Here is a 57671-nt window from a genome sequence, read left to right as displayed (position 1 = left end):
CACTGCCGCGTCATGACCGTCCGCCGATCCCGTGACGTCCCCGTTCAGACCATCGATGATCATGCTGCCCATAGCTCTTCCGGACGCGTCCGACGGGCGGATCCGCCGGGTGTCCGGCTCGAAGGTCACGAAGCCGGACCCGCCTTGCCCGTGGTCCGCCTCCCAGCGGTACAGAACCCCACCGGCCAGGGCACCTTCCGCCCAGATCCCGAGCGAAGCAGTCACCTGCGTCTCCGTTTCATGGTCAGCCCCTGTACTGATAGCCGAGGCCGTCGGCCGCAGCAGCTCCAGGATCCCACTCGAAGCCGGCTTCCAGAGTCGCCGCGTGGGCCCGGCGGTAGCTGGGGTCACCGGTGCGGACCATGAACTCCGCCTCATAGCGCTCGTGCCTGAGCAGATCCAGGTCGGCCGGATGCGCCTGGCCCGCGGAAAGTCTGTGCCACGCCTCCGCTATACGCGGGCTCGCGTCGAAGCGGGCCATTTCCCCGTCCGAGTAGGAATCGAGCAGGTGCTCCTCCCGAAAAACGTGGTTCTTGATGCGCACGATGTCGTCCGTGCTGAATCCGTGCTCGCGAACGGTCGCAGCGACGGCCGGTATCTCATCGTCGCTCGCGCGGATGGCGTCATAAGCCTCGTCGGCCCAGCGTTCCTCGTAATCCATGGCGTTCCGGGGCGGCCTCACCTCACCCCCCGTCTGACGCCCCGGATCGGACCGGTGTCCACCCTTCCCCGCGTTCCCCGTCGCAATATCCGTACGGCCCGACCGCTGCAGTTGTTGCCTGAGCCGAGCCAGAACCCCGGTCAAGTCGTCGAGCTTGCTCATCAATCGGCGGAGACTGCTCAGAAGCGCTCGGACGAATTGCTGGATCCTGTTGACCCAGGTCGTCACCAGGGACGCCACCTGACTTGCCACCACAGGGGTGGCAAGGCCCAAAGTCAGGCCCTCGGCAGCGAGCCACTGCGGCAATCGGACGGCCAGGGTCGCCACGAACTGGGCGATGAGGTCGCGCACCACCTCCCGGACCAAGGACACCAGCAACCCGGCGCCTTCCACCGCGTACGACATCGCTTTGGTCACCACCGCGAGGCCTTCGATCACCGCGAGCTGACCGGCGGCATGCGTCCGGTAGGCGTCGCCGGACGCGCCTTGCCAAGCGCTCAGCTGCGACTCCACCGCAGACGCGTATCGCTGATGCGTCTCGCTCGTGGCGGCAGCGACGTTGCGCCATGTTCCGGCGTGGGCAGTGATCTCAGCCGGATTTCCGGCCAGCCAATCAAGCGCTTCCTGCAACGGCTTGACGTGTTCCAGCAGCCACCCGACGCCCCAGGCCATCAGCGACCCCAGAGGATCAACGGTCATCGCCAGCGCGTCGAGGCTGCCGCCCACCCCACCGAGCGTCGCGTCCACCCAACTGTTGTCGTGGATGCCGTTGCTGACCTCGATGGCATCCTCGACGAGACCGAGCCCCGTGGACCAGGTCGTAGCGGACTGCGCTTCGGCGACCAGCGGGTTGTCACTCATCCGGGCCACCCGCGGACGGCATGCGCTCCTCGCCCGTCAGTGTTCATCGCCCGTCCCGGTCCTCCCGCTCCAGGAAGCGGGTGGCGAACGAGTCGATCACCGCGCGGCCGGTTTCGCTGTCGGGGCCGACCGTTTCCCGTACCTGCTCGGCGACCTTGGCCGACAACTCACCCTGCGCCCGCCGCATCACCGCGAGGATCTCGCGGGCAAGGTCGGCCCCGGTGTAATCCAGCGCGCGATCCTCCACCTCGAGCTTCTCGACCTGGCCGGCGGAGCCGACGGTCACCCGGATCGCGCCGTCCCAGCCCTCCGCCGACCCGGTCAGCGCAGCCACCCTGCGGGTCAGCTCGACACTGCGCTCGGCCTGCGCGTTCACCTGGCTGACCCACGAGTCCAGCCATTCCTCCGCGGCGTCGACATCGTTCACCGGAGCCCCCATCCTCATCGATGTCTCCCAGTAGACCGTGGACGGTCCCGCCACTCAAGGTGCACGCCATTGCGTACGACTATAGTCGCATGCCTATAGTCCTGCTCAGGGGTGAGCCCCTCCGGACTGAGCCTGGTCGACAGCGCCACCGGCATCGCTCACGGCATCCGTAATCGCGGCTAGGTCGATCCCGCCCTCAGCACCGCCGGCGCCACACTGAACACGCTTGCGCCGGCCATCGACCCTCTCGGCACCCTGTGGCTTGGCTTGACTGATGCAGCACGTCCAGCCGCTCCGGGCGACCCTCGATCAGCTTGCCGGCAATGCGTCCCTTACCCGTCGCCTTCCGGAACATAAGGATCGGTCGGAATGAGTCTGACGTCAGGAATCACTGCGGCGCGCTCCTCAGGCGTCGCGTCGAATGTCAGCATCTCCGCGCCGTCCGGGATGCCGACGCGCGATAGGAATATTCCGTTACGTCCGACGTCGCACCACAGCGTTGCGAAGCCGACCCTGGTGTCCGGGCTACCGGTGTAGGTGATGCGCAGCCGCCCTTGATCACCGTCCGGGCAGGGCACATCGACCGGCTCGGGCCAGGCGTCGCGGATCCGGGTGAAGGCGTCGAACCACGCCTCCCACGTCTTCTGTGAGTCCGTCATCTCCGGCATCAGATCTACTCCGTGTCGAGCAGGTGCTTGTGGGCCTGCCACCATCGTTCCTCGAATGCATAGGCCCGGATCTCGGCGGCGGCACGGGCGGCCTCTTCCCAGGGGAACTCATTACCGTTGCGCAGTTCTTCGAGGTGGAAGCGCTCGTGCGCCAGGGTGCGCGCCAACTGTTCCTCGCTACGAAAAGCGTCCCGAGCCAGCTTGATCTCCCCGTCGGGCATCGTCACACCATAGAACTCCCTCCCGGGGCCGGATCCACGCCTGTTCTTGTCCAAGGAAAATCTGACTCCTGCCACGTCGATGCCGTACTTCTGCGCGACTGTGCGAACGTTCCCCGCCGTCATCAAGATGATTTCGCCGTTGCGCACGATGCCGTCGCCCTGCCGGAAGAGTCCAACTTCCCGCTCAGCATCTCCGTGAGCTCGGTCAGTTCTCACCCCGCTGCGGCGGCTCAGAGTCTGCAATTTCTGCTGCAGCCGCTGGAGAAGACCGGCCAAGTCCGTCAGCCTGCCGCTGAGCCGTCGCAAACTGCTCAGCAGCGCCCGTACGAAGTCCTGAATCCTGTTGACCCACTTCGCGACGAGCGCCGCCACCTGGCCGACCACCACCGGAGTGGCCAGTCCCAGCGTCAACCCCTCCGCGGCCAGCCACTGAGGCAATCGTGCTGCCAGAGTGGCGACGAATTGTGCGATCAGATCACGCACGATCTCCCGGACCGACCCGACCAACAGCCCCGCGCCCTCCACCGCGTAGGAAAGAGCGCGTGTCACAACCGCGATGCCCTCGATCACCGTGGCGTGCTCAGCAGCTTGGGCGCGGTAGGCATCACCGGAGACACCGGACCACTCGGCGGTCTGGGTGCGGACCGCTTCTGCGTATTGCTGACGAGCTTCGGCAGCGGCGACAGACACGTTCTGCCACGTGGCCTTATGCGCCGCGATCTCGGCCGGGTTCCCGGCCAGCCAATCCAGCGCTTCCTGCAACGGCTTGACGTGTTCCAGCAGCCACCCGACGCCCCAGGCCATCAGCGACCCCAGAGGATCAACGGTCATCGCCAGCGCGTCGAGGCTGCCGCCCACCCCACCGAGCGTCGCGTCCACCCAACTGTTGTCGTGGATGCCGTTGCTGACCTCGATGGCATCCTCGACGAGACCGAGCCCCGTGGACCAGGTCGTAGCGGACTGCGCTTCGGCGACCAGCGGGTTGTCACTCATCCGGGCCACCCGCGGACGGCCTGCTGAAGCGAAACCGCCGCTCCCCGCCCGTCAGTATTCATCGACTGCCTCGGCCCACGCAGTCCAGCCATTCCTCCGCGGCGTCGACATCGTTCACCGGAGCCCCATCCTCATCGATGTCTCCCCAGTAGACCGTGGACGGTCCCGCCACTCAAGGTGCACGCCATTGCGTACGACTATAGTCTTGTGCCTATAGTCATGCTCATGGGTAACAAGCCTCTCCGACTGGTCGGCGCGCACGAGATCCGCGCCATGCTCGGCGTCAGTCGTCAACGGGTCTATCAGCTGGCCGGCAAACCGGACTTTCCCAAGCCCATCGCCAAGCTGGCCCAGGGCAAGATCTGGAATCTGGACGACATCGAGGTCTGGATGACCACCTACCGCGCCCGCCGGAGGCGCGCGCTCGAAGCCGCCACCCCGATGCGTTGAACCGGGGCTCACCCGCCCGGGTTCACCTCTGCGAGGGGGTGGCGAGGTGAGCAGCAGTCCGCTGGTGGCTCATGCCGACGACTCGACGACATGGCACACCGGCCTGGGCCTGGTCGACAGCGCCGCCGGCATTGCTGACGGCATCCGCGATCGCAGCTGGGTCGATCCCGCCGTCAGCACCGCAGGCGCCACGTTGGACACGCTGGCGTTGACGATCGACCCTCTCGGCACCCTGTTCTCCTGGGGTGGGGCGTGGCTGATGGAGCACGTCCGGCCGCTCCGGGCGGCCCTCGATCAGCTTGCCGGCAACGCCGGCGAGGTCACTGCCCAGGCATCCACCTGGGCGAACATCGCCCTTCTCACAGATCAGACCCAGCAGGTGTACGCCGAAAAGCTGGTCACCGAGGTCGACGTCTGGTCCGGCAGTTCCGCCGACGCATACCGCCGCCACGCCGAATCGCACCTGCACGTGCTGCGGACGTTGGCCACCGCCGCTCAGGGCATCGCGCACGCGGTGGAGGGTGCCGGGCTCTTGGTCTCCGCCGTCCGCGCCATCGTTCGTGATCTGATCGCCCAGTTCGTGGGCACCCTCGCCGCTCGCCTCCCCCAGTGGCTGGCCGCGGAGGGCCTCACGCTCGGCCTGGCCACTCCCGCGGTGGCCGCCCAGGTAGCCGCCCTCGTAGCCAAGTGGGCCGACCGGATCCGCCACTTCCTTCGGGCGCTGTTGAGCAGCCTGCGCCGACTCTGGTCGAAGCTCGCCTGTTCGTCCTGCAGCACGACATCGCAGTCGGCCCGCACCGGGTGGAACGAGGCTATTTCACGCCGGACGATCGCACTGCGCACCTCTGGGACGGCGCTGCGAACGGCACCCTGGACCCCGACGACCTGGCCGCCTTCCGGAGCCTCGCCGCTCATGAATACGTCGAGAACAGGCTGATGGAGGCCGGTTTGCCCTACCGATCCGCGCACCCGGACGCGTTCGATGCCGACGGCGACCGCATCCTGAACCCGGACCATCCGGGGGCACACGAACTGGCGCCCAACGCCTGGCGGCTCGACGCGCCGCTCCAGCACTGGCGCGTGTTCGGCATCGACAGCTCCGGCATCCGGATGGCCGATGATCTCTCGAACCTGGACGAGGTCGTCGCCGCGGTTCTGCGAGGATGGGGACGATGACACCCGACGAAGCCGTACGCGCGATGGCCGCCCGTCTGGGCGCGGTCGATTGGGAACGGCGCGGCGACAAGGCCTGGTCGAGGGCCGCTCTTCTGAAGGAGTACTTCCGCCGGGCAGCCCGCTGGGCGGCGGCCTACGAGTGCGACACCCGCGTCCCGTTCTTTGACATCGCCGCGTGTGTCGACCCGGCCGTGCGCGCCGATCAGCAGGTGCTGGATCAGCTGCTCGGGATGGTCGGAGCCGCCCGCGCGGGCTGGAACGTCAAGCAGGTGACGCCGTTCATCCTCCGTTGGAGCGCCCTGCGGGCGACGCCCGGCGTCGCCCTCCCGCCCGACCTGGAGGACCCTTTCGAGCCCTTGATCATCCTGTTCGAGCGGGGCGGTGGCTTCCACACCGAGAACGGCGAGGCGAACTTCGAATGGAAGTCGGTACGCCTCGCGGGCTGGCGTGACCGAGCGGGCGACCCGCCGATGGCAAGCCTTTCCCCCGACGCGCTGGACGGGATCGACAGAGCAGGGTCGCTGGCCCAGTTCGGCCGCATGATCGAGCCGCTCGGCTGACGTCCGCGAGACGCCGTCGATCAAGCTGTGGTCCTTCCTTGCTGGAGGATCCGGATCGGGTTGCCGGACGGGTCCCGCAGACCCATGTCGGTGCCGTAGAAATGGTCGGTCGGCTCCTGCGTGAAGTCCGTGAATCCACCGGCCTTCAACTTCTCGTGAAGTCCCCGGACGTCGTCGGTGTTGAGGACCAGACCGGTCAGCGCGCCCTTCGCGATCAGCTGCCGCAACTGCTCGGCCGTCGCCTCGTCGTGCAGCGGCGGGCCCGGCTGCTCCAGGGAGATCTCCGTGCCGCCGCCCGGGACGCGGACCGTCAGCCAGCGGTAGGAGCCCTGCTGGACGTCGTTGCCTTTCTCGAGGCCCAGCTCGTCGACGTAGAACGTCAAGGCTTCGTCCTTGTCGAGGACGTAGATGGACGCCACGTTCAGCTTGGTGATCATTTGCCGCTCTCCTCAGCCGTCGGACCGAACGTCGTCAGGCTAGAGAAAGCGGCCCCACGATGGCTTCTCCGGAACTGCTGGATCGCGGGCGGGTGTTCGCCATCTGGACGCAGTGGGGCACGACGACCGGCATGTGACCGCGACGGTAACCCGATGGCGTCTCCCCGACGATCGCCCGGAAGGTCCGGCTGAAAGTCCCGAGGCTGGTGAAGCCGACCTCGGTGCAGATCCGGGTGACGCTGCGACCGGTCTCCCGCAGCAGGAACATCGAACGCTCTATCCGTCGCCGCTGCAGATAACGGTGCGGCGTCTCGCCGAACACCGTGCGGAAGCACCGGCTGAAATGGGCCGGCGACAGATGAGCCACCGCCGCGATCGTACGAACATCCAGCGGCTCGGCGTACGCCCTGTCGATCGCGTCGCGGGCACGGAGCATGCGCCGATGCAGTTCCTCGACCCCTCTGCTCACGTGCCCATGCTAAGTGCGTGTCTCGCTACGGGAATGTGACGCAGGACATCGTGAGACGCGCGGATCTCGGCAGATCCGTGCGTAGCGCGTGCGGTGCCACCTAGCCTGTCTACATGCGACGTTTCCACGATGAGGACTTCACCGGTGCGGAATTCCGCGAGTGCGACCTGAGTAGAGCGCGGATGGTCGGCGTGGTCATGCAGGACGCCGAGATCGACGGCCTGGTCACCAATCTTGTGGTCAACGGCGTCGAGGTGATGTCGTACGTCGAGGCGGAGCTCGACCGTCGTCACCCGGTACGGCTGCTGATCCGCTCAGATCAGCCGGACGACCTGCGAGAGGCATGGCGGCAACTGCGGGACGATTGGGCGACGACCAACGAGCGAATGGGGTCCATGCCCGAGAACAGCGAACATCACGGCGTCGACGGCGAGTGGTCGATGGTCGAAACTCAGCGCCACCTTGTCTTCGTACACGACTCCTGGTTCCGACGCTGCGTGCTCGGGCTTACCGAGCCGTTCACGGCCATGGGACTGGGTCCACCGTTCGTCATGGACCGGGAGGACGAGCTCGACCCGTCCGCCCAGCCAAGCCTCAACGAGGTGCTCGCCGTACGAGCCCGGCAGGCTTCAGAGATCGAGACATGGCTGGCCGAGGTAACGCCTGATCAGCTCGCGAAGACCGCGCCGGTCCCGGACGACGACAGATGGCCTCCGTACGCCAAGGGGCGGACAGTGCGGCAATGCCTCGGGACCGTGCTCAACGAGGAATGGGCTCACCACCGGTTCTGCAAGCGTGACCTGGACAAACTGTCTCTCCAGGGTTCTTCGCAGGATTCATGAGCGACTCTGAGCCTTGGCTGCCGCCCGGGGGCCTGGGAGGGCAACCTTCGTGATGTCGGGTTCGGATCGGCGTCACTGTGACGGTGATATGAACGGCGGAGGGCGACCTCCGCAGCCCAATATTGGCGTCAGCTGCGGAAACAGGTAGCGAGACAGGCACTAAGGAGACGGCTCGGCGAGGAAGTCGACCGCGTATCTCAGCAGTTCCCCGGAGTCGGTGAACCACAGCGCATCGGTGCCGGCCGCTGTCTGCAGCCGGGCCCGCGGCAGGTGGGCCGCCAGGTAGGAGGCGTGCCCGACGTCGACGTTGAGACAGTTGCGGCGGTGCAGCACCAACGTCGGCGCGGTGACCTCGGCCAGGCGATGACGCAGGTCGGTGCCGGTGGCGACGGTGCGGATCGTGGTGGCGACCGCCGGGCCGGCGGCGCGCCGCCCGAGGCGGTTCCACCACTGCCGGAAGGCCTCGTCGGCGGCGACGCTCGGGGCGGCCTGGGCCACCGAGTCCACGCCTTCGCCGGGAGCCGCCGGCGACACAGTGTCACGGATGAGCGTCTCGGTCGTACCCCGGTCCAGCCCGTAGGGATAGTCGGCGCCGCGGGTGTACCGCGGGTAGCACTGCGCCAGCACCAGCGATCGCACCCGCTCGGGGTGCCGGGCGCTGAACTCGAGCGCGACCAGCCCGGTGTCGAAGTTGGCGAACAGGTCGGCCCGTTCGATCGCCAACGCGTCGAGGACCCGGCGCAGGTCGGCGACCCACTGGTCGAGCGGCGGCCGGCCCGGGTCGAGCGGGTCGGAGAGGCCGATCCCGGACCGGTCGAGGCACACGACGGCGGAGTGCTCGGCGAGGGTCGCCAGCGCGGTGCGGGCGTGCGCGTGGTCGAGCAGGCCGTCGATGGTGAGCATGCCCGGGTTGAGCACGACGAGGTCGCGGCCGTGGTCGGACAACCGGGTGTAGGCAGTCGAGCCGCCGTCGCCGGTGGCGTAACGCACCGTCACGGCGACGTCCGGCGCGCGGGCCGCCGGGGCGGAGGCGTCCGACGGGTGCAGCACTTCCGCCTGCGCGGCACGCAGCGCGGCGGACGGGTCCAGGCCGACCTCGACGAGCGCGGCCCGGGCGGCGGTCACCGCCCGCAGGGCCTCGGTCTGCCGGCCGGCCCGGTGCAGGGCGCGCACATAATGGACCCACAGCGGCTCGTCGAGCGGGTCGGCGGCGGTCAACTGCTCCAACTCGGCCAGCGCCGAGGCGGGGTCGCCGCCGGCCGCGAGGCAGCCGAGGTGTTCCTGCACCAGCAGTCGTCGCTCCTGCCGCCAGCCTTGGCGCAGCGCCGCGGCGGCGACCGTTTCCGGTAGTTCGGGCTCGCCCCACCACATCGCGCGGGCTTCGGCCAGGACGACGGCGGCGGCGTCCGGGCGGCCGTCGGCGAGCAGCCGGCGGGCCCGGGCGCGAGCGGTCGTGACCAGGCCGATGTCGGTGCGGTCGGGCGCGAGCGCGAGGCGGTATCCGTCGCGGCCGACCCGTTCGACGTCGGCGCCGGGATCGGTGGCCTGCAGCGCGGCGCGGATCCGGGACAGGTGGGCGCGCAACGTCTTGACGGCCGACGGCGGCGGGTCGTCCCAGAGCAGCCGGGCCAGTTCGTCGAGGGCGACCGCGGCCGGGGCGTGGACGGTCAGGATGCTCAACAGCTCGCGCGCCTTGCGTTCCAGCCCGGGCACGGGGCCGCCCGGGCCGTGGACCCCGGCCGTCCCGAGCACCCGCACGATCACGCTGCCCAGCGTATGGCCACATCGGCGACCACATCCAGAGCACATCCGGCCCCGGCAGGGCGCCACCTAGCTTCAGCCTCATGACGAAGCACGACATCGGCATCCATGAGACGCGGCCTGTCCCGGAGAACCTGGAGCGGCGCTTCGACGGCGCCGTGTTCCGGCCGGGAGAGGCGGGCTACGACGAACACCGGCTCGGCTGGCACCGGAACGCCGAGTCCCGCCCGGCAGTCGTCGTCACGGCCGCGACGACCGCCGACGTGCGCGCCGCGGTGCTGGCCGCACGAGAACACGACCTGACCCTGGTGATACAGGCGACCGGTCACGGCGGGGTGGCTGTTCCCGACGGGGCCCTGCTGCTGAAGACGACCGCGCTGAACAGCGTCCACATCGATCCGTACCGCCGCGTCGCCCGGGTCGGCCCGGGCGCGTTGTGGACCGACGTCAACCATGCCGCCGCCCGGTACGGCCTGGCCGGCCTCGCGGGCCGCTGCGGCACGGTCGGGGTGACCGGCTACACGCTGGCCGGCGGCCAGTCGTGGCTGTCCCGGACGTTCGGCTTCGCCGCCGACAGTGTGGTCAGCGCCGACGTCGTGACCGCGGACGGTGTCCCGCTGACCGCCACCGCGCGGCAGCACCCCGAGCTCTTCTGGGCGCTGCGCGGCGGCGGCGGGAACTTCGGCGCTGTCACGTCGCTGGAGTTCCGCCTGTACGAGGTGCCGCGCGTCTACTCCGGCATGTCCTTCTATCCGCTGGAACGCGCCTTCGACACCCTCGCCGCCTACCGGCAGTGGGCACTCGACGAGCCGGGCGGCATGAACACGGCCGTCCTGCTGATCCGGCTTCCCCCGTCACCGCTCGTCCCCGAGCACCTGCGCGGCAAGCGGGTCCTGGCCATCCGGGTGTTCCACCACGGCGACGACGGCGGCCGGCATCTCGCCCCGCTGCTCGAGGCAGCCGGCCCGCCGCTGCTCGACATGTTCGGGATGCGCCCGTTCCCGGCCGCCGGCGCCGCCACCAACGGCCCCGACGCGCCGCCGATGGCGAACCGGCAGGAGATCGAGATGTTCCACACGCTGCCCGACGACGCGCTGCGGGCGATCGTCGAAGCGGGCGCCGCGGACTCACCGCTCGCCTTCGTCGACGTGCGCCACTGGGGCGGCGCGATGGCCGATCCGGGTCAGGATGCGGGACCGGCCGGGCACCGGGACGTGCCGTTCTCGGTGATGGCCGTGGCGCCTTACTTCACGCCCGACCACAGCGCGGCCGATGCGGCACTCGATCGGCTGGGGCGCCGGCTCCGGCCGTACGCCACCGGTGGTTCTTTTCTCTCTCTGCTCACCGACCAGACGAAGACCCGCACCGCCTTCACCAGCGAAAACTACAACCGCCTGGCCGCTGTCAAACGCGTCTGGGACCCCACCAACGTCTTCCACCTCGGCCACAACATCCCACCGGCCACCGACCGAAAGGCACAACCATGACCCGCATCCTCGTCACCGGCGCGACCGGCAACGTCGGCGCCCATGTCGTACGCGAACTGCAATCCCGCTCGGCGAAGGTCCGCGCCTTCGTCCGCGACCCGCAGGCCGCCGCAGCCGGCCTCGAACTTGCCGTCGGCGACTTCGACGACCCCGCCTCGCTGCGCCGCGCCATGACCGACATTGACCGTGTATACGTCTGCGCCGCCGACGGCCCGCGCAAGGTCGCCCACGAGACCGCGATCATCGACGCCGCCGCCGAGGCAGGCGTCGGGCAGATCGTGAAGCTGTCCACCCTGCACGCCGATCCCGCGTCGGCGCTGCCACCCTTCCGCTGGCACGGCGAGATCGAGGCCCACCTGCGGCGGTCCGGGGTGCCGGCGGTGATCCTCCGGCCCACCTATTTCATGACCAACCTGCTGATGGTCGCCGGCGGCATCGCACAGACCGGCATGCTGCCGGCACCCACCGCCGGCCGGGGCATCGCCATGATCGACATCCGCGACGTCGCCGCGGTCGCCGCCGTCGTCCTCACCACCGAGGGACACATCGGGCAGACGTACGACCTGACGGGCCCCGCGCCGGTCACCTTCGCCGACGTGGCGGCGGCGCTGACCCGGGCGACCGGCCGGCCCGTCACCTCCCTCGACCTGACCGAGGAGCAGGCCCGCCCGCGGTTCGAGAACGCGAACGTGCCGGACTGGCTCGCCACCCACCTGGCCGGTGTCTTCGGCATCATCCGGGCCGGCGGCTTCGAACACACCACCGACCACGTCCGGGCGATCACCGGCCACCCGGCGCGCGACATCACCGGCTTCGCCCGCGACTTCGCCGCCGCTTTCACACCGGAGGCGGCCCCGGCCGGCAGTCCGAGCTAGCGCACGGGCGGTGCCGGAAGGCTCAAGCGGTGGCCCGGCGCTCTGAGGCGCCGGGCCACCGTCGTGAATCAGTTGTTCAGCGCGGTCTGCTTCGCCCGCACCTGGGCGATCATCGGATCGTCCATCGTCGCCTCGAAGGGGCACGGCTCGCCGGCGCGGACCGGGTTGCCGTTGACGATGCTCCAGACGTTGACGCCGGCGACGCCCGGACGGCTCAGGTAGCCGTCGAGCTTCTGCCTGATCACGTCGGCCCGGGTGGCCACCGAGGTGCGGCACCCGCCGGCGTCGGCGGCGTAGAGCCCGGTCTCACCGATGATCAGCGGCTTGTTCACCTGCTGCATCTCGGTCAGGAGGGTGCCCAGGTTGTTGTAGACGATCGAGTTCTCGTACGCGTTCTTGGCCGGGTTGAACCAGTCGTACTCGTACTCGTGCAGTGACCCGATGTCGATGTTGGGCCCGCTGTGCAGGTAGCTGAAGTCCTGGCTGCCCCGGTAGTCCTGACTCACCGTGCCGCTGGAGACCAGGTGGTTCGCGTCGATCCCCTTGATCACGGCAGCGGTCTCGTCCAGGAACACCTTGACGATGGCGTCGGTGTAGGCGGTGTTGTCCTGCGAGCCCGGCTCGTTGATGATCTCCCAGAACGCGACGCTGGTGTTCGCCTTGTACCGGTCGACGACCGTACGCACCCACGGCAGGTAGTTGGTGCGGAAGCCGCCCTGGTACCACGCGAGGGTCTTGTCCACGCCCTCGGTCCACTCGTCGCCGGTGCTGCCGTCGCGTTCCCCGCAGTAGTTGCGCCCGTCGGAGAGGGTGAACATCACCTTCTGCCGGTACTTCGCCGCCGAGGTGAGGATGCGGTCCAGCGGTGCGGTGCCCGCGTTGCTGAAGGCCCAGGTCCGGGTGACCGTGTTCGGCGCGAGTCGGCTGAAGTACGTGTCCAGCTCCGAGTCGGTCCACGGCTGTCCGTCGGCCTGGTCGCAGCCGCTCATGCCGAAGGCGTTGAGGCCGGCGTACTTGAATGGCTTGCCGTCCAGCACCAGCTGGGTGCCGGAGCGGGTGATGAAGCCACTGGCGGGCGTGTACGGCGTCTCGGTGTAGGTGGGCGACTGGTTGAGCTCCACCACGTCGACGTACATGGACCGGGTGCAGGACGAGCTGCTGTGCGGGTTCGCCAGCTGCAGCTTCACCGTGTGGTTGCCGGGCGCCCACTTGCCGCCCTGGCTGATCGCCGGGTGCTGCCCGTACCCGGTTCGCCAGGCGGAGGAGATGTAGTTGTACGTCTGGGTGCCGATCAGGGCACCGTCGACGGTGATGTTGATGGTCGGCGCGCCGTCACACAGGAAGCCACGGAACCGCACGAGCACCCGGTCGAACTGCTCGACCGTCTCGAACGGCACGGTGACCGAGCCGGCGCCGACGAGCCACACCGCCTTCGACTCCACCGCGGCGGTGAGATCGACGACCTTGGCGGGGCTCACCACCGTGCCGTGCCGGGCGTGCTTGTGAACCGGCATCGACGTGATCCGGAACTTGTCCACCTCGAGGAAACGGTTGCAGGTGCCGTCGCCGTACTCGTTGAGGAATGTCACGCCGATGGTGTGGACTCCACCCGACCAGGATCCGTAGTACCCGTTCGTGTCCCAGGCCTCTCCGGCACTGTTCTCGCCGACGGTCACCCCGTCCACGGTGATCCGTGCGCGCGGCCGCGCGTCGGTCGTACCGCAGATGCCGCCCATCATGGTCAGCCGAATCTCTTTGAACGCATGCGGCGCGGTGAACGTGCCGGTCGCGGTGGCGTTGTTCCAGATCGCCAGGGCTTGACCACCGGAGGCGGCCGGGTCGGCGTACGGCGAGCCGTAGGCGGAGTCGATGGCGAGCGTGCTCTCCGCCTCGTAGTCGGCGTAGGCCAGCGCCGGCGCGGCCGGGATCGTCACCACGGCCACCAGACCGACCAGCGCGGCCGCGGCGCGAGCAAGAAGACGTCGCCCCGAGGCCGGCCCGGAGCGAGATGTTGATCTATGAACCATGGGCGCATGATTCCACAGTGGCCGGCCCACGTCCGGCCCGTGCTCGCCATCAAGAAATAAGCTGCCCCGTTTCAGCGGCGTTTCGGTTGCATTGAATGCGCTCACCACCTCGATCGGTGAAGCATGTGACCTCACCCACTGGGCGCCCTTTCGGGGCGAAATAAAAGAGATCGACCGGTCACCCAGAATTAACGCGCCAAAATGTGTAGCAGCAGCTCAGGGTCGCCCTTAAGATCAAAGTGAGTTCACAAAAACGCGCGCCGGGCGACGATTTTATGACCCTGTAACCCGTGCCGAATATAAATGTTCGCGACGGCCGGGTCGCGCGCCGGCGGATGTTCCTGTTCCCTGATCTACGGCACCGAATCACGGCGCTGGATATCGACGGCTCTCGGGGGCATCCATGACGGCACCGCCAGTTCCGCCGGCCCGGGCAGCCCGCCTGGCATGGCGGCCGCTGCAGCGTTCGACGCGCGTCGCCATCATCGCGGCGCTCGCCGCCACGCTGTTCTATCAGCTGTTCCTGCTCAACCCGGCGTACCGCGGGCCCGGCTGGCTCTGGTTCGCCATGCTGGCTGCCGAAGGCCTGACCGCCCTGCACCTGATCGGCACGTGGTGGACCATCCTGGCCCACGACGACCGGCCCGAGCCGGTGGACGCCACGGTCTGGCGCAACCGGCTGCGAGCCGGCTCGGACGTGCCGGCCATCGACGTCTTCATCACCGCGTACGGCGAGGAGCCGGCGCTGGTCCGGCGCACCATGCTGGCGGCCCGCGACATGGACCTGCCACACCGGACGTTCCTGCTCGACGACGGCGACAGCGACGAGTTGCGCGAGATCGCGGACGAGGTGGGCATCGGCTATCTGCGCCGCCCGGGCGGCGCGCATGCGAAGGCCGGCAACGTCAACGCCGGGCTGGCCCGCACCAACGGCGAGTTCGTGGTCATCTTCGACGCCGACCATGTGCCCGAGCCGAACTTCCTGCTCAGCATCCTGCCGTACTTCCACGACCCGGACGTGGCGTTCGTCCAGTCCCCGCAGTTCTACACGAACAACGTCAATCTGGTCGCCACCGGCTCCGGCGAGGCTCAGCGCATCTTCTACGAGCTCGTCTGCCCGGGCAAGAACCACTTCAACGCCGCCTTCTGCGTCGGTACGAACGTGATGTTCCGGCGGGCCGCGCTGGACAGCATCGGCGGCATCTGGACGGGCAGCAACTCCGAGGACATCTGGACGTCGATCGAGCTGCACAAACGGGGCTGGAAGTCCATCTACGTCCCGCAGGTGCTGGCTCGCGGGCTGGCCCCACAGGACGTCCCGTCGTACCTGAAGCAGCAGCTGCGCTGGGCGAGCGGCGGGTTCGAGGTGCTGCTGCGCGGGCGGCTGTTCAAGCGCGGCATCGGCCTGACCATCGACCAGCGACTGCAGTACCTGTTCTGCGGTACGCACTACCTGCTGTCCGTGGCGATGCTGACCTTCATGCTCTTCCCGGCGCTCTACCTGCTCTTCGCGCTGAGCCCGATCCGCGCCGACGGCCTCGCCTGGGCGACCCACTACCTGCCGTTCCAGGCGGCCGTGCTGCTGGTCACCTGGCTGCAGTCGGGCGGATTCAAACTGTCGGCGATCGTGGCCAGCATCGGTGCGACGCCGGTGCATCTGCGGGCGCTCGGCGGCGTGCTGCTCGGCCGGCCGGCGAAGTGGAAGGCCACCAACGCCGGCGGCGACGGCACCCGGTCGCTGTGGGCGGTCATGCCCCTGTTCGCACTGCTGGTGCTGAACGTCACCGCGATCGTGGTCGGGGTGCTCGTGATGGCCGATCCGGGGCCGACCTGGCTGTCCGTCGGCTGGGCTTCCATGATCGTTCTGATCCTCGGCCGGATGATCCTCGAATCGGTCACCGGCGGCCGGCTCCGGCACGGCGCGACGCCGCCGGCCGGATCGTCGCAAGCTCCGCGACCGCCCGCCGGCGGACCGAACACCACCCGGCCGCGGCAGGTCGCGGCGACTACCTGACCTCGGGTTCTGCCCACCATAATCCACCGCCAGACCCGGGCCACACCGCCGAGAGGGTACGACCATGAGCGCCACGATCGACAATGCCCGAACCTACGACAACGACTCGACCAGGGTCATTCAGCCTCCCGCACCGGTGGCCCCGCCGCCGCAGCGCCGAGGGCGCGGTGCGCTGCGCGTCGTGCGTACCAGCGTGGTGGTGTTGATCCTGGTGTCGGCGGCCGGCGCGGGCGGCACCCACATCGTGCGGCAGCGCCTCGCCGAACAGAACATGGTGGATGCCGGCACCGCCGTGCTCACCGCGCAGCCGATCACTGTCGGATCGGCCGACGCCGCCGTCGTCACCGACATGCTGACCGCCGAGCGGACCAGCGTCACCGCCGGCGCGGTCCTGGCCACCATCACCCTGACCGCGGACGGCGACGGGAACACGCGGCGAGTGCAGAAGCTGCAGGCGCCCGCCGCAGGCGTCATCACCAAGATCAACGTGGCTCCCGGCCAGATCGCCCGCGCCGGTGAGCCCATCGTCACCCTGTACGACCCGGCCAAAGTGGCCTTCGCGGTCGACGTGCCGCTGGAGAAGCTACGCAAGTTCCGGCTCGGAATGACCGCCTATGTGACGGGCCCCGGCCTGTCCGACCGGATCACCACGACGCTGGAGAAGGTCGAGCCGAAGGTCGATGCCGGCCAGCAGACGAGCGCCGAGGACGAGCTGACCGTCGTGCTGCGACCGGACCCGGCGGCCCGCGCAACCGTGCGCACGCTGGTGCCGGGGCTGCAGTTCGCCGTGGTCGTCGACACCACCACGGCCGCCGGCAGCACCCCCGCCGTGAACAGCGCATGAACCGCCGCCTACCGGCCATGACCATGATCGCGGCCCTCACCGCGCTGACGGCATGCACCTCCACGCCGGACACGCCCACGCCGGACGCTGCGCCGCCGAGCAGCGTCCCGACCGCGCGGATCGCCGGCACGGTCATGGAGGACGCCGCCGCGTCGCCGCCGACGACTCCCGTGGTGACCGGCAGCGGCAGCATTGCCGGAAAGCTGCCGGCCGGCTCCGCCCCGACCAAGGCCCCCGCCCAGGCCGGCGACCTCACGGGCCAGGCGGTGCCGACCAACCAGTGGTGGAGCTCCGCCCTCACCGGCCCCCGCACCCAGCCGATCTGGACCCACCCGCTGGCCGTGCAGGCCGCCGCCGACGGCCTGCAGATCAGTGGCGCGTCGCTCACCGCCTCCGCGAACGCCGTCATCACCCCGTTCCTGCCCGCCCTCACCGTGGGCACGGCGACCGGCGCAGTGAGCGTCGTCAGCTACGGCGCCTTCCACGTCGTCCTGCGGGTCGGGCTCGCCGGCGGCGGCCGGGTCGATGTCACCCTCGCGCAGGGCAGCCCGGTGGTGTGGCTGCGCTTCGACGGGGCAGCCCCCACCCTGAACGGCACCTTCCGCGACGTCGGCAGCTCGGCCACCCGGGCCCGGCTGGACATCGGCGGCGGGCGCTGGGACGTTCTCGGCACCGACCTCGCGCAGACCGGGACCACCATCACCGGGTCCGGCGAGCAACTCGCCGTCGCCCGGGTGCCGGCCGGCGCCGATCAGGCGAGCTGGGAAAAGGCCAGCACCGGCGATCCGATCGTGCGGACCACAGCGACCACGGCGTACGACCCCGCGGCCGGAACGGTCAGCCAGACCCTCACCGCACGCCGGGCCGCCGGTGGGGCCGGAGCGTGGGCCCTGCTGCCGCACCACCGAGCCGGCCTGATCACCGGGCCGGAGCCGCTGACCGGCTCCTACCCGGACGCGCGAGGAACGATGTCCCTGGTCACGGCCGACGCGGTGCAGGTCACGACCTCGATGCCGGGGTTGCTCACCGCAGTGCCGAAGGTGCCGCTGAGCAAGGCGGCGAACAAAGCCGTGCTGGCCGACCTGGACCGGGACCTGGCCGATCCACCCGGCAAGGGCGGCAGCTACTTCGGGCTCAAGGAACTCGGCCGGCTGTCCACCATCGCCGAGGTAGCGGCCGCCTCCGGAGCGGACACCCAGCGCACGGCGGCGCTCGACCTGCTGCGGCCGCAACTCGTCGACTGGCTGACCTACACCGGACCGTCCGACGGGCGTTACTTCGGCTACGACCCGACCTGGGGCGGGCTGATAGCCGTCCCGGCCGAGTTCGGCGCGCAGGACTACAACGACCATCACTTCCAGTACGGCTACCTGGTCCGCGCGGCAGCCGTGCTGGCAACGGCCGATCCCGGATTCGCCCGCGACTACGGCGACGTGGTCGACCTGATCGTCCGCGACTACGCCGGATCGCTGGCGATCGGACCCACGAGCGGGCTGCCACCGTTCCGCGCCTTCAACGCCTATCTGGGCAGTTCGGCGGCGTCCGGATTCGCGCCCTTCGCGGACGGCAACAACCAGGAGTCGTCCAGCGAAGCGGTGGCGGCCTGGGAAGCCGTGGTGCGCTGGGGAGTCGTCCGCGACAACGCGGAGATGACCGGGTACGGCATCGCCCACTACGCGTTGGAGGCGGCGACGGCCCGGATGTACTGGCTCGGCGAAGGACTGACCCGCGAGCCTGGGTATGCGCACACGACCGCGGGCATCGTCTGGGACGCCAAAATCGACTATGCGACCTGGTTCGACCCCAAACCGGAGTCCGTCCTCGGCATCCAGCTGCTGCCGTTGACTGCCGGTGCGTTCTACCGCGGGCCGTCGGCCGCCCGCCAGAAGGAACTGGGCGACAAGCCCCGGGTCTGGGGCGATCTCTTTGCTGCTGACCTCGCCCTGTCGGACCCGGAGGCCGCGCGCCGCAGGCTCGACGCGGGAGTCTCCCGAGAGGAAAGCACCAGCCGGGCGATGGTCCGCTACTGGATCGAGGCTTTGGCCGTGCTGGGACCGCCCCAGCCGAAAGCCGCCGCGCCGGTGGGGTCGCTGGCGTTCGGGCCTGCGGACGCTCCGCGGATGCTCCGGGCGCCCGGAGGATGAGGACGACGGCCGACGATGTGGCGGGACGTCACACCACTGCTGTTCTCCCCCGCACCAGTACGGTTTCGCATCCGCTCCGGCGGACGGGACGTCGGTGGCGTCGTTGCGGGAGTCGGGAATCGGATGAAGGCCACCCGAGCGCGGGTGTAGAGACAAGACTGACCGGCATGAGTCTGAGAGTCGGTGACGAGATGATGAGGCTGCTCGCCGTGCTGCGGCACGAGCCGACGGACAAATGGGTCCGCGCCAGGCTCGAGGGCCGGATCGTCGTCGACAGCCGTGCCGCGGTCCTGCTCTGGGAACCGCGCCGCATCGTGCCCACGTACGCCGTGCCGGACAAGGACGTCCGGGCTGAACTATTACCCGTCGAGCCGGCTACGGGAAGCGACATACCGGTGCTGCATCCCGGCATCCCGTTCGCCGTGCACTCCACCCCCGGGCAGACGTACGACGTCCGCGTCGGCGACCACGTCCGCGAGCGTGCCGCGTTCCGCCCGAACGACGCGGATCTCGCCGGTCACGTCGTGCTCGACTTCGACGCGTTCGATTGGACGGAAGAGGACGAGCCCGTGTTCTCCCACCCCCGCGATCCGTTCTCCCGCGTCGACGCACGGCGCAGCAGCCGGCACGTGCGCATCGAACGCGACGGTGTGCTGCTCGCCGAGTCGCGCACTCCGACACTCGTGTTCGAGACGAAGCTGTACCCGCGGTTCTACCTGCCGCGTACGGACGTCAAGGCGGAGATACTGCCCAGCGACATGGTGACGGCCTGCCCGTACAAGGGCCGCGCCACATACCTGTCGTTCGCGGCCGGAGAGAACCTGGCCTGGACCTACCTCGACCCGCTGCCTGACGCGTCGCCGCTCGCAGGTCTGGTCGCCTTCTTCGACGAGGTTGTCGACGTGACCGTCGACGGTGCGCCCCGGCAACGACCCGATTCGCCGATCGCCAACGTCATGAAGGACGAATTCGGCGTCTCCTGAGACGAGGCACCAAGGACCTGTTCACCTCGGCACTCGAGGCGCAAGTTATGTAGAACCTCTTGTTCTACAGCTACGCCATGGAGCGCATCGGTGTCCGGGAGTTGAACCAGAACACTAGTCAGGTGCTGGCCCGAGTCAGCGGCGGTGAAACCGTCGAAATCACGGACCGGGGGCACCCAGTCGCCCGCCTGGTGCCGGTGGGCGACGATCGATCCGCCCTCGCCAAACTCGTAGCGGCAGGACGGGCAGTCTCTCCTGTCGGCGGCGGTCCGGTCCCGCTGCCACCGAAGTTCGGTGACGACGACATCGACGTCGCCACGACACTCGCCGAGATGCGCGACGAGGAGCGCTGGTGATCTATCTCGACTCGGCCGCTGTCGTCAAACTCGTCCGCCAAGAGACACACAGCGCCGAACTCGTCACCTGGCTCAACGCCCACACCGACGCACCCCTCGTCTCGTCGGCTCTCGTGGAGATCGAAGTCCCCGGGGCGCTGCGCCGGTCGGCCCCGCAGGCATTGGTCGGCGTGCCGGCCGCAATCGGACGGCTGTTCCGGCTGGAGATCGACAGTACGATCCGCGCGACAGCGGCCGCCTTCGCCGAACCGACACTGCGCAGCCTCGACGCCATCCATCTCGCCACCGCGCAGGTCCTCACCAACGAATCCGGGTCGCCGCTGCTGGCCTTCGTCACCTACGACCGGCGGCTGCTCGACAGCGCCAAGGCCGCCGGCCTGCCCACGGCAAGTCCCGGTCAAGAGTGAAGTGACGGATTCACCTATCGCCGTAGTGGTATTTGCAGGCGACGATCTCGACGTCGCCAATTTTGATCCGATAGACGAGCCGGTGCTCACGGTCAATTCGCCGCGACCAGAGGCCGGACAACTCTCCACGAAGCGGTTCGGGCTTACCGATGCCTTCGTAGCCGTTGCGCATGACGTCCGCGATCGCGTCGTTGATTCGCTTGATCAGCTTGCGGTCCGTGTGACTGAGGTACTGCGACCAAGCTGTCGTCGAAAAGATCAGCCTCACGCCACGTCCGGCGCCACGGTCGGGTCGACGAGCGCCCGTTCGCGGCCTTCGCCTCGGTCCAGCTCGGCCATCGATCCGCGCAGGGCTTCCACGCACCCCGGTCCGGCAGACCGGCGACGGTGGCCGGTCCGGCCACCGTCGCCGGTACTCACCGGCTGCGGCGGCCCTGGCGATTGCTCATGATCATCGGGTGCGGGACGCGAGCCTGAATTGTTGGTTGGTTTGTCCGTGGCAGTCGTACAGCTGGACCTGTACTCCGTTGGCGGTGCTCCAGACGTCGAGGCATCGTCCGGACTGCACGCTGCTGATCGTGCCGTTGGAGTTGAGGTTCCACTGCTGGTTGGTCTGACTGTGGCAGCTGTAGATCTGCACAGCAGCGCCGTTGCCGGAACCGGCTGCGTCCAGACATCTGTCGCCGTACACCTGAAGTTGCTTGTTCGAGGTGTATGTCCAGGACTGGTTGGGCTGCCTGTTGCAGTCGTACAGCTGCACCCGGGTGCCGTTGTCGCGTGCGGCGTTGGGTACGTCGATGCACCGGCCCGACTGGGCGCCGACGATCTCGCCGGCGGAGCCGGGTGAACCGGTGGGCGGAGTAGTCGGAGGCGTGGTCGGCGCGCCGGGCAGCAACGGGCACGTGCTGCGGTAGGTGACCACGCCGCTGGAGTCCGCCAGCGGGCAGAGGAACTGGCTGTACCGGGTGTCGTTGTCGATGAACATCTTGACGAACGGCAGCATGGTCCTGATCATCACTGGGTTCGACCGGCCGACCATGAACCCGTGATCACCACCGGCGACCTCCAGATAGACGCTCTCCGTCGTGGCCGGGAGGCTGTTGTACAGGCCGAGGGCGTAGGACGGGGTGACCACCGTGTCCGCCTGTCCAGAAATGATCATCGTGGGCACCCGGTCGTTGGCCAGGTTCGACGACGGCGAGTACGGCGTGATCCCGACCGCTGCCTTCAACGACGAGCGCCGGCCGGCTGCGCTCAGCGCCCCGCCGCCGCCCATGGAGTGGCCGGAGACGGCCAGCCGGTTGGGGTCGACCCGGTCGCGTACCGGGCTCTGCTGCGTCAGGTAGTCCAGTGCGGCGAGCAACTGGGTACCGCGGGCGGTGTCGAAGTCGTTACGGCTGTTGGTCTCGATGCCGATCACGACGAAACCGTGGGAGGCCAGCCAGGGCCCCATCCAGGCCAGTTCGGCGGAGAACAACGCGGTGTAACCCGGCGAGATCGCGATGGCCCCGAAGGTGCCCTGGCTGGTGTCCGTCGGGTAGTAGATCCGGCCGCCGTTGAAGCCGTACCCGGTCGGGACGCTGACCGACGCGTTGGCGAACGGGCCGGTTTGCGCCGCAACGCTGGCCAGGGTGGGGTCCGGGCCACGCTGGAACGGGTTGTCGGCGGCCGACGCCGTGCCGGCCGTCAGCGCTATGGCGAACAACCCGACGGCGGCGGCGACCCCGGCGGCGACGATCCTGAACAGCCGTCCGCGGAAGCCGCGGGATGCTCGGTCAGCATGGGTGTTCCTCGCAAGCGATGGGTGGTGTCTGTGTCCTCGCACTGTCGCTACCTCTCGGTGGTGAGGTGGGCAAGGAGCGGACGGGCTCGCTCGGTGCCGAGCCCGTCCGCTCGGCGTTGTCCGGTGGTCAGCGTTGCAGCGTCAGCAGACCCGGCCGGTAGGGCAGGAGGCCGTAGTCACCGCCCGAGTTCGGAGACCGTCCCTGGTACAGCAACTGCAAGTTGCAGGCGTTCACGGTCATGGTCTGGTCGGCGTTGGTCCGGATCAACTCACCGTGGCTGATGTCGTTGGTCCAGGTCGCACCGCTGTTGGCCTTGCCTGCGAACGGGTTGCTCTCGGACGTGGCCTGCGGCGTCCACGTACCGCCCAGACTGGTAGCCGTGTACGAACGGAAGTAGCGACCCTGCGAGCCGATCGACTCGACGAGCATGAGGTACCGGTTCTCGCCCTCGAGCTTGTAGACCTGCACGCCCTCGAACAGGTTGTTGGTGGTGTCGGTCATGATCGTCGTGTAGTTCGAGCCGAAGTTGCCCGGGAAGTTGCCGATCGGCATGCTGGCCCGGTAGATCCGGCCGTTGTCCCCGGCGAAGAACAGGTACATGTTCTGGCTGTCGCCGATGAGCGCCTGGTCGATCGGGCCCGTGCCGGAGTCGGAGATGCTGCCGGTGAACAGCGTCTGCGCCGACGACCAACTGTTCACGTTGGTCGGATCGGTTGACGTCCGGTACGAGAACGCCGGCCCGCCCCACTGGTAGGCCAGGACCCAGACGTTCTTGGGGGCGAAGTAGAACAACGACGGCGCGACGGCGGCGAACGGCATCTGGTTCTGGGTGGCCGAACCCATCTGGTTCCAGTTCGAGAACAGCCCGAAGTTCATCGAGCCCCACGTCGTTCCGGTGTCGTGCGTCGTCGCGTAGACCAGCTGCTGGCCGTTGTACGGCGCGTGGGTGAAGTCCTTCAGCGACACCCATCCGGAGCGCGGTTGCGCCAGCGCACCCGACGAGGACCAGCGGTACGACGACGGAAGAGCGCAGTTGGTCGGCGGCGGCGTGGTCGTCGGCGGCGGAGTGGTGGGACCGCCGGTGGCGTTGTGCCGGAATTGCTGGTTCGCGCCGGTGTGACAGTCGTACAACTGAACCTGTACTCCGTTGGCGGTGCTCCAGACGTCGAGGCATCGTCCGGACTGCACGCTGCTGATCGTGCCGTTGGAGTTGAGGTTCCACTGCTGGTTGGTCTGACTGTGGCAGCTGTAGATCTGCACAGCCGCGCCGTTGCCGGAACCGGCTGCGTCCAGACATCTGTCGCCGTACACCTGAAGTTGCTTGTTCGAGGTGTATGTCCAGGACTGGTTGGGCTGCCTGTTGCAGTCGTACAGCTGCACCCGGGTGCCGTTGTCGCGTGCGGCGTTGGGTACGTCGATGCACCGGCCCGACTGGGCGCCGACGATCTCACCGGCGGAGCCGGGTGAACCGGTGGGCGGAGTAGTCGGAGGCGTCGGCGGGGTGGTGGGGCCGGCGCTGTTCAGCGCGTCCAGGGTGGCTGTGTAGGCGGACTTCTTGTTGCCGTTGCACTCGAAGAGCAGCGGAGTGCCGCTGGACCGCCACGAGTCGCAGTCCCGCACGCCCCATACGGTGATGCCGGTGCAGCGAGCCACGGCCAGGCAGTCGTTGACCACGTTGCGGTAGGTGTTGGCCTGTGTTGTGCCGGAGCCCTCGATGTCCAGCTCGGTGATCTGCACGTCCACGCCGAGCGCGGCGAAGCTGGACAGCGTGGTGCGGTAGTTGCTGTTGTATGCCGACTGCGCGTTGAAGTGCGACTGGAATCCGACGCAGTCGATCGGTACGCCACGCTGCTTGAAGTCGCGCACCATGTTGTACACGGCTTGCGTCTTGGCCCAGGTCCAGTTGTCGGTGTTGTAGTCGTTGTAGCAGAGCTTGGCGCCCGGGTCGGCGGTGCGGGCGGCCCGGAACGCGGCCTCGATCCAGTCGTTGCCGGTGCGCTGCAGGTTCGAGTTGCGGCGGGCGCCGCTGTTACCGTCCTCGAAGGCCTCGTTCACCACATCCCACGAGTCGATCTTGCCACGGTAGTAGGTGGCCACCCGCGTCACGTGATTGAGCATCGCGTTGCGTAGTGCGGTGCCCTCCATACCCTGCATCCAGCCTGGCTGCTGGGAGTGCCAGGCCAGGGTATGGCCCCGGACCCGCCAGCCCCGGGAAATGGCGTGGTTCACGATCCGGTCCGCATTGCCGAACGTGAAGTTGTTCTGCTGCGGCTCGGTCGCGTCGATCTTCATCTCGTTCTCGGGAGTAACGCTGTTGAATTCCCGATTCAAGATCGTGGTGTACGCGTTGTCGCTGAGCTTGTTCGCGGCGACGGCTGCGCCGAAGTACCGGCCCGACTGGGCCGCGGCCGCGCCCAGGGTGGACTCGGCCGCATACGCGAGATTGGGAAGCAGGGACACGGTGAGTGCCGCGGCGGCTGCGGCGATACCAAAAATCGATGGTGTTCGAAGTCGACGCCCGGGGGGACGGTTCCGGGAGACCATGTTGATCCTCCAACGATGGGGATGGATGAGCCATTGCAGGACAGGCAAACCGAGCTGACGGTGAGCGGATCAGCCGCCATGGCGGACGGGGGCGGCGGCTAGAGATGCTCGGTTTCTCCAGTTGATCGAGGCGCACCTCCGGCGATTGGGGGTTGATCGTTGCCGACGTAGACAGCCCTGGCACACGGCCGTTCGGCGTGCGCCGAGACGGCGCCGTCAACGATGGACTTGGGGATGGTTTGTGACCGACGCGGGCGGATCGAGCCGATGTTAACGATGACATCCTTCGATGGATTCAGGCTTGCAGAAGATTGCGGGAATCTCAAGCGAGAGTTTCGGCTTTTTATCGGTACTTACGATGGTGGCGCAAGAACGGACCACAGCGGACGGGAGGACCGCTCGGTTCGGCCCGGTACTCGCAGTTACCCCGGGCATGAACACAACAGCTGCTCGTCGAGTGCCCGGTGATCCGGTGGCAGCCCACGCTCGATGAGGCTGCGACGCAGTTCGGCGGAGACGTCGGCCGGTCAGAGCGGCCGGCATGTGGAGGATTCGGCGAGGCGAAGCAGCGTGTCGCACAGGCAGGCCGGGTAGAGCACGCAGGTGTCAAGGATGTTAACGCTCACGAAGTTTCCGCCTGTAGCGGTCTGACGCTCACGTGATTCGGCTCTGTCGCACGAAGCGCTGAGAACATCTGCTGAGACCGGGCCGGCGCCTACGCCGAACGGCGCCCGCACCGGCGCTCCGAACGCGATTCAAGTCGCCGATCGCTGGCACAACCTCGGCGAAGCCGCCGTAGTCCCCACCGGGCCCGCCTGCCCGAATCAGCCGCCGAGCCCTACGGACCCGTGACGCCAGCAGAGCCAGACGCCCCACCGCAGCTGCCCGACCCGCCGGCGATGCTGCCCGCCAAGCAGATCCGCCTAGTGACCCTTCCTGCCGTACGCCGCCGCATGTCCTGACCAGCTCAGCGCGGTCACCCGCCGCAGCACCGCCAGACTGGTCCGTTCCGTCAACAACATCGGCGTTGCGGCGCCGGTTCCACCCGACCACTCTCGGATCATGAAGGCCAAGGCGGTGACCACCTGATGCCGATCCTCCGCCGTCTTAGTTGCGGTCCTCTCGCTGGTGGAGATCATGTCCTCGGATGCTGGCAAGGCCTTCGCGGACCTCTTCCACCGCTCGGGTCGGCGAACTCGGAGGAACGTTCGTCCGGGAGCCGGTCTCGTTCCTGATTGAGTAGCTCCCAGTGGTCAGTCTGGCGGTCACGTTCGTCAGCGGTGTCCGTGCGGGCCAGGCTCGTGCGCTAGCGCCGGCGGGCTCGGGGATTCGGCCTCGGCCGTGACCGACGATGGCGGCTGAGGGCCTCGGGCGGGAACAGTAGCGTCGCTGACGGGGAGGTCACCATTGACGAATGCCAGCGAGCAGTTGGTCTTCTGTGCCGGTGGTCTGCAGCAGCCAGACCAGATGAGATGGCGGGTTGCGCACGATCAGCGCGACACCGCGCTCGGCGGCGTTGCGCTGGGCGTGCAGCAGCGTCCGTAGACCGGCGAGGTCGCAGAAATTGACCTGGGCCAGATCAACATGTACGCGTCTGGCACTGTTGGGTGTGGTGGCCAGCACGTGAGTGACGGCCGGGCTGGCGAGCTGGTCGAGGTCCCCGGCCAGGGCTATGGTGCAAAGGCCGGTGGTGGACTGAACGATCGTGTGGAGCCGTGCCACCTCGTTGTCACCATGATCGCTCATGCCGTCGGTCTCCCATTGATGGCGAGCCGAGCCGAGGCGAGTTTGCCGGACGAGCTCGCCACGACGGCCACCCGTAAGCCGCTGTCTGGCGGGAGGAAGGGGTCGCCAGCTGGCCCCGGCCCATCTACTCGCACCTGCGGGGGCGCTGTAGTCGCCGCGCGCCCATGAGCGCTGCCTGGCGTATGCGTGCTCGGTAGGGCCGCGGCCGCCGGTGCCCGTCGGCCGGCTTCCCGGTACAGCGGCCACGGCGGTGCCGAGATCGCGTACCGGGGATCGGCTGCGTGTCGCCGCTGCCGCCGGCGCGCGGCGATGGCGCGGAGCTGCGCGTGGGCGGAACAAGGCTGAATGGTCAAGGCTGCTCCCCAGGATGCACCATGTCGACGGTGGCTACCGGGGTCTAGGGCAGCGGATGGCAACAGGCCGAAGCGTCACCACTGCCCTGAGGCTAGACGCAGCGGTTGCTGTTCGCCAGGTATGACTTTCACCCGGGTCCCCCGTCAGAGGGAGGTCGACCTCATCGCGGTGCAGCTTGCTAGATCGGTGCCGCATCGGTTCGTCATTGCTGTACGTGCCTCGGACCTGGTGGCCAACACGGCAGCCGATGGGCGCAGATCCGCCGCAGCCGCTGCTCCAACACCGCGGTGGCGGACAGGCACAGGGCGAGGGGCCACCGGCGGCCGAATGACGGCGGCTGCTCGGCGCGCCGCGGGCCGCAACGGCAAGCTGGCTGCACGGGCCGGGGCGCGTTCGGGCCCGGAATGGCCGTACCGCTCTCCCGGGTCTTGGGCGTCGCTTGATAGCCGCGTACAGGTGCGTACCACCAGCCATGAGAAGCTGCTCGGGTTCCGCGGATGCCTACGCCAATGAACCATGCCCTGGATGACGTGTATCAGGACATCCCCGACTGCCGGTTGCGATTCACTCCGGATGTCGAACCGGGCACCTGAGGTTCGACTGCTCTCGAACGTTTCGGGCTCACCGCGGACCGTGGATGCATCGCACACGGTGGCGGTGGCTGTCGGCCGGTGACCCGAAAAGGGAGTAGTTTATACACCGAATTGCCCAGAATATTCCTGATCACAAGTAGGATCAGAAGGCAGCGATGATCACTGTTTCCCGGGACCGGCTGGCTACGGCTTTCGTTGAGATCGCTGACACGCCGGCCGACGGGTTCGATCTGAACGTTTACCTGCGCATGCTGGCCGACCGGGTGACCGGCCTGACCACGGCGGCAGCCTCGGGCGTGTTGGTGGCTGGCCAGCGAGGCGAGTTCGGCTTCGTCGCTGGTTCAGACGACGTCACGGTGGCTGAACTACTGCGGTTACAGCAGCACGAAGGCCCCTGTTTGGATGCGTTCCGCACTGGCCGACCGGTCGTCAACGTCAACATGGGGCAGGCGACCACCCGATGGCCGCACTTTGCGACACAAGCCGCCGCCGCAGGTTTCCGATCAGTGCACGCATTCCCCTTGCGGCAGCGCGATCAGGTCATCGGAGGGTTGGTCATCTTCGGCACCGCTGAGGGCGAGCGCCTCTGCGATGCTGATGTGGCAGTAGTGCAGGCGCTGGCGGAACTGGCCACGGGGGCGCTGCTGCAGCGAAGCGCCTTGCGCCGCAGTGAGAAGCTGGCTGGCCATTTGCAGCAAGCACTGGACAGCCGGATCGTCGTCGAGCAGGCCACGGGCATTGTCGCGCAGGCCCACAGCATCAGCATCGACCAGGCGTACGCCATCATCCGCGACCGCGCCCGGCGGCACGGCCGCCGCCTGAGCGACGTCGCGCGCCTTATCGTCGCCGACACGGCGCCTGAGACTCATTCCCTTCCCCCCACAGCACCCACCACCGATCGGGTGGTTAGTGATGGTGTGCTGTCGGATGTAACCCGGCTGGCGGCGGTGCGGCGGGCGGAGTCGGCGTTGCCCGGGGCGACGGTATCGGCGGATGCGGCAGCAGATCTGGCGGCGCGGGCGGTGGACGCAGCGATGGGCGTGGTGACGCTGGTACGCGATGAGAGCATTCACTGCGTGGGTCTGTCCGGCGCACCGCACGAGTTGACATTGTCGCGGGAGCTGCCCCTGACCGGATCGTTGTGTTCACTGGTCGTCAGGGCCGACAGCCCCCTGATCATCGACGATACGTCGACACATTCGGAGTACGCCCGCTTTGACGCGGTCGTGCGCTCCCAGGTGCGCGCATATCTCGGCGTGCCGCTACACGACCGGCGCGGCCGGCCCCTCGGGGCGGTCGCCGCGATCGACACCCACGCCCGACGCTGGACCGACGATGACCTCACCGCAATGCTGCACCTGGCCGAGATGCTCGGCCCGCTGCCCGAAGGTGATCTGCTGACCGATCACCACGTCGACGCAGTGACCGTGCTCGACGCACTGGGCGAGCCATTGATCACCCTGGACGCCGACGGCCGGGTATCGGAGTACAACACCGCCGCGGCGCAGATGTTCGGGTGGCCTGCGGACGACGTCATCGGCCGACCGGTGGAGCAACTGATTCTGCCGCTAGGTGAATGGGCCCGCATCCGCGCCGACGTCGGTCGCGGTACCGCTACCGGCCTGGTGGGGGCGCCGTGGCGGCAACTGATAGTGGCCCGCCACCACGCCGGTCACACGTTCCCCGTCGAAGTCCTGGTCACCGCGCTACCCACCCGCAGTGAAATGCGCTGGGCGATGGTTGTGCTCGACGGCACCGATCGCGCCGACGCTGACCGGATCTCCACCAGGCGCTCAGGGTTCCTGCACGCCGTACTTGACAGCCTGCACACCGCGGTGGCAGCCTGCGACGCCGATGGCCAGATCGTGCTGTTCAACCGTGCACTGCGGCACGCATACGGCCTGCCCGATGACGACGCCCCGGTCGGCCTCGCCGCGTTGGGGCACAGCTTGTTCCAGCCCGACGGCACACCGCTGCCACTGTCGCAAACACCGCTCGCGCAGGCCTTGCGAGGAATGCCGGTCCGCGACACCGAGGTGATCGTCAAGACCGGTGACCGGCCGGAGCTCACCTTCAGCGCCAACGCCGAACCGATGACCGACCCCGACGGCACCCTCGCCGGCGCGGTGGTGGCGCTGCACGACATCACCGCACAGCGGCGCGCGGAGAGATTCCGAGCCTGCGAGCTGCAGGTCGCCATCGCGCTGAGCGGCGCGCACGATGTCGTTCAGGTCGGCCCCGGTATCGCCCGGATGGTGGCAGAGACGCTGCGCTGGCCATATGCCGAGCTGTGGCTGCACGACGCGGTGACCGACACCCTGCGCGCCGCCGGACGGTGGCTCTCCCCGGACGTGCGTATCGAGCATCTGTTGAACGCCCCGGTGGTCAACGGACACGGGGTGACGGGCACCGTCTGGGCTACCGGGCAGCCCTTGTGGGTGCCGGACCTGGCCGACACAACGAACTCCCGCCTAGCCGTCCCACCAGTGCTCGCCGATGCCTGCGCCCAGGCAGGACTGCACACCGCAGTGGCCGTGCCCCTGCAGGAGAGCACGCTGATCGGCGTGCTGACCTGTATCGCCGACCACCGTGAGTACGACCAGGCTGAGATCATCAGCGGCCTTCGCGCGGTGGCCGGGCACATCGGCCGGTTCGTCTCCCGCCGGCACACTGACGGGCTCACCACCCAGCTGGACCGCACCCGCGACGACTTCATCGCCTTGGTCGGTCACGAGATGCGCACCCCGCTGACCTCGATCGGCTCCTGCATCCAACTGCTGCTCACCGACGAGGAACTCGACCCCGACGTACGGCTGATGCTCGACGTCGTGGACCGCAACACCACCTCGCTGGCCGGCATCGTCGATGCCCTGCTCGACCTCGCCGCCCTCGACAGCGGACACACCACCATGCACCTGCGCCCTACCGACATCACCGCCCTGATACGCGACAGCCTCGGCGCCATCGCCCCGGCCGCCGAGGCCAACCACGTCACCCTCAACGTCGATCTACCCGAGCAGGCGATCATCGACGCAGACCCCCAACGGCTGCGCCAAGTCGTCGACAACCTGCTGTCCAACGCCGTCAAATACAGCCCCGACGGCGGCACCGCCACCATCGCTGTGACAGCTGACGCAGGCACCGTCGTGCTCAGCGTCAGTGACACCGGCATCGGCATCCCCCCAGAAGAGCGAACCCACCTGTTCCGGATCTTCTTTCGCGCCAGCAACGCCCGCCACACGGCCATCGCCGGCACCGGACTCGGCCTGGTCATCACCCGCGCCATCGTCGAAGCCCACCACGGCGCCATCACCGCCACCCACAACCAGCCCGGCACCACCATCACCATCCGACTACCCACCACAGCCACAGTCCGCAACTGAACTCCACGCCGCTGAACCGCCCCGGGACCGCCCACACCATCTCTGCCCTGCCCCAAAGGCGTGGCTGATCCGGCCGACCGCGGCGCCCCTGGGGTACTCGGCCACGAGTCCGGCTCCTACATCGGGTCTCGCAGGTTTGCCCCGTTTCCGGCACATACTCGAAGGCGGTTCGCGTACCGCTCATTCAGTTTCACGTTTCCCAAGGTCACGCGCTGCTGGTGGGGCGGGCGGGACTCGAACCCGCGGCCGAGGGCTCGGGCCCGAAACCCACATCAGGACGGAGACGTCAAGGTTGAGGGCGCTGGGGTCCGGCCCGGCCGATCAGATCTGAGCCTTGCGCCGGCGGCGCACCGTCGGCACCACCATCGCGACGATCGCCAGGGCGGCGAGGAGGCCGAGCCCGACCGACCACCACCGCCACGAGGACTCGGCCTGAGCCGGCCCTTCCCGCTTCGCCGCCGGCACCGGCGCGGCCTGCGCCGGTGCCGACTGGGCGACGGCGGCCTGTACGTCGACGGTCACCTTGCTGGTGTACGGCGCCGGCGCCCGAACCGTCACCTGCCAGCTTCCGGGGGCCAGGATCGGGCCGGTGGCGTAGAAGCCCTGACCCTCGCCGGCGGGTTCCAGTTGGAGCGGTCCGACGGTCCGTCCGCCCGCTGCACTGGCGGTGAGCACCAGACGGACCAGTTCGTCCAGCAGGTGCCCGTCGGCGTGGCGGGCCTGCACGGTGACGCCGGTGGCACCGTCGCCGGCCACCTCCAGCTTCAGCTTTCCGTTGTGCGCCGGCGCCGGGCCGGGCGCCGGCAGGATCGCCAGCAACAGGCCGGCCAGGACGGCGACTGCTCCGCTGGTACGACGCATCGGGCTGCTTCCTTCCTCGGCGGCCCCGTCCTGACAAGGTGGCCGGGACGGGGTCGCTGCCATCAGAGCGGGCCGTCCGGGGAGATCCGGGTGGGGTCCCCGGCGAGCCGGCCGGTGCCGGTGACCGGTTTGCCGGCGTTCGCCCGTACCCCCGCTTTACCGGCCGTGCCGCCGAGCCGCACGATCATTGCGTCGGCGTCCCGGATCAAGCTGTCCCGGACGTCGGTGTCGGTGACCAGAGCGGCGTCGTTGACGAGCGTCTTGAAGGCGGTCAACTGCTGCACCGCCCGCTTGTCGTTGCCGGCCGCCTCCGAGGCGCGGACCGCGTCCAGCTTGGTGGACAACTGCCGGTGGGCCTTGGCGGAGAGCCGCCCGGTCGCCTTGAACCGGTCCAGCAGGTTCTGCATGTCCCGGAACGAGGTGGTGACGAAGAACCGGACCGTCGAGGTGGTGTGGTTGCCCGCCTTGTCGGTCGCCGTCACGGTCAGCTCGTGCAGGCCGAGCGACAGCTCGTACAGCGCCTGGAGAGTGCCGCTGGAGTACGGCTTCCCGTCCAGGGTGCCGGCCGTCGTCTCGATGCCGGAGGTCGGGTCGACCGCCTGCCACGACGTTCGGACATCCTGGCTGTCGCCGTAGAGCTGGCCGTCGGCCAGGCCGGAGACCAGCAGCGTCGGCTTCGTGCCGTCGATGTTCACGATCGCTGACTTCAGCGTCTCGGCATTTCCCGCGGTGTCGGTGGCCCGGTAGAGCAGCTCGTGCCGCCCATCCCCGCGCACCTCGACCGGCTGGGTGTACGGCGTCCAGGGGCCGCCGTCCAGGGACCATTGCAGGACGTCCACCCCGGAACCGGCGTCGTTGGAGATCAGGACCACCGGAATGGCGCCATCGTGCCAGCCGTTGTCGTTCGCCGGAGCGAACTGCGCCGAGCTGATGGGAGCTGTCCGGTCGATCTTGACAGTGACGGACTTCGTCGCCTCCACGTTGCCGGCGGAGTCCGTCGAGCGGAACCGCACCACGTGCGTACCGTCCGAGGTGAGCGTCACCGGGGCGGTGTAACCGGCCCAGCCGGTGGCCTCGCCGATCTGGTACTCGGTGCTCTCCACCCCGCTGCCGTCGGCCTCGTCGGCCGCGGTCAGGGTGACCGTCACGTCGCTGGTGTACCAGCCTTCGGCCGCGGGGCCGGAGACCTCGGCGCTGGTCACCGGCGCGGTGCTGTCGACGGTCTCGGCACCGATCCGGAAGTAGTCGAACGACGCGGTCTTCGAGGCGGTCTGGTTGGCGCCGAGGGTGAACAGCCCCACCTTCGGGATCGCCCCGACGGCGGTGCTGGTCAGTGCATCCAGTGTCGTCCACTCTGTTCCGTCGGCCGAGTACGAGGCGGTGTACGTGGCACCGGCGCGGGCCAGCCGCAGATGCCACACCGCCGAGGTCAGCCCGCTCGCCTGAGACTGCGGATCCTGCACCACCGCGTCGATCTCGCTGCGGAACTCGATCCGCCGGCTGACCGGCGCACCGGCCGCGTTGTCCACGACGAAGTCGAGCTTGAGGTAGTTGTCGTCGTCTGCGTAGACCAGGAGCCCGGCCTGCTGATACTGCTCGGTCAGCAGGCTGCCGTCGACCTTCGTCTGGAGGGTCCAGTCCCCCTCCGGGGCGTTCTGCAGGATGAAGTTCGTCGGCCCGGTGTTGTTCGCGGTGTAGATGTCGCCGTTCGGCACGTCGATCCGCAGCGCTCCGCCGGTGACCCGGTAGGTCGCCGGGTCCTCCCGGACCACCGCGTCCCACCGGCACTTGTCGAGGGAGTCGCCGGTGAACTCGTCCGACGGGTCGATCGGTTCCGCGGGGGCGTCCGGCGCGAACTGGAACCAGTCGAAGACGGCGTCCACCACCGGGGCGGTGGTGCCGCCGTTGAGGGCGAAGACACCGATCCGCGGGTTCTCGATCCCGGCCAGCGCGGCCGGCCGGCCGACCGGGCTGAAGGTCTGCCCGTCGGCGGAGACCGCCGCGGTCAGGTTCGTCCCGTCGCTGGTCAGCCGGAGGTGGACGGTGTCACCGGCGGGTGCGGCGGTGCTGTCGGCCGAGTCGTTGCGGGGGGTGGCGGCCGTCTCCCGGATGAACTCCACCCGGCGGCCACCGCCGTAGAGCAGGTCCAGCTTGGCGTAGTTGTCGTCGTCGCCGTACACCAGCAGTCCGGCCTGCTGGTAGTCGGCGGTGACCGGAACGGTGAGCATCGTGGTGGCCTGCCAGGCCCCGCTGGGCACGGGCTGCAGGACCAGGTTGGTCGCGTCGTTGCGGGTGCCGTACAGGTCACCCGCGGAGGTGGGCAGCCGGAGCCCTCCGTCGGCGACCGAGGAGAGCTGGTTCTCCCGGATCACCGTCCAGCGGGCGCGGTCCAGCGCGGTGCCGAGGAAGTCGTCCGAGCGCGCCCCGAAGCAGGATGTGTTCGGCGCGTCGATCCGGACCGGGACGTTCGCGTACGACTTCGCTCCCCGGCTGTCGGTCACCGTCAGGGTGGCGGTGAAGTTGCCCGGCACGGTGTAGCTGTGCCTGGCATCCAGGGTGGTCGCTGTGCCGCCGTCGCCGAAGTCCCAGGCAAACGTCAGCGGCGTGTCACCCTCGGCGTCGGTGGCCGTACCGTCGAACTCCACGGTGACCGGCGCGGTGCCGGCGGCCGGAGTGGCGACGGCGCGAACCTGTGGCGGCGCGTTCTCGGTCACTCCCCGGCCGAGGAAGTCCATCCAGTTGACGTTGAACAGCGACGCTGTCCCGCCGGCCGGATCACGGGCCACGAAATACAGTTTGCCCGCGTTGGTGCCGGTCACCGGTGCGGTCACGTCGGCCCAGGTCTGCCAGTCGCCGGTGCCGGGCACATCGACCGAGGCGACCAGCGGACCATCGGGCGCGTCGGCGCGGACCTCGATCCGGCCGCCGCTGTTCGCGGAGGCGACCCGGAAACGGATCGACTCGATGCCGGTGAGGCTGGCCGGGTCCAGCGACCACCAGTCGCCGTCCTCGATGAAGGCGACGTTCTGACCACCGCCGGCCGGGTCGTTGGTGGTTTCCCGCGTCACGCCCGCGTCACCGCCGCCGGCGCTCCCGGGCACCCTGCCAGTGGCGGTGTAGTACTCGGCCTGCTTGCGCTTGGGCTGCAACCGTTCGATCGCCCGCCCGGTGAGAGAGCCGGCCCCACCGCTCCCGCCGTCGTCGGTGTAGGTCGCCTCGAAGACGGCGAAGACGTTCGCCTCCGCGCCGTGCCCGGAGGCCAGTGAGGTCTGCACGGTGCCGGTGCAGCCGGTGTGCTGCTCCAGCGGGTGAGCGTGCTCGTCGTGGCCGAGCAGGACCTGCAACCGCACCCGGTCACAGTCGATCTCGCCGTCCTCCGGGTCGGTCACCGTGATCGTGTACCGGATCTGGTCGCCCCAGTCGAAGAAGCCACCGTCCGGCGGGAAGTCGATGGCCACCGTCGGGGCGGTGTTGCCGACCGTCACCGGTACGTTCGCCACCGCGCTGCGCCCCTTGGGGTTGGTGACGGTGAGCTGAGCGGTGTAGTCGCCCGCCGTGGTGTAGACGTGGGTGGGGTTGGCCTCGGTCGAGGTCGAGCCGTCCCCGAACGTCCAGGCGTAGGTCAGCACACCGCCGTCCGGATCGCGGGAACCCGCACTCGAGAATCGCACGGTCAGCGGCACCGGCCCGGAGGTCGGCGTGGCACCGGCCTGCGCGATCGGCGCCCGGTCACCGGCGATGTAATCGATCCGGTAGATCCCGGAGTCGTCGTTGTTGCCACCGAAGCCGGTACCCCATTCGATCAGGTACATCGCGCCGTCCGGGCCGAACTCGAACTCCATCGGACGGATGAAGCTCATCCCGGTCAGCAACTGGTTGATGTCGACCAGTGACCGGCCGTCGGCGGTGACCTGCATCGCGTACATCTTCGACTGGTTCCACTCGCCGAGCAGCGCCTTGCCGTCGTAGTAGGCCGGCCACTTGCGGACGGAGTCGAGCTCGGCGTCGTAGCGGTAGACGGGGCCACCCATCGGGGCGCCACCGCCGCCGATCTCCGGGAAGAGCGGGTTGCCGCTGTAGTCGTAGTCGACGGTGGCGCTGACCGCCGGCGGCAGCGTGGTGAGACCCGTGTTGTTGGGCGAATTGTTCACCGGCGCCGCGCAGTTGAACTTCGCCCCGCTCGGGCCGGACGGGAACTGATAGTCGTTGTACGCGTAGTTCGCCCCGATGCAGTACGGCCAGCCGAAGTTGCCGGGCGCGGAAACGATGTTCCACTCCACCGTGCCCTCCGGGCCCCGGTTCGGGTTCGTCGAGCCGGCGTCCGGGCCGTAGTCGGCAACGTAGAGGGTGTCGGTGGCCGGGTCGATCCCGATCCGGAACGGGTTGCGGAGGCCCATCGCGTAGATCTCCGGACGGGTCTTCGCGGTGCCCGCCGCGAAGAGGTTCCCGGCCGGGACGGTGTACGACCCGTCGTCCTCCGGGTGGATCCGCAGCACCTTGCCGCGCAGGTCGTTGGTGTTGCCGGCGGTGCGCTGCGCGTCGTAGTCCGACCGGCCGGTCCGCTCGTCGATCGGGGTGAACGCGTCCGACTCGAACGGGTTCGTGTTGTCGCCGGTGGCGAGGTAGAGGTTGCCGGCGCTGTCGAAGGTCATGCTGCCGCCGGCATGGCAGCAGGTGTTGCGCTGAGTGTCGACCTGCAGCACGACCTTTTCGCTGGCCACGTCGATGGTGTCGCCGGTGACGGTGAACCGGGACAGCAGGTTGCGGGGTACCCCGTCGTTGCGGGCGTAGTAGAGATAGACCCAGCCGTTGTCGGCGAAGCCGGGGTCGAGCCGGATGCCGATCAGACCGTCCTCGTTGCCGGTGAAGACGTCCAGGTCGACGGCGGTGACCGTACTGCCGGTGTCGGGTTTGATGATCCGCACCCGGCCGTCACGCTCCACGTAGAACACCCGGCCGTCCGCGGCGATGTCCAGCTCCATCGGGTTGCTGGTGTTGCCGTCCAGGGTGACTTTCTCGAAGCTCTCGGTCAGCGAGGCGCCGCAGTCGGCGTCCAGCGCCCCGGCGGCGGTCTGGATGCCGCCGAGCAGGTGGGCGAGAAACTGCGGCTCGGCGTACGACTCCTGGGTGTGGCCGCCGCCGGTGTACCAGGCCCGCCCGCCGTCGTAGTCCTGGCACCACGCGGTCGGGTGGTCGTGGCCCATCGCGCCGGCACCCGCGGTGTAGGTGGTTTCGTCAAGGCCGGCCAGCACATGCACGTCGGATCGCGGGTTGGACCGGAAGTTGTACCACTCGTCGAAGCGCGACCAACGCTCCGGCAACTCGGCCGTGGACGGGTGGACCTGGTCCTCCACCTTCACGGTGGCCTGCTGATTGGCGGGGTGGCTGGCGAAGTAGGCGCCGACCAGCTCGCCGTACCAGGGCCAGCTGTACTCGGTGTCGGAGGCGGCGTGGATGCCGACGTACCCCCCACCGGCCTGGATGTAGCGCTCGAAGGCTGCCTGCTGGGTGGGGTCGAGGACGTCCCCCGTGGTGGAGAGCCAGATCACCGCACGGTATCTGGCCAGATTGGCGTCGGTGAAGGCCGCACCGTCCTCCGTGGCGTCGACGGTGAAGCCGTTGTCGGCTCCGAGTTGCCGGATGGCGGCCGTCCCGGCCGGGATGGAGTCGTGCCGAAAACCGGCGGTCTTGGAGAAGACCAGCACGGAGTACGGCTCCGCGTCGGCGGTGACTGCAGCCGCCGCCGGCCGGGGGCCGGCAGGGGCCGCCTGGGCGGCCGGCGTGCCGGTCAGGACGGTCGCCAGAAGGGTCAGCGCGAGCAGGGTTGAGGTGCGCAGACGGCGCCTTGAGTCACCTCGACGGGGACGGGACACATGTTCTCCTTGTCCTGGTGGGACCGCTGCGTCCTGGCCCGCGCATCGATATTTGTTGATTCTCTGTACAAATTAGGGTGGCTCGCTCCGCACCCAGCAAGGCTTCGGAATGTAACGGTTTCATAACGCTCCGGTTAGCCCCGTGCGTCCGATTCGATCGTTCGGAGCGAAATCGAAGCCGGTCCGATCGACGACCAGGCAGCATGTCTGCCCATGGAGCCGTGGAGCCATTGCTCGTGGAGCCAAGGCCGATAATATTGCTCCATGTCGATTCCGCCCGGAGCCAGGCGCCGCGCCCGCGGTGAGATCGAGCGACTCCCGAGCGGATCCTTGCGGGTCCGGGTGTACGACGGCCTCGACCCCGTCTCGAAGAAGCGGCGCTACCTCGTGGAGACGGTCGCGGCCGGGCCGGCGGCCGACCGGGAGGCGGCGGAGGTTCGCGCCCGTCTGCTCGCCCAGGTCGCTGAACGTCGAACCCGTGCCGCCGGAGCGGATGCCTCGACGAGCGAAGCCGGCATGGCGGAGGTGGCGGCGTGGGTGGCGAGCAATCCACGGCGGGGCCGCCGCCGAGGTGAACTCACCGTTGCCAAGATCGCGCAGTTCGCGGGAGTGTCCGCGCCCACCGTGTCCAAGGTGCTGAACGGGCGTGCGGGGGTAGCGCCGGAGACCCGGCAGCACGTCGAGGCCTTGCTGCGTGAGCACGGTTACCGGCGACCGGAGACGGTGCCGCGGACCCCGAGCGTCGAGGTCGTCTTCTTCGGCATGCAGAACGATCTGGCCATCGAGGTGATGCACGGTGTCGAGCAGGTCGCCGCGGCGCACAAGCTGGGCGTGAGCTTCCTCAATGTGATGCATCAGATCTCCGCCGGTCACCCGTGGGCAGAGAACCTGCTGGGCCGCCGCCCGACCGGAGTGATCACGGTCCACCTGGGCTTCACGCCGGCTCAGCAGTTCCTGTTGCGTGCAGGCGCCATCCCGCTGGTCGCCCTCGACCCGTCGGACCAGCCGATGCCGGGCGTCCCGTCGGTCGTGGCGACCAATTGGAGCGGCGGGATCGACGCCGCCCGGCACCTCCTGGACCTCGGCCACCGGCGGATAGCGGTGATCACCGGGCCGACCGAGCGCCTGGCTTCGAAAGCTCGGCTGGAGGGAGCCCGGAGCGCGCTGGATGCCGCCGGCCGGCCGTTGGACCCCCGGTTGCTGCGCTCCGGTCTGTCGTTCTCGTTCGAGGACGGCCTGAACCACGGACGCGAGCTGCTGAGGCTGGCCGACCGGCCCACCGCAGTGGTGTGCGGTAACGATCTACAGGCGTTCGGTGTCTACGAGGCGGCCCGGCAGGCGGGCCTCCGCATTCCCGATGAGCTCAGCGTCATCGGTTTCGACGACATCGCGTACGCCCAGTGGTGCGGCCCGGCGCTGACCACCGTGCGGCAGCCGTTCGCCGAGATGGGTGCGAAGGCCGCCGGCCTGGTGCTGGCGCTCGCCGCCGGCGAGCCGCTCCGGCAAGCCCGGGCCGAGGTCGAGACCACCCTGATAGTGCGTGACAGCACCGCCCCGCCGACCACGGGCTGAAACGTTTCCTTGCGAAGAGGGATCGGTTCTGGGATTGTTGATCGTCGATATGCCTGTCCCTCGAACCCCCACTCCGCTCACCCCCGACGTTCAGAATCTTGGCGATCTTGGTCGCCTGACGCGGCTCTGTCGCTGACCACATAGGGGGCTCCCCCGCGCATGTGTGAGCGGTCATCCCCCTCAGGAGACGAACATGTCCAGGTCCAGATCTGCCAAGATCAGCTTCGTTACGGTCGCCGGCGTCGCCACGCTGGCATCGGCGGCTGTTGTTGCGGTCTTGCCGGCCGGTGCGGCGGCAGCGGGATGCTCAGTGCAATATGCCGTGTCGTCACAGTGGCAGGGCGGTTTCGGCGCCAACGTGTCGATCACCAACCTCGGCGACCCGCTGAGCAGTTGGACGCTCACCTGGTCGTGGCCCGCCGGGCAGAGCGTGACGCAGGCGTGGAACACCATGTTGACCCAGAGCGGTGCCGCGGTGACCGCCAGGAACGTGAGCCACAACGGCTCGATCGGCACCAACGCCTCGGTGTCCTTCGGCTTCAACGGCAGCTGGAACGGCAGCAACCCGAACCCGTACGGCTTCGCGCTCAACGGGGTGGCCTGCACCGGCGCGCCGGTGACCTCGACACCATCGACCCCGCCGTCCTCGCCATCCACGCCGCCGAGCTCGCCACCGGTCACGTGCACCCTGCCCTCGACGTACCGCTGGACATCCACCGGCCCGTTGGCGAGCCCGAGGCCGGGCTGGGTGTCGCTGAAGGACTTCACCAACGTCGTCCACAACGGCAAGCACCTGGTCTACGGATCGACCGTCGACTCGTCAGGCAACTACGGCTCGATGAACTTCACCCCGTTCACGAACTGGTCCGACATGGCGACGGCCGGCCAGAACGCGATGAGCCAGGGCACCGTGGCACCCACGCTGCTCTACTTCGCCCCGAAGAACATCTGGATCCTGGCCTACCAGTGGGGACCGACCTCGTTCAGCTACAAGACGTCCACCGACCCGACCAACGCCAACGGCTGGTCCGCACCGCAGACGCTGTTCACCGGGACCCTCCCGGACGCTCCCTACGGCGTGATCGACCAGACGCTGATCGGTGACACCCAGAACATGTACCTGTTCTTCGCCGGCGACAACGGCAACATCTACCGGGCCGGCATGCCGATCGGCAACTTCCCCGGCAGCTTCGGCGCCTCGTACACCACGATCATGACCGACACCCGGGAGAACCTGTTCGAGGGCGTCGAGGTCTACAAGGTGCAGGGCCAGAACCAGTACCTGATGCTGGTCGAGGCGATCGGCAGCCGGGGCCGCTACTTCCGCTCGTTCACGGCGACCAGCCTGAACGGCACGTGGACTCCGCAGGCCGCGACCGAGAGCAACCCGTTCGCCGGTAAAGCCAACAGCGGCGCCGCCTGGACCAACGACATCAGCCATGGTGACCTGGTCCGCAGCAACTCTGACCAGACCAAGACGATCGACCCGTGCAACCTACAGCTGCTCTATCAGGGCAAAGACCCGAACGCCGGCGGTGATTACAACTTCCTGCCGTGGCGGCCGGGCCTGCTCACCCTGCAGCGGTAGCGGCGGGACCCGGGTGCTTGAGACTCGCGGCAAAGGCGCAGTGGCTTCGCAACGATGATGATCAGGTGCAGCATGACCCGGGCGGGCCGGGTGCGAGGCCGAACCCGCCCGGGGAACGCACACAAGACCTGACTCACCAGTACGTACAGCGGCGACGGTTCTAAGCCTGGCCTCAGATTGATCGGGAAGAGTAACCGGCAAAGTACCGACTGGAAGGGGGGCGGGCCGGCGTGCGGATCATGATCGCGGATGACGAGGCGGCCATCCGAGAGTCGCTGGAGCGGGTGCTTCAGGTCGAGGGTTATGACACCAGCAGCGTCGCCAACGGTCTGGCTGTGCTCGACGGGGTCGGTGGGGCCGGCGGTGACACGCTGGATCTGCTGATCCTCGACGTGATGATGCCCCGCCTCGGCGGGTTGGAGACCTGCCGGCGGTTGCGGGCCGCGGGCCGGGATCTGCCGGTGCTGATGTTGACCGCCCGTGACCAGGTCTCCGACCGCGTCGCGGGGCTGGACGCGGGTGCCGACGACTACCTGCCCAAGCCGTTCGCCACCGAGGAGTTGCTGGCCCGGGTGCGGGCCCTGCTGCGCCGGCGCACGCCGGGCGACGGGGAGTCGCAGATTCTGTCGTTCGCCGACGTCCGGCTCGATCCCGACAGGTTCGAGGCGTGGCGGGGCGGGCGGCCGCTGCGCCTGACCCGGACCGAGTTCTCCCTGCTGCAGGTCCTCGTGCGCAACGCGACCCGGGTGTTGACCCGCGACGCACTGTTCGAGGCGATCTGGGGATTCGACATGAGCGCCACCGCCAACAACCTCCAGGTATACGTGAGCTACCTGCGCCGCAAGATGGAGGCCGAGGGTGAGCCGCGATTGATCTACACGCTGCGCGGCCTGGGATACACGTTGCGGGAGACTCCTCCGTGAGCCGGGGCGCCGCCGGCCGGGGCTCGCGCCGGCTGACCCGTTGGTGGCGCCGGCAGTCCCTGCGGACCAGGCTGACGGCGATCGCGGCGACAGCCATCGCGGTCAGCGTGTTCGTGGCCTTCCAGGTGGCCAGCGAGCTGTTGGACGGGGAACTGCGGGACAGCGCCGAGAATCAGCTACGCGCCGACTCCCGCGCCCTGGCGACGAACGCGGAGCGCGCCGGTCTGGCGCAGGTCGAGCTACCGCCGTATCCCGGATCCGGTCAGCTGGTGCGGGTCATTCTGCCCGGCGGCTCGACCCGGACGCCGGCCGGCCAACCCGCGCTGCCTCCGGTCAGCGGGCGCGCCGGCCGCGTCGCGCAGGGCGGGCCGGCCGACCTGATGGAGTCGGGCGACAGCGACGAGGACGGCTACCTCATCTACACGCTGCGGGCGGGTGACGGCGCGGTCCAGGTGGCCCGCGTCGCCGACGACAGCCCGATCAACCAGTTCGGGTTCGGCATGCTGCTGATCGGGCTGTTCTGCGTGGTCGGCGGCGCCCTCGTCGGACGGACCGTGGCGCGGACCGGGCTGGCACCGATCGACCGGCTGACCGCCGCCGCGGTCCGTGTCGCGTACACCCGGGATCTCGACGCCGACATCCCGGATGAGGGCGGTGGGGAGATCCGGCGGCTGATCCAGGCGATCAACGACATGCTGGCTGCGCTCCGGGACTCCCGGCGGGCCCAGCGGCTGCTCGCCGAGGACGCCGCCCACGAGCTCAAGACCCCCCTCACCAGCCTGCGCCTCAACGTCGAGCTGCTGATCCGGCTCGATCGGCGCGGCACCCTGGGCAGCGCACTGCCGGCGGAGAGCCGAACCCGGCTGCTCAACGATCTCGGCGCCCAGGTGGCCGAGTTGAGCACCCTTGCCGCCGAGCTGACCGACCTGGCGCGCGGTGACGTCAGCGACGAGAGCACCGAGGTGCTCGACTTCGCCGATGTGGTGGTGACCGCCGCGATCCAGGCGCGTTCCCGGGTGCCCGACATCGAGGTCGCGCTCGACGTGACCTCCGTGTGGGTGAGAGGGCGTCCCGCTGCGCTCCAAAGGGCGGTGCTCAACCTCATCGACAACGCCGGCAAGTGGTCCCCCGCGGACCAGCCGGTCCAGGTCCGGCTCCGTGCCGAGGGCGCGTCGGCGGTGCTCGAGGTCGACGACGCCGGGCCGGGCATCGACGACGCGGACGTTCCGCGGGTGTTCGACCGGTTCTATCGTGCCGACAGCGCCCGGGCGTTGCCGGGATCCGGTCTGGGGCTGTCGATCGTGCGGCGGGTCGTCGACGCCCACGGCGGCCAGGCCACCGTCGCCCGCTCCACACGCGGTGGCGCGCTGCTTCGGGTCGAGCTTCCGGCCTCGGCCCCTTCCGCCCCGAGTGCGCGGCTCACCGCCGGGGAGGACGCCGCGGTGAGCTGACCCAGCCCCGGCGGCACGGCACAGGACCAAAGGGCGGCGGCCTTCGGGCCGATGAGAAAGATCCGGGACGCGTCTGGGTCCCCGTCCCGGATCTCGTACGCGCCGCCGCGCTCACCGTTGCAGCACGGGCTCCTCATCCTCCACGAGCGGCCGTTGACGGCCCGGCAGTTCCACCGGTCGGGACAACCGGCTCGGCCACCAGATCCGCCGGCCGATCAGCAGGGTGAGGGCGGGCACCAGGATCGACCGCACCAGCAGGGCGTCGAGCAGCACGCCGAAGGCGACCAGGAACCCGACCTCGATCAGCATCACCAGCGGAAGCGTGGCGAGGACCGCGAACGTGGCCGCCAGGACCAGGCCTGCCGAAGTGATGACGCCACCGGTGGCGGAGAGGGCCTTGAGCATGCCGTCTCTGGTGCCGAGACGCACGGTTTCCTCACGGGCCCGGCTGGCCAGGAAGATGTTGTAGTCGACGCCGAGCGCCACCAGGAACAGGAATGCCAGCAGCGGCACCGAGTAGTCGACGCCCTTGAACCCGAGGATCGTGTCGAAGACGAACACGCTGCCGCCGAAGGCCGCGGCGAACGAGACGATCACGGTGGCCATCAGGATCAGCGGGGCCACGATCGCGCGCAGCAGCAGCCCGAGGACGATCAGGACGACGGCAAGCACCAGCGGGATCACCCGCTTCTCGTCGCGGCTGGTGGTCACCTCGGTGTCGAGGTTCTCCGCACTCGGCCCGCCGACGATCGCCTCCGCCCCGTTCACCGCGTGCACGGCGGTGCGCATCCGCTTGATGGTGTCGTACTCAGCGACGGTGTCCGGCGCGTCCGTCGGGAACACGGAGATGTCGGCCCAGCCACCGCTGGTCCGGCCCGGAACGGCCACTGCCACGCCGGGAGTGCCGTTGACGGTGTCGAGCACCCGCTCCTGGTACGCCGGCCGCGTGAAGATCGTCATCGGCTGGCCGCCGAGCTCCGGGAAGTGCTGGCGGAGAACGGTGAAGCCGGTGACCGACTCCGGCGCGTCCAGGAACTGGTCCTGCTCACGCAGGGCGCCGGTGTTGCCCGCCAGCCCGATGGCGAGCACGCCGAGGACGCCGAGTGAGCCGAGCGTCGCCACCCACCGGCGGCGGCTGATGGCAGTGCCGAGCCGTCCCCACAGCCCCGGCTTCTCCTGCACGGCCGTGCTGAACCGCGGGATGGCCGGCCAGAAGATCCGCCTGCCGAGCACCACGAGCATCGCCGGGAACAGCGTCAACATGGCCACCAGCGCGCACAGGATGCCGGCCGCCCCGATCGGGCCCAACCCGCTGGTGCTGTTCAGGTCCGCGACGAGCAGGCACAGCAGGCCGGCTACCACGGTGGCCGCGGACGCGACGATGGCCGGCGCCGCGCCGCGTAGCGCGTGGACCATCGCGACCCGGACGTTCTCGTGGTGGTGCAGTGCTTCCCGATATCGAGCGATGAGCAACAGCGCGTAGTCCGTGCCGACGCCGAACACCAGAATCGTCAGCAGCGCCGAGTTCTGGTCGTTGACCACGATGCCGAAGCCCTTGACGAGCAGGTAGACGGTCGCCATCGCAGTCAGTGCGGCCGCGCCCACGGCCACGAGCGGGATGAACCACAACACCGGGCTGCGGTAGGTGAGGATGAGCAGGAGCGTGACGACGATGACGGTGGTGAGGAAGACCTGTAGGTCGATGCCGTCGAAGACGGCGTCCATGTCGCCGTCGATCGCGGCGGGGCCGGTCACATCGAGGTCCAGGCCGGCGGGGCGGTCCTTCGCGGCCTCACGCAACGGACCGACGATGGTCTCCGGTGCGCCGAAGGTCGTACTCACATCGAGGGTGAACATCATCGCCTTGCCGTCGGTGGAGGGTCTCGTCGGTGGGCCCTCGTCGTTCTCGCCGGCCGGCACCGGAACCTTCGGCGGGTACCGCTTGGCGAACGCGTTGTAGTGGCGCTCGACCGTCGCGCGGTCGGCGTCGGTCAAGCCGCCGGCGCGGTGGTACACGAAGACGAACGTGTTGTCCTCACCGCCGGGGAGACTGTCCTCCAGCACCGCCACCTTGGTGGACTCGGCGCCGGCCGGCAGGGTGTCCACGGCTCTGTCGGTGGTGACCGAGCTCAACTTCCCGCTCAACGGCACCATGACCGCCGCCAGCGCCAGCCACAAACCGATCACCAGCCACGGCACCCACCGGCCGGCCAACCGACCGGGCGGCGCTTCCCTGGGCGGCGCTGCGTTGACTGACATCAATAGCCTCCTGACGCGTTGCATCACTTGTCTGAGGCCGAATTCGTACCGAGCGAATCTGAGACGACCGTTAATCCGGTGATCAGGTGTGGGTGTCGAACGGCGCTCCGGGAGTAGTACCGCGGTATCGCCTCCTGCCCGACGATGAAGACCGCGGTACGACGAGACAAGACGACATCGGTCCTAGCGTTCGGGCTATGAGGAAACCTGACAGTCCACGGTGGAAGTTCGCGGCGGGCGCCATGACGCTGGCGACAGCCTTCGCTGCTGTCGGCGCCTGCGGGTCGGACGCCGGCCCGCACAGCGTGCACGTGGGCGGGTCGTCGGCTCCACCGCAGCCGCTGCGCGTCGGCGAGCGGTTCCTGAACCTGAGGATGGCCGAGGCCTACACGCCCGCGCCGCCGGAGGGCGGCGGCTCGGACGAGTACCGGTGCCAGATGATCGATCCAGGCCTGACCAGGACCGCGTTCCTGACCGGGACCCAATTCGCACCGGAGAACGTCGCCATCGCGCATCACGCCATCGTGTACGCGGTGCCGCCGGGCGGCGCTGCCGCGGTGCGCGAGCAGGACGCGAAAACCCCTGGTCTCGGCTGGCAGTGTTTCGGCGGAACCGGCGTGGCCGGCGCCCAGGTCGAAGAGGAGGACGCGGCTTGGGTGGACACCTGGGCGCCGGGTGCCACGGAGACGCTGCTCGACCAGGACGCCGGCCACAAGCTGGAACCGGGCAGCCTGATCATCCTCCAGATCCACTACAACCTGCTCGCGACCGACGGCGAGCCGACCGGGTCGGACCGCTCCGCGGTGCGGCTGCGGCTGACGGATGGCACGCCCCAGACCCGGGAACTCGAAACGTGGTCGCTCGACGCGCCGACCGACCTGCCCTGCGCCGCCGACGAGTCGGGCCCGCTCTGTGACCGGGCGGCATCGATCACGGACGTGACGAAGCGGTTCGGGCCGGATGTCGGCGAAATGGCGGACCGTCAGGTGGAGGAATGCAACCAGGGCGGCGCGCCGAAGCCCGGTGACACCCAGACCTGCGACCACAAGGTGACGGACCCGACGACGCTGTTCGCCGGTTTCGGTCACATGCACATGCTCGGGCGGGCGATGAAGGTCGAACTCAACCCGGGCACGCCGAACGCCAAGGTCGTACTGGACGTGCCGCAGTTCGACTTCGACAACCAGCGGCTGATGAAGCTGCCGTCGCCGGTGGAGATCGGTCCGGGGGACACGCTGCGGGTGACGTGTACGCACGACGCGGGGCTGCGCAAACTGCTGCCGCAGCTGAAGAAGCTGCCGCCCCGCTACGTTGTGTGGGGCGACGGCACCAGCGACGAGATGTGCATCGGCATCATGACGGTCTCCCCCCGCGAGTCCTGACCGGCCGGGTGAGTCTCAGGTTGTAGGCGAGGATGACGGCCTGGATCCGGTCCCGTGCGCCGATCTTGGCGAGGACCCGCCCGACGTGGGTCTTCACCGTCGACTCCGACAGCGTGAATCGTTGCGCGATCTCGCCATTGGTGAGGCCATGGCCGATGGCGACGAGGACCTCACGTTCGCGGTCGGTCAGGAATTCCAACCGGGGATCCTCCCGGACGGGCCTGCAGAGGTCATCGTCGAGCTGGTCGGCGAACGCGTCGAGCAGCCTCCGAGTCAGCGCCGGCGCGATCACCGAGTCCCCGGCGGCGACGGCCCGGATGCCGGCGAGCAGTTCCTCCGGGCGGATGTCCTTGAGCAGGAAACCGCTCGCCCCGGCCCGCAGCGCGGCGAACGCATATCGGTCCGAGTCGAACGTCGTCAACACCAGGACCCGCGAACGTCCACCGGCAGCGACGATGCGCCGGGTGGCCTCGATCCCGTCGACGCCCGGCATGCGGATGTCCATCAGCACCACGTCAGGACGCAGCGCGGTGATCCGCCGAACGGCCTCGGCGCCGTTCTCGGCCTCGCCGACGATCTCGGTGTCGGGGGTGTTCTCCAGCAGCATGCGAAGGCCGAAGCGCTGCAGCGGCTGGGCGTCCGCCACGAGCACAGAGATCATGAATGGCTGCCTTTCATGGTCGCGGCCGTCTGATGCGGGGCCGGCGCTGAACCGTGCCGCCGTGAAGCGCAGCGCGTCCGGCCATGCCGACGAGGCTGAGACCAGCGTCGCCTACTTCATACCGAGCGATCCTGAGACAACTGTTAGAGCGGCGCTCCCTGAATCGTTGGCAGCGGGCCGGTTGCGCCATCATCCGATCCGTCGTCGGGCGGCCCGGGCCGTTGATTGTCGTCACTACCGCCACTGGGGTGCGGTGATCTGGGCCGGGAAGTCACGTCGCCCAGACTGATAAGCGATTTCCATCAATGGCTAGCCAGACATACCCGTGTCGGACGGCCACAGTGAGCCGCACGCCGATCACTTCAAGCACGACGTCGACCACGACCGGCCGCCTTGACCCCGCAGCTACCGGCGGAGATGCGGACCAAACGCGCGGCGGAGGACCGGAGGAGGCCCCAACCACCACGACGGCGCGACCGGCTCCCCCGCACCGTGGGGTCTGGGGGTCGCCCCTAGGTAAGCGGAGTGGACCGGATGTGGCCCAACCCGAACCACATTCACCCTGTTCAGGGGCCCGTCGTGACCGTTTCAGCCGTACGCCGCCGCATGCCCTGACCAGCTCACCGATGACCACCTACCGCAGCGCCGCCGGACTGATCCGATCCCCGAACAGCATCAGCAGTGCGGCCCCGGCCACCTGACCACCATTGGTGGATCATGACAGTCAAGGCAGTGACCGCCTGCTGCCGATCTTCCGCCGACGGAGGTGCCGCCCTGGGACCTCGCACCACCACAACAGGTGCGCGGCGCTTCGCTCCCGACATGTTCAGGACAACGACGGCACGGCCACACAGCATCGAGACTCGCTCCCGCCGGAGCCGGCCCACGCCGACTCGCCGAGGTGTCGCACCGGCATGGAGCATGCCCACCCGGAGGCAGGCGATCACCTTGCGAAGCGGAGCAGCGCTTGGACGGTCATGACAAAGTTACTCATTTAGCCGATGAGCGGATGTCGGCAGCGAGCGGCCCGCGGCTGGACTGGTGTGATTCAGGCCTTAGTGACATTAACCGGGAGGGCTGCCATGCTCTCGGCGTACTGGCGCAGCGACCCGTTCGTGGCGGTCGCGGCGTAGCGCCGGAACTGGTCCAAGCACTCCCGCCGACGGTAACCACCGGTCACGGTGGGCAGGTGCGAGAACGACATGCCGTGCCGGACCGGCTGCCACACGGCGGCGACGCCGCTGGCGCCATCATCGGGTGCTTCCAGGCCGTAGTAGACCTCGGACACGCCAAGGGCCATAGCGGCGCCGAGGCACATGAGACAGGGCTCGAGCGTAATCGCGAGAATGAGCGGAAGGTCGCGGGGCCTCCAGCCGAGTTGCCGGTCGGCCTGTTCCATGGCCAGGAGGTCGGCGTGGACCAGCCGTCGGCCCTGTGTCTGCTCCTGGGTGTACGCTCGGCCGAGGACCTCTTCGCCGAGCACGACAACCGCGCCGACGGGCAGTTCGCCGGCCCGCATACCCTCCTCGGACACTTCGAGTGCGAGCGCTACGAGGTCATCGGCGGTCCTGTCATCCGGCATGCCGCGACCTTCCCATATGTCGATCGTCGGTGACGTCCTTCTGTGGCGCGCCGGCGCGTCGAGACCAACGACGCCGCAGTCATCGCCGATGCGGGCCAGCCGACCATACCGACTGGCCCGACTCCTCCATCAACGGAGCAACCGGTCTGAGCGGCACTTTGGACAGCATCCGGATCTACCGTGATCCGCTCGGACAGCCAAGCCCGCCGGTCACTGTCCGTGTCGACCGGGCCGATGAGCGTATGCACGCTCAAGTAGCCGAGATGAGAGCATGCCCTGAGTTCTCCGGCCAATGGATCCGCCGGGATATCACGCACCTCGCTCTGCCCGTACCAGCCAGTGCCGGCCCGGAATCTGGACGCCGGTCTTGTCGGCGTATCGGCGCAGAACCGTGCCGAGCCTTGCAACGACGTCGGCCTCGGTAACCACCCCGGATTCAAGCAGTGCACGTGCTGGCCCACTACCGGTGAAGAAGGCGACCGCTTCCGACACATCGCGGCCGAAGAAGAGCGATGTGGTCAGCGGCTGGATGTGTACGTGCAGATATCCGGCGGCGGTCAGGATCCGTGTGGTCAGGCCGGGGTCGGCCAGCGAGAACATGCCCTCGTTCGGCGTCTGGCCCGTTGCGCCGAATGCTTCGCCGGGAGCCTGGTGCCACTCACACTGGTCGGCGGCCTGTGGGCACACGAACGTAAGCCGTCCGCCCGGTCGCAGCGCTTGCCGGATGTTGGTGAAGGCGGACACCGGGTCGGTGAAGAACATGACACCGAACTGGCTGATCGCTACGTCGAACCAGTCGGCGGCGAACGGGTGCACCTGGGCATCGCCGCGCATGAAGCGGATGTTGGTGAGGCCGTCGTCTTTGGCGTAGCGGGTCGCCCGGTCGAGCATCGGCGTCGACAGGTCGAGGCCGACGGCCTCTCCTTCGGTGGTGAGCTTGGCGGCCGTGCGGGTGCTGTAGCCGGTGCCGCAGCCGATGTCGAGTAGCCGATCGCGAGGACTGAGACCGGCCGCCTCGATCAGGTGGCCGGTGACGCTGGCATTGATCCGGTCGGCGCGATCGGCCCAGTGCCGCCCTTCCGCGCCGTTCCATGCCTGATCCTGGGTGGTGTTCGCGATATCCACACGTCATACGGTGGCGTGCACCTGGTATGCGCGCCACTGCCGATCAGGAATCGCTGCCATAAGCTTCGCGCATGTTGGACACCTGGACTCTGCGGGTACTCGTGGAGGTGGCCGAGCGAGGGTCGTTTTCCGCGGCGGCGGAGGCGCTTCACATGACCCAGCCTGCCGTGTCGCGCCAGATCGGGGGTATCGAGCGACAGGTCGGCCTGCATCTGTTCGATCGCTCGCCGCGCGGGGTGAAGCCGACCCCGGCCGGTGACGTCGCTGTGGCGTACGCCCGCGATGTTCTCGACGGCATCCGAGCCATGATGGCTCGCCTGGCCACGTTCAGTGACCTCACCAGCGGACAGCTCCGGCTGGCCGCGTTCCCCAGCGCCAACACCGGGCTGATGCCTGAAGCGATCCGCCGCTTCCGGGCCGCGCATCGCGCCACGCCTCGTTGATGATCCGAGCGGCGTCCGCGACACTGGGCGGCTGTGGGTCCGGATGTGGCAGCGCCGGCTTGTCGGCGTGCTCCGCAGGGTTAATCGCGATCCACTTCCACCTGACCGCCCGGTCCAGCGCACCGCTCAGAATCCAGTGGATCTGCCGCACCGTGGAATCTGCCAGTCCCTTGCACTTGTGGAAGCCGCACCGGCTGTCGCACTCGTGTTCCTTGCTGGTGCGGTGCTGGACGAACCGGCGACCGTCACAGTGGTCGCGGCATTTCCTGAGCCTGGCGTAGAAGGTCTCCAGCAGTTCGGCGTCGACTCGACCGACCCGCACCTTCCCGAGCATCGGCCGGATGTGCTTCTCAATCTTCCGCACGTAGCCGATCCGCGTAGACGGCTCAACATCGAGCACTTCAAGCCAGCGGTCGAACAGCTGGTTCACTGTCGCTTTGGTTCGCGGGTTCCGGCGCTCGTCGACCTGGTTGAGCAGACGCGTCCGGGCCTGCTCCGCCAGCCGCGGCGCATCTGGGCCAGCCGGGATCGTCTCGATCAGATCGTTTCGCTTGCCTGTCAACGGATCGGTGCCGCCATACACGCGCACCCGCAGTGCCCCACTGGGCAACGTGTCGATCGAGCCTCGCTGTCGCCGGCGAGGGCGTGCCGCTCGCGTCATGAGCGGCACGCTAGCACCGCTTGTGTCACGTTCCGTGTCACGAACGGGCTCAATGTACGGTTTGATCTAGCAAATCTACTGGTGGGGCGGGCGGGACTCGAACCCGCGACCGAGGGATTATGAGTCCCCTGCTCTAACCCACTGAGCTACCGCCCCGTACCGGCGGCGATCCTATCCAAAACCCACCACCCGCAGCTAGCGATCTATCACCGCGGGCACCAGGATGATCTGCCGCGCCGGGTCCGACACCATCTCCGCCGGCTGCAGGTCCTCCACCTGCGGCAGCCCTTCGTCTCCCACCGACGGCTCCCACGGCCCGTCCTGCGTGGTGAATTCGGCGTAATTCTCCGGGTTGATGTCGCTCATAACGTGCTCCCCACCCTGGCGGCCAGGACATTCATGACGCGCTCCCCACCCTGGCGCCCAGGAAATTGAGCACTGCTCCCGCCGTCCGCCACCCACCGGCCATCGCGCCTTGGATGGACGGGCTGTCGCGATGATCACCTGCCACGAAGTGGCCGTCGCCGACGGCGACCGGCTTGCGCAGGCGGGCTTGCGGTGCCGGGGCCGCCGGTAGCGCGTGCGGCACGGTCACCACGTTGAGCAGGTCCCATGCGTCGGTGGGCGCACCGTAGATCCGGGCCAGCTCGACGCGGATCACCGCCTCGGACGCGGAGGACGGGGCGGAGACGCCGACGACTGAGGCTGCGATGAGACTCTTTCCGGCAGGTGCGTATTCGGGCGCCGCATTGCTCATCACCACCGTGTTGGAGATGATTTCGCGCCGGTCGCCGTCGAGGAGCAGGATGGGCTCGTCGATGGGGGCGTGGTCGGCTCCGAAGTAGAACGTGGTCAGCCCGTGCACGTCCGGTCGCGGCACCTGCGGCAGCAGGGTGGACGCGGTGATCGGGTCGGTGGCGACGATGACCGCGCGGCAGCGGATCTCGCCTCCCTCGGTGACGACCAGGCCGGGGCCGATGGAGAGGGTGCGGGCGCCGATCAGCAGTTGCGGGAAGGGCAGCGGGCCGGCGATCGCGGCGGGCAGCGCCGCCATGCCGGTTGCGGGCACTCCGATCCGGCCGCGGGTGAAGGAGCGCAGGTACATCGCGGTGACGTGGCTGGAGGTGTCCAGGCCGCGTTCGGCGAAGACGCCGGAGAAGAACGGCCGCAGCACCTCTTCGATGATCCGGTGCGACAGCCCGGCGTTGCGCAGCATCTCCTGGGTGGTGGTCTCCGGCATGTCGAGCAGTTTGTTCGCCGGCAGGGTGGCGCAGCGGGTGGCGAGCGCGGCGAACTTGAGCCGGTCGGCGAGCGTGCCGACTCCGGAGGTCAGGGTCTGCGGTGCGGCGAGCGGGCCGCGCAGCGGGTTCTCCAGGCGGTGCAGGCCGCCGCCGCGGCGCACCAGAACGCCGCTGGTGAAATACCGCATGTCCAGCGCGTCGACGTCGACGAGTGCGGGCAGCCGTGGGTACGCGGTGTTGAGCACCTGGAATCCGCGGTCCATCCGCCAGCCGTCCATCACGTCGGTGGCGACGCGGCCACCGAGGCGGTCGGCGGCCTCCACGAGCAGCCATTCCACGCCGGCGCGGTCGAGCCGCCGGGCAGCGGACAGCCCGGCGAGCCCGCCGCCGACGATGACGACGTCCACCTCAACGGGCTGCGACATGAACACCTCACAGGCTGCAATCAACGCGGAACTCAGCCTAACCGGGCATGTGCGCCCCAGGGGGCGAAAGAGCCAGGAGGCGAAAGAGCCGAACCACAAGATCAAAAATCATGATGAGGTACGCGCTGCGCGCCCCGTTCGCAGAAGGACCGGCTGCGCCCGGCCGGGTGCACGAAGGGTCCCCGCACGAGCGGCAAAGCAGAAAGGCCGACCGCCGTGGCGATCGACCTCCGAGTGGCTCCCCGAATTGGACTCGAACCAATAACCTGCCGGTTAACAGCCGGCTGCTCTGCCAATTGAGCTATCGGGGACTGCTGTGACTCTTGTTGCCGGGTTTCCCTGGCGACGGAGAACAGACTACATGACCATCCGTCGGCTCCACCAACGGGATACCCCCGGGCGGGTCGTGCCGGGAGCAACACCTGGGAAAGCCGGATAAGGGGAGTATCAGGCCGACAGGATGGGTATGCACGTCGGCAGACGCAGGCGCGTCAACAACGGAAGGAGCCGCCATCATGCGCGGAAAGCTGATGTTCCTCACCGGTCTCGCGGCGGGCTTCGTCATGGGTAGCCGTGCCGGCCGGGAGAAGTACGAGGAGATCCGGGCCACCGCCCAGAAGGCCTGGCAGCACCCGTCGGTCCAGGAGGCCGCCGGCGTCGCCCAGGCGCAGGCGAACAAGCTCTACACCGAGGGCAAGGACAAGCTTCAGTCGTCCAAGCTCGGTGAGAAGCTGCAGACCAGCGGTACGACCGGGACCAGCTCGGCCAGCACGGACGAGCTGCTCGCTCCCAGCGACACGCTGACCTCGTCGAAGGGCACCGGCACCACCACCGGCACCACGTACTGACGCCGGTTGAGCCGCAGGGCCGTCCCGCTTCGGGACGGCCCTTCGCCATACCCCCCAACCTCGTGTGGGGACTTGAGGTGCGCAGCGCACCCAAAATCACCACACCAGCCCAACCCGCGTGGGGACTTGAGGTGCGGAGCGCACCCCAAGTCACCACACAACGGTGGTCAGGAGTCGGAGGAGAAGGCGGCGTCGAACGCGGCGGACGGCGGGTCGAAGGCGAGCCGCCGCACGAAGCGCAGCGCCTCGGGAGCGCCGACGAGCCGGTCCATGCCGGCGTCCTCCCACTCGATGGAGATCGGTCCGTCGTACCCGATGCTGTTGAGCGCCCGGAAGCAGTCCTCCCATGGCACGTCGCCGTGGCCGGTCGAGACGAAGTCCCAGCCGCGCCGCAGGTCTGCCCAGGGCAGGTGGGAGCTGAGCCGGCCGCGCCGCCCGTCGCCGGTGCGGACCTTGGCGTCCTTGCAGTCCACGTGGTAGATCCGGTCGGCGAACTCGAGGATGAAGTTGACCGGGTCCAGGTCCTGCCAGACGAAGTGCGACGGGTCCCAGTTCAGCCCGAACGCCGGCCGGTTGCCGATCGCTTCCAGGGTGGCCCGGGTGGTCCAGTAGTCGTACGCGATCTCGCTGGGGTGCACCTCGTGCGCGAACCGGACGCCCACCTCGTCGAAGACGTCGAGGATCGGGTTCCACCGGTCGGCGAAGTCGGCGTAACCGCGCTCGATCATCGAGGCGGGCGCCGGCGGGAACATCGCGACGGTGTGCCAGATCGAGGAGCCGGTGAAGCCCACGACCGTGTTCACGCCGAATTTCGCGGCGGCCCGGGCGGTGTCCTTCATCCGCTCGGCCGCACGCAGGCGTACCCCCTCCGCGTCGCCGTCGCCCCAGATCGCCGCCGGCAGGATGCCCTGGTGCCGCTCGTCGATCGGGTGGTCGCAGACCGCCTGGCCGACCAGATGGTTGGAGATGGCGAAGCACTTGAGGTTGTGCTTGGCGAGTTGCTCATGCTTGCGGTCGACGTAGTCGTCCTCGGCGAGCGCCCGGTCCACCTCGAAGTGGTCACCCCAGCAGGCGATCTCCAGGCCGTCGTAGCCCCACTCCGACGCGAGCCGGCAGACCTCCTCGAACGGAAGGTCGGCCCACTGGCCGGTGAAGAGCGTGATGGGTCGTGCCATGTTCCCTCCCTGATGACTGGCGTTCAGCCGGCCGGTGAGGGAAACCGGCCAGGGGTCATCGCCACGTCGAGACGCACGACCTGGATCGGCCGGCCGGGTCTGCGCCTCCCGGACGGCCCGCCCGTCGTAGCGGCTGGCCCCACCGCGACTCTACGGCGGCACAGCGTGCCACGGAAGGCCACAGCCCAGATGCCCGCGAGCAAGCAGCGTGGTGATTCCGGGCTCGCTACGCACCCCAACTCCCCAAGCATGGCCGGACCGAGCGCCGTGTGGTGACTTCGGGCGCGCTACGCACCCGAAGTCACCACGCAGGGGGCGGCGACGCAGCGGAGGGCGGGCGTCAGAAGGCGGACGGCCAGAGTCCGGGCATAGCCGAAAGCGGAATGCCCAAAAGGCGGGCGGCCCCGGGCGTGGCAGGCGAAGCCGGAACGGCGGGCGGCCCCGGGCGCGGCAGGCGAAGCCGGAACGGCGGGCGGCCCCGGGCGCGGCAGGCGAAGCGAGTGCGGCGAGTGCGGCGAGTGTGGCAGGCGAAGCGGGCGCAGCGAGTGCGGCAGGCGAAGCCGGCGGGACCGGCGGAGCGGGAGCGGCGATCAGGGCGCGCCGCAGTGTTGCTGTTCCGGCGCGAGGCCGATGCCGGTCAGCTCCTCCAGGACGTACGCCAGATGGCTCGCCGCCTCAGCCGGGCTCCCGGCGGTGTCCACGTCCACATATTCGGTGCGGGCGGTGTCCGCGGCCAGCAGGTGCCGCAGGATCGGCTGCCAGGCGACCGTGGGGTCGCTGATCCGGGCGGTGATGACGGAGAGCCCGGCATCGGTGAGCCGGTCGATGCCCGAGGTCGGGTCCGGCCAGTCCCGCAGCACGGTGGCCAGGTCGAGGCAGATGCCGAGCCGGTCCTTGTCGACCCGGGTGAGCGCGGCGACGGTCTCCTCCGGGGTGTCCAGCACCCGGCCGGGTCCGGGCTGGAAGCCGGCGCGGACCGCGCGGCCGACTCGCCAGGCCAGGTCGGCGAGGCCGCCGGAGAGGCGCCCGAGCTGGCGGGCGACGGCGCGTTCGCGGGCTTCGTCCCACTCGTCGCGGCGGCCCAGGCCACAGCTGGCGACGGCGCCGCGCACCTCTTCGAAGGGGAGCAGGTCGACCAGGATCCGGGCCAGTTCGAGGGTCTGCTGGACGCAGCGCGGGCTGCTCCAGTCACCCAGGGCGTTGTCGGAGTCCTCGCCGCCGCCCTCGGCGTCGGGCACGCCGCTCAGCGTGACGACCTCGAGCCTGCGGGCGTCGAGCTCGGCACGAAGCCGGGTGCGGGCGCGCCCGTCGTCGGCGAGGGCGGCGGCGAGTGGATACGGTAGCCGCAGGGCGATGTCCAGCGTGCCGGCTCCGAACCGGGCCCGCAGCGCCGTGGTGACGGCGTCGAGATGATCGACGGCGGCGGCCAGAGTCGGAGACTCGACTAGGCTGATGCCACAGCTGAGATGCACGATCCGGCCGGAGGGATGTCGCAGCCGCATCAATTTCCTCCCCGGACGAGCTGACCCGTGCAGGTGCACGTGCATTCGCGCGTGCTGACGCCTCCAGTATGGACCATCTCGGCCGGGTTCCCACTGAGACCGGTGTCGCGTAGCCCGGGATTCATCGCCGCCTCCATCCGTGGATGCCTGTCCTCGGATACGAGCCTGCGTCGTGAGACGGATCACCGGCGCACCCGCCGTGCGACGTCGTGACCGGCCATAACATGATCGGAAACGGCCGCCTCGATAGGCGCTCATCAATCAACGTGATGCCGGTGACCAGCGAGTAGCCACCCGAAAGAGGCATTGAGAGAGCGTTTTCCTCCACACTGCGCGTTCACCATCTGCACAAATGGACATGCAATGTGCGGCTGCTCGTGCGTCTGGCACGTGCCGAAGCACAAGGATGCGGATGCACGGAATGATCTCCCGTGCATCCGCATCCTGACCGCCGTGGACCGATCGGTGCGGGGCGCAGCCGCACCGTCCCTCATCGATCCCGGCGGACGTTCCGAAGGCCGGTTCCGAGCGCTGCCGCGAGAGCTTCGAGACAGCGCCGGAGAGTCGGCCGTGGTGGTGAGGTCAGCTCTGGGCGGGCTCCAGGGCGGACTCGACGTCGGTCCACGAGCCGGCGGCGGCGGACCGCTCCACGGCGTCCAGGACCAGTTGCACCTGCAGCGCGTCGGTGAACGACGGCGCCGGGTCCTTGCCCGCCGCGATCGCCTCGATCAGGTCCCGCGCCTGGTGGGTGAACGAGTGCTCATATCCCAGACCGTGCCCCGGCGGCCACCACCCGGACACGTACGGGTGATCCGGCTCGGTCACCAGGATCCGGTTGAAGCCCTGCTCGGCAGCCGGCGCCGAACCGTCGTAGAACTCCAGCTCGTTCATCCGCTCGAAGTCGAACGCCAGCGAGCCGAGCGAGCCGTTCAGCTCCACCCGCAGCGCGTTCTTGCGGCCGGTGGCGAAGCGGGTCGCCTCGTACGACGCGACCGCTCCCCCGTCGAGCCGGGCCAGGAACAGCGCGGCGTC

Annotated in this window: 46 protein-coding genes and 2 tRNA genes (2 of these 48 running past the window's edge); 21 read left to right on the top strand and 27 right to left on the bottom strand. The window is 68.8% G+C overall.

Annotation, left to right across the window (positions count from 1 at the left end):
- The 5 genes from AC0NH5_RS30140 to AC0NH5_RS30120 all read right to left on the bottom strand — a co-directional run.
- On the bottom strand, positions 1-225 hold the 5' portion of the coding sequence (locus AC0NH5_RS30140) for a hypothetical protein (protein WP_474410133.1). It extends 84 nt beyond the left edge of the window; only the first 225 of its 309 coding nucleotides appear in the window; it begins with the start codon at positions 223-225; the stop codon falls past the left edge of the window.
- Positions 226-244: 19 nt separating this feature from the next.
- A complete protein-coding gene (locus AC0NH5_RS30135) occupies positions 245-1522 on the bottom strand; it encodes a WXG100 family type VII secretion target (RefSeq protein ID WP_474410132.1) in 1278 nt (425 codons plus the stop codon).
- Positions 1523-1565: 43 nt separating this feature from the next.
- Positions 1566-1949, bottom strand: coding sequence for a YbaB/EbfC family nucleoid-associated protein (locus AC0NH5_RS30130; RefSeq protein ID WP_474410130.1), 384 nt, complete (start codon positions 1947-1949; stop codon positions 1566-1568).
- A 332-nt stretch (positions 1950-2281) separates the two neighbouring features.
- Positions 2282-2617, bottom strand: a complete 336-nt coding sequence (locus tag AC0NH5_RS30125) for a hypothetical protein (protein ID WP_474410128.1) — start codon at positions 2615-2617, stop codon at positions 2282-2284.
- A gap of 5 nt (positions 2618-2622) precedes the next feature.
- Positions 2623-3831 carry a hypothetical protein gene (locus tag AC0NH5_RS30120; RefSeq protein ID WP_474410126.1) on the bottom strand — a complete coding sequence of 403 codons (1209 nt, stop codon included), beginning with the start codon at positions 3829-3831 and terminating at the stop codon, positions 2623-2625.
- Between the two features lie 225 nt (positions 3832-4056).
- Between AC0NH5_RS30120 and AC0NH5_RS30115 the strand changes: the two genes are divergently transcribed.
- The 4 genes from AC0NH5_RS30115 to AC0NH5_RS30100 are packed head-to-tail and all read left to right on the top strand — an operon-like array spanning position 4057 to position 6017.
- A complete protein-coding gene (locus tag AC0NH5_RS30115) occupies positions 4057-4281 on the top strand; it encodes a helix-turn-helix transcriptional regulator (RefSeq protein WP_474410124.1) in 225 nt (74 codons plus the stop codon).
- A 46-nt stretch (positions 4282-4327) separates the two neighbouring features.
- On the top strand, positions 4328-5218 hold the full coding sequence (locus AC0NH5_RS30110; protein ID WP_474410122.1) for a hypothetical protein: 891 nt from the start codon (positions 4328-4330) through the stop codon (positions 5216-5218).
- A gap of 11 nt (positions 5219-5229) precedes the next feature.
- A complete protein-coding gene (locus AC0NH5_RS30105; protein ID WP_474410121.1) occupies positions 5230-5457 on the top strand; it encodes a hypothetical protein in 228 nt (75 codons plus the stop codon).
- Entirely contained in the window at positions 5454-6017 is a 564-nt protein-coding gene (locus AC0NH5_RS30100; protein ID WP_474410118.1) for a hypothetical protein, read from the top strand. Before AC0NH5_RS30105 ends, AC0NH5_RS30100 begins: the two co-directional genes overlap by 4 nt.
- A gap of 20 nt (positions 6018-6037) precedes the next feature.
- Here AC0NH5_RS30100 and AC0NH5_RS30095 read toward each other — a convergent pair whose 3' ends face one another.
- Both AC0NH5_RS30095 and AC0NH5_RS30090 read right to left on the bottom strand, forming a co-directional pair.
- Positions 6038-6454: a VOC family protein gene (locus AC0NH5_RS30095; RefSeq protein ID WP_474410117.1), complete on the bottom strand. Its 417-nt coding sequence runs from the start codon at positions 6452-6454 to the stop codon at positions 6038-6040.
- A 34-nt stretch (positions 6455-6488) separates the two neighbouring features.
- Positions 6489-6890 carry a helix-turn-helix domain-containing protein gene (locus AC0NH5_RS30090; protein WP_474410115.1) on the bottom strand — a complete coding sequence of 134 codons (402 nt, stop codon included), beginning with the start codon at positions 6888-6890 and terminating at the stop codon, positions 6489-6491.
- Positions 6891-7105: 215 nt separating this feature from the next.
- Here AC0NH5_RS30090 and AC0NH5_RS30085 point away from each other — a divergent pair, with 215 nt between their 5' ends.
- Positions 7106-7765: a DinB family protein gene (locus tag AC0NH5_RS30085; RefSeq protein ID WP_474410113.1), complete on the top strand. Its 660-nt coding sequence runs from the start codon at positions 7106-7108 to the stop codon at positions 7763-7765.
- A 159-nt stretch (positions 7766-7924) separates the two neighbouring features.
- Here the strand turns inward: AC0NH5_RS30085 and AC0NH5_RS30080 are convergent, their stop codons facing one another.
- Complete coding sequence (locus AC0NH5_RS30080) at positions 7925-9529, bottom strand: bifunctional AfsR/SARP family transcriptional regulator/alpha/beta hydrolase (protein WP_474410112.1); 1605 nt, start codon at positions 9527-9529, stop codon at positions 7925-7927.
- Between the two features lie 80 nt (positions 9530-9609).
- Between AC0NH5_RS30080 and AC0NH5_RS30075 the strand changes: the two genes are divergently transcribed.
- Positions 9610-11013 carry an FAD-binding oxidoreductase gene (locus AC0NH5_RS30075; protein ID WP_474410110.1) on the top strand — a complete coding sequence of 468 codons (1404 nt, stop codon included), beginning with the start codon at positions 9610-9612 and terminating at the stop codon, positions 11011-11013.
- Complete coding sequence (locus tag AC0NH5_RS30070; RefSeq protein WP_474410109.1) at positions 11010-11888, top strand: SDR family oxidoreductase; 879 nt, start codon at positions 11010-11012, stop codon at positions 11886-11888. Before AC0NH5_RS30075 ends, AC0NH5_RS30070 begins: the two co-directional genes overlap by 4 nt.
- Positions 11889-11956: 68 nt before the next feature.
- Here the strand turns inward: AC0NH5_RS30070 and AC0NH5_RS30065 are convergent, their stop codons facing one another.
- The gene (locus AC0NH5_RS30065; RefSeq protein ID WP_474410107.1) at positions 11957-13915 is read right to left on the bottom strand and encodes a cellulase family glycosylhydrolase; all 1959 of its coding nucleotides are present in this window, start codon (positions 13913-13915) and stop codon (positions 11957-11959) included.
- A gap of 403 nt (positions 13916-14318) precedes the next feature.
- Between AC0NH5_RS30065 and AC0NH5_RS30060 the strand changes: the two genes are divergently transcribed.
- The 6 genes from AC0NH5_RS30060 (at position 14319) to AC0NH5_RS30035 (ending at position 20663) form a co-directional block, all read left to right on the top strand.
- Positions 14319-15929: a glycosyltransferase family 2 protein gene (locus tag AC0NH5_RS30060; protein WP_474410105.1), complete on the top strand. Its 1611-nt coding sequence runs from the start codon at positions 14319-14321 to the stop codon at positions 15927-15929.
- A 64-nt stretch (positions 15930-15993) separates the two neighbouring features.
- Positions 15994-16773 (top strand): hypothetical protein, encoded by a 780-nt coding sequence (locus AC0NH5_RS30055; RefSeq protein ID WP_474410103.1) that lies wholly within the window; start codon positions 15994-15996, stop codon positions 16771-16773.
- Positions 16774-16790: 17 nt separating this feature from the next.
- Positions 16791-18917: a glycosyl hydrolase gene (locus AC0NH5_RS30050; protein ID WP_474410102.1), complete on the top strand. Its 2127-nt coding sequence runs from the start codon at positions 16791-16793 to the stop codon at positions 18915-18917.
- A gap of 167 nt (positions 18918-19084) precedes the next feature.
- Complete coding sequence (locus AC0NH5_RS30045) at positions 19085-19900, top strand: DUF427 domain-containing protein (RefSeq protein WP_474410101.1); 816 nt, start codon at positions 19085-19087, stop codon at positions 19898-19900.
- 59 nt (positions 19901-19959) lie between these two features.
- On the top strand, positions 19960-20256 hold the full coding sequence (locus AC0NH5_RS30040; RefSeq protein ID WP_474410099.1) for a type II toxin-antitoxin system Phd/YefM family antitoxin: 297 nt from the start codon (positions 19960-19962) through the stop codon (positions 20254-20256).
- Complete coding sequence (locus AC0NH5_RS30035; RefSeq protein ID WP_474410098.1) at positions 20253-20663, top strand: type II toxin-antitoxin system VapC family toxin; 411 nt, start codon at positions 20253-20255, stop codon at positions 20661-20663. The genes AC0NH5_RS30040 and AC0NH5_RS30035 overlap by 4 nt, the downstream gene beginning before the upstream one ends.
- Before the next feature lie 10 nt (positions 20664-20673).
- Here AC0NH5_RS30035 and AC0NH5_RS30030 read toward each other — a convergent pair whose 3' ends face one another.
- The 4 genes from AC0NH5_RS30030 to AC0NH5_RS30015 form a co-directional block, all read right to left on the bottom strand.
- Positions 20674-20931: a Txe/YoeB family addiction module toxin gene (locus AC0NH5_RS30030; RefSeq protein WP_474410096.1), complete on the bottom strand. Its 258-nt coding sequence runs from the start codon at positions 20929-20931 to the stop codon at positions 20674-20676.
- A 183-nt stretch (positions 20932-21114) separates the two neighbouring features.
- Positions 21115-22368: a poly(ethylene terephthalate) hydrolase family protein gene (locus AC0NH5_RS30025; RefSeq protein WP_474410095.1), complete on the bottom strand. Its 1254-nt coding sequence runs from the start codon at positions 22366-22368 to the stop codon at positions 21115-21117.
- 205 nt (positions 22369-22573) lie between these two features.
- Positions 22574-24991, bottom strand: a complete 2418-nt coding sequence (locus AC0NH5_RS30020; protein ID WP_474410094.1) for a non-reducing end alpha-L-arabinofuranosidase family hydrolase — start codon at positions 24989-24991, stop codon at positions 22574-22576.
- Positions 24992-26392: 1401 nt separating this feature from the next.
- Entirely contained in the window at positions 26393-26737 is a 345-nt protein-coding gene (locus AC0NH5_RS30015) for an STAS domain-containing protein (RefSeq protein ID WP_474410092.1), read from the bottom strand.
- Positions 26738-27839: 1102 nt separating this feature from the next.
- On the opposite strand from AC0NH5_RS30015, the gene AC0NH5_RS30010 reads away from it, so the two are divergent.
- Positions 27840-31067, top strand: coding sequence for a GAF domain-containing protein (locus AC0NH5_RS30010; protein ID WP_474410091.1), 3228 nt, complete (start codon positions 27840-27842; stop codon positions 31065-31067).
- A gap of 321 nt (positions 31068-31388) precedes the next feature.
- Here the strand turns inward: AC0NH5_RS30010 and AC0NH5_RS30005 are convergent, their stop codons facing one another.
- Together AC0NH5_RS30005 and AC0NH5_RS30000 are read right to left on the bottom strand one after the other, a co-directional pair.
- The gene (locus AC0NH5_RS30005; protein WP_474410090.1) at positions 31389-31928 is read right to left on the bottom strand and encodes a hypothetical protein; all 540 of its coding nucleotides are present in this window, start codon (positions 31926-31928) and stop codon (positions 31389-31391) included.
- Between the two features lie 62 nt (positions 31929-31990).
- Positions 31991-37801, bottom strand: coding sequence for a ThuA domain-containing protein (locus AC0NH5_RS30000; protein WP_474410089.1), 5811 nt, complete (start codon positions 37799-37801; stop codon positions 31991-31993).
- Between the two features lie 264 nt (positions 37802-38065).
- Between AC0NH5_RS30000 and AC0NH5_RS29995 the strand changes: the two genes are divergently transcribed.
- The 4 genes from AC0NH5_RS29995 to AC0NH5_RS29980 all read left to right on the top strand — a co-directional run bounded on the left by AC0NH5_RS29995 (position 38066) and on the right by AC0NH5_RS29980 (position 43335).
- On the top strand, positions 38066-39373 hold the full coding sequence (locus tag AC0NH5_RS29995) for a LacI family DNA-binding transcriptional regulator (protein ID WP_474410088.1): 1308 nt from the start codon (positions 38066-38068) through the stop codon (positions 39371-39373).
- A 193-nt stretch (positions 39374-39566) separates the two neighbouring features.
- Positions 39567-40961, top strand: coding sequence for a non-reducing end alpha-L-arabinofuranosidase family hydrolase (locus tag AC0NH5_RS29990; RefSeq protein ID WP_474410087.1), 1395 nt, complete (start codon positions 39567-39569; stop codon positions 40959-40961).
- Positions 40962-41200: 239 nt separating this feature from the next.
- Entirely contained in the window at positions 41201-41884 is a 684-nt protein-coding gene (locus tag AC0NH5_RS29985; protein ID WP_474410086.1) for a response regulator transcription factor, read from the top strand.
- On the top strand, positions 41881-43335 hold the full coding sequence (locus AC0NH5_RS29980; protein ID WP_474410085.1) for a HAMP domain-containing sensor histidine kinase: 1455 nt from the start codon (positions 41881-41883) through the stop codon (positions 43333-43335). The genes AC0NH5_RS29985 and AC0NH5_RS29980 overlap by 4 nt, the downstream gene beginning before the upstream one ends.
- A gap of 111 nt (positions 43336-43446) precedes the next feature.
- On the opposite strand, the gene AC0NH5_RS29975 is transcribed toward AC0NH5_RS29980, so the two are convergent.
- Positions 43447-45594, bottom strand: coding sequence for an MMPL family transporter (locus AC0NH5_RS29975; RefSeq protein ID WP_474410083.1), 2148 nt, complete (start codon positions 45592-45594; stop codon positions 43447-43449).
- A 197-nt stretch (positions 45595-45791) separates the two neighbouring features.
- Here AC0NH5_RS29975 and AC0NH5_RS29970 point away from each other — a divergent pair, with 197 nt between their 5' ends.
- Entirely contained in the window at positions 45792-46976 is a 1185-nt protein-coding gene (locus tag AC0NH5_RS29970) for a monooxygenase (protein ID WP_474410082.1), read from the top strand.
- Here the strand turns inward: AC0NH5_RS29970 and AC0NH5_RS29965 are convergent.
- The 3 genes from AC0NH5_RS29965 to AC0NH5_RS29955 form a co-directional block, all read right to left on the bottom strand.
- Positions 46948-47637 (bottom strand): response regulator, encoded by a 690-nt coding sequence (locus AC0NH5_RS29965; protein WP_474410080.1) that lies wholly within the window; start codon positions 47635-47637, stop codon positions 46948-46950. The genes AC0NH5_RS29970 and AC0NH5_RS29965 overlap by 29 nt on opposite strands.
- A gap of 1048 nt (positions 47638-48685) precedes the next feature.
- A complete protein-coding gene (locus AC0NH5_RS29960) occupies positions 48686-49219 on the bottom strand; it encodes a nucleoside deaminase (protein WP_474410079.1) in 534 nt (177 codons plus the stop codon).
- A 309-nt stretch (positions 49220-49528) separates the two neighbouring features.
- Positions 49529-50344, bottom strand: coding sequence for a class I SAM-dependent methyltransferase (locus AC0NH5_RS29955; RefSeq protein ID WP_474410077.1), 816 nt, complete (start codon positions 50342-50344; stop codon positions 49529-49531).
- A 71-nt stretch (positions 50345-50415) separates the two neighbouring features.
- On the opposite strand from AC0NH5_RS29955, the gene AC0NH5_RS29950 reads away from it, so the two are divergent.
- Positions 50416-50787, top strand: coding sequence for a LysR family transcriptional regulator (locus tag AC0NH5_RS29950; protein ID WP_474410075.1), 372 nt, complete (start codon positions 50416-50418; stop codon positions 50785-50787).
- Here AC0NH5_RS29950 and AC0NH5_RS29945 read toward each other — a convergent pair.
- The 5 genes from AC0NH5_RS29945 to AC0NH5_RS29925 form a co-directional block, all read right to left on the bottom strand.
- On the bottom strand, positions 50681-51448 hold the full coding sequence (locus tag AC0NH5_RS29945) for a tyrosine-type recombinase/integrase (protein WP_474410074.1): 768 nt from the start codon (positions 51446-51448) through the stop codon (positions 50681-50683). The two genes, AC0NH5_RS29950 and AC0NH5_RS29945, sit on opposite strands and share 107 nt — an antisense overlap.
- A 79-nt stretch (positions 51449-51527) precedes the next feature.
- Positions 51528-51604, bottom strand: a tRNA-Ile gene (locus AC0NH5_RS29940).
- Between the two features lie 39 nt (positions 51605-51643).
- On the bottom strand, positions 51644-51814 hold the full coding sequence (locus AC0NH5_RS29935; protein ID WP_474410072.1) for a hypothetical protein: 171 nt from the start codon (positions 51812-51814) through the stop codon (positions 51644-51646).
- 31 nt (positions 51815-51845) lie between these two features.
- A complete protein-coding gene (locus AC0NH5_RS29930; protein WP_474410070.1) occupies positions 51846-53114 on the bottom strand; it encodes an NAD(P)/FAD-dependent oxidoreductase in 1269 nt (422 codons plus the stop codon).
- A gap of 235 nt (positions 53115-53349) precedes the next feature.
- A tRNA-Asn gene (locus AC0NH5_RS29925) sits at positions 53350-53425 on the bottom strand.
- A 204-nt stretch (positions 53426-53629) separates the two neighbouring features.
- Here AC0NH5_RS29925 and AC0NH5_RS29920 point away from each other — a divergent pair.
- Positions 53630-53962 carry a hypothetical protein gene (locus AC0NH5_RS29920; protein ID WP_474410069.1) on the top strand — a complete coding sequence of 111 codons (333 nt, stop codon included), beginning with the start codon at positions 53630-53632 and terminating at the stop codon, positions 53960-53962.
- Between the two features lie 167 nt (positions 53963-54129).
- Here the strand turns inward: AC0NH5_RS29920 and AC0NH5_RS29915 are convergent, their stop codons facing one another.
- The 3 genes from AC0NH5_RS29915 to AC0NH5_RS29905 form a co-directional block, all read right to left on the bottom strand.
- Positions 54130-55137 (bottom strand): sugar phosphate isomerase/epimerase family protein, encoded by a 1008-nt coding sequence (locus AC0NH5_RS29915; protein WP_474410067.1) that lies wholly within the window; start codon positions 55135-55137, stop codon positions 54130-54132.
- A gap of 590 nt (positions 55138-55727) precedes the next feature.
- The gene (locus tag AC0NH5_RS29910; RefSeq protein WP_474410065.1) at positions 55728-56639 is read right to left on the bottom strand and encodes a hypothetical protein; all 912 of its coding nucleotides are present in this window, start codon (positions 56637-56639) and stop codon (positions 55728-55730) included.
- 582 nt (positions 56640-57221) lie between these two features.
- On the bottom strand, positions 57222-57671 hold the final stretch of the coding sequence (locus tag AC0NH5_RS29905; protein ID WP_474410064.1) for a Gfo/Idh/MocA family protein. The gene runs 741 nt beyond the window's last position; the window shows 450 of its 1191 coding nt (coding positions 742-1191); its start codon lies off the right edge, out of view; it ends in the stop codon at positions 57222-57224.

It is taken from the genome of Actinoplanes sp. 13, from assembly GCF_056134165.1.
Note: the sequence above shows the minus strand (reverse complement) of the source record. Positions and strands in the feature narration are given on the sequence as shown.

Bases quoted from the DNA above. Each gene is read 5' to 3' on its own strand.
- AC0NH5_RS30135 (WP_474410132.1), bottom strand. From the start codon at position 1,522: ATGAGTGACAACCCGCTGGTCGCCGAAGCGCAGTCCGCTACGACCTGG.
- AC0NH5_RS30125 (WP_474410128.1), bottom strand. From the start codon at position 2,617: ATGCCGGAGATGACGGACTCACAGAAGACGTGGGAGGCGTGGTTCGAC.
- AC0NH5_RS30120 (WP_474410126.1), bottom strand. From the start codon at position 3,831: ATGAGTGACAACCCGCTGGTCGCCGAAGCGCAGTCCGCTACGACCTGG.
- AC0NH5_RS30115 (WP_474410124.1), top strand. From the start codon at position 4,057: ATGGGTAACAAGCCTCTCCGACTGGTCGGCGCGCACGAGATCCGCGCC.
- AC0NH5_RS30100 (WP_474410118.1), top strand. From the start codon at position 5,454: ATGACACCCGACGAAGCCGTACGCGCGATGGCCGCCCGTCTGGGCGCG.
- AC0NH5_RS30095 (WP_474410117.1), bottom strand. From the start codon at position 6,454: ATGATCACCAAGCTGAACGTGGCGTCCATCTACGTCCTCGACAAGGAC.
- AC0NH5_RS30090 (WP_474410115.1), bottom strand. From the start codon at position 6,890: ATGCTCCGTGCCCGCGACGCGATCGACAGGGCGTACGCCGAGCCGCTG.
- AC0NH5_RS30085 (WP_474410113.1), top strand. From the start codon at position 7,106: ATGGTCGGCGTGGTCATGCAGGACGCCGAGATCGACGGCCTGGTCACC.
- AC0NH5_RS30075 (WP_474410110.1), top strand. From the start codon at position 9,610: ATGACGAAGCACGACATCGGCATCCATGAGACGCGGCCTGTCCCGGAG.
- AC0NH5_RS30070 (WP_474410109.1), top strand. From the start codon at position 11,010: ATGACCCGCATCCTCGTCACCGGCGCGACCGGCAACGTCGGCGCCCAT.
- AC0NH5_RS30065 (WP_474410107.1), bottom strand. From the start codon at position 13,915: ATGGTTCATAGATCAACATCTCGCTCCGGGCCGGCCTCGGGGCGACGT.
- AC0NH5_RS30060 (WP_474410105.1), top strand. From the start codon at position 14,319: ATGACGGCACCGCCAGTTCCGCCGGCCCGGGCAGCCCGCCTGGCATGG.
- AC0NH5_RS30055 (WP_474410103.1), top strand. From the start codon at position 15,994: ATGAGCGCCACGATCGACAATGCCCGAACCTACGACAACGACTCGACC.
- AC0NH5_RS30050 (WP_474410102.1), top strand. From the start codon at position 16,791: ATGACCATGATCGCGGCCCTCACCGCGCTGACGGCATGCACCTCCACG.
- AC0NH5_RS30045 (WP_474410101.1), top strand. From the start codon at position 19,085: ATGAGTCTGAGAGTCGGTGACGAGATGATGAGGCTGCTCGCCGTGCTG.
- AC0NH5_RS30020 (WP_474410094.1), bottom strand. From the start codon at position 24,991: ATGGTCTCCCGGAACCGTCCCCCCGGGCGTCGACTTCGAACACCATCG.
- AC0NH5_RS30015 (WP_474410092.1), bottom strand. From the start codon at position 26,737: ATGAGCGATCATGGTGACAACGAGGTGGCACGGCTCCACACGATCGTT.
- AC0NH5_RS30010 (WP_474410091.1), top strand. From the start codon at position 27,840: ATGATCACTGTTTCCCGGGACCGGCTGGCTACGGCTTTCGTTGAGATC.
- AC0NH5_RS30005 (WP_474410090.1), bottom strand. From the start codon at position 31,928: ATGCGTCGTACCAGCGGAGCAGTCGCCGTCCTGGCCGGCCTGTTGCTG.
- AC0NH5_RS29995 (WP_474410088.1), top strand. From the start codon at position 38,066: ATGTCGATTCCGCCCGGAGCCAGGCGCCGCGCCCGCGGTGAGATCGAG.
- AC0NH5_RS29990 (WP_474410087.1), top strand. From the start codon at position 39,567: ATGTCCAGGTCCAGATCTGCCAAGATCAGCTTCGTTACGGTCGCCGGC.
- AC0NH5_RS29985 (WP_474410086.1), top strand. From the start codon at position 41,201: ATGATCGCGGATGACGAGGCGGCCATCCGAGAGTCGCTGGAGCGGGTG.
- AC0NH5_RS29975 (WP_474410083.1), bottom strand. From the start codon at position 45,594: ATGTCAGTCAACGCAGCGCCGCCCAGGGAAGCGCCGCCCGGTCGGTTG.
- AC0NH5_RS29970 (WP_474410082.1), top strand. From the start codon at position 45,792: ATGAGGAAACCTGACAGTCCACGGTGGAAGTTCGCGGCGGGCGCCATG.
- AC0NH5_RS29965 (WP_474410080.1), bottom strand. From the start codon at position 47,637: ATGATCTCTGTGCTCGTGGCGGACGCCCAGCCGCTGCAGCGCTTCGGC.
- AC0NH5_RS29960 (WP_474410079.1), bottom strand. From the start codon at position 49,219: ATGCCGGATGACAGGACCGCCGATGACCTCGTAGCGCTCGCACTCGAA.
- AC0NH5_RS29950 (WP_474410075.1), top strand. From the start codon at position 50,416: ATGTTGGACACCTGGACTCTGCGGGTACTCGTGGAGGTGGCCGAGCGA.
- AC0NH5_RS29945 (WP_474410074.1), bottom strand. From the start codon at position 51,448: ATGACGCGAGCGGCACGCCCTCGCCGGCGACAGCGAGGCTCGATCGAC.
- AC0NH5_RS29935 (WP_474410072.1), bottom strand. From the start codon at position 51,814: ATGAGCGACATCAACCCGGAGAATTACGCCGAATTCACCACGCAGGAC.
- AC0NH5_RS29930 (WP_474410070.1), bottom strand. From the start codon at position 53,114: ATGTCGCAGCCCGTTGAGGTGGACGTCGTCATCGTCGGCGGCGGGCTC.
- AC0NH5_RS29920 (WP_474410069.1), top strand. From the start codon at position 53,630: ATGCGCGGAAAGCTGATGTTCCTCACCGGTCTCGCGGCGGGCTTCGTC.
- AC0NH5_RS29915 (WP_474410067.1), bottom strand. From the start codon at position 55,137: ATGGCACGACCCATCACGCTCTTCACCGGCCAGTGGGCCGACCTTCCG.
- AC0NH5_RS29910 (WP_474410065.1), bottom strand. From the start codon at position 56,639: ATGCGGCTGCGACATCCCTCCGGCCGGATCGTGCATCTCAGCTGTGGC.